At 68.4% G+C, this 56,145-nt stretch carries 54 protein-coding genes, 3 tRNA genes and 1 riboswitch (2 of these 58 running past the window's edge); of the genes, 30 read left to right on the top strand and 27 right to left on the bottom strand.

The genetic code is table 11. From position 1 onward, the window contains the following. Positions 1–287 carry the end of a diacylglycerol kinase family protein gene (locus AB8M85_RS15025; RefSeq protein ID WP_372699636.1) on the top strand. Its footprint begins 775 nt before the window's first position, so only the last 287 of its 1,062 coding nucleotides appear in the window; its start codon lies off the left edge, out of view; the stop codon is at positions 285–287. 42 nt (positions 288–329) lie between these two features. Here the strand turns inward: AB8M85_RS15025 and pheA are convergent, their stop codons facing one another. Both pheA and AB8M85_RS15015 read right to left on the bottom strand, forming a co-directional pair. Then, a complete protein-coding gene (gene pheA, locus AB8M85_RS15020; RefSeq protein ID WP_372699635.1) occupies positions 330–1,265 on the bottom strand; it encodes a prephenate dehydratase in 936 nt (311 codons plus the stop codon). Continuing rightward, positions 1,262–1,588: a rhodanese-like domain-containing protein gene (locus tag AB8M85_RS15015; RefSeq protein ID WP_372699634.1), complete on the bottom strand. Its 327-nt coding sequence runs from the start codon at positions 1,586–1,588 to the stop codon at positions 1,262–1,264. Before AB8M85_RS15015 ends, pheA begins: the two co-directional genes overlap by 4 nt. An 82-nt stretch (positions 1,589–1,670) precedes the next feature. Between AB8M85_RS15015 and AB8M85_RS15010 the strand changes: the two genes are divergently transcribed. The 7 genes from AB8M85_RS15010 (at position 1,671) to AB8M85_RS14980 (ending at position 11,860) form a co-directional block, all read left to right on the top strand. Next, positions 1,671–3,722 (top strand): ABC1 kinase family protein, encoded by a 2,052-nt coding sequence (locus AB8M85_RS15010; protein WP_372699633.1) that lies wholly within the window; start codon positions 1,671–1,673, stop codon positions 3,720–3,722. After that, on the top strand, positions 3,719–5,146 hold the full coding sequence (locus AB8M85_RS15005; RefSeq protein ID WP_372699632.1) for an amidase: 1,428 nt from the start codon (positions 3,719–3,721) through the stop codon (positions 5,144–5,146). Before AB8M85_RS15010 ends, AB8M85_RS15005 begins: the two co-directional genes overlap by 4 nt. A gap of 52 nt (positions 5,147–5,198) precedes the next feature. Further along, entirely contained in the window at positions 5,199–6,656 is a 1,458-nt protein-coding gene (locus AB8M85_RS15000) for a peptide MFS transporter (protein ID WP_372699631.1), read from the top strand. Between the two features lie 94 nt (positions 6,657–6,750). Further along, a complete protein-coding gene (gene pgm / locus AB8M85_RS14995; protein ID WP_372699630.1) occupies positions 6,751–8,412 on the top strand; it encodes a phosphoglucomutase (alpha-D-glucose-1,6-bisphosphate-dependent) in 1,662 nt (553 codons plus the stop codon). A gap of 325 nt (positions 8,413–8,737) precedes the next feature. Beyond that, on the top strand, positions 8,738–10,057 hold the full coding sequence (locus AB8M85_RS14990; protein WP_372699629.1) for a glycine betaine/L-proline ABC transporter ATP-binding protein: 1,320 nt from the start codon (positions 8,738–8,740) through the stop codon (positions 10,055–10,057). Then, complete coding sequence (locus AB8M85_RS14985) at positions 10,058–10,909, top strand: ABC transporter permease (protein WP_372699628.1); 852 nt, start codon at positions 10,058–10,060, stop codon at positions 10,907–10,909. It abuts the gene before it with no gap. 42 nt (positions 10,910–10,951) lie between these two features. Then, on the top strand, positions 10,952–11,860 hold the full coding sequence (locus AB8M85_RS14980) for a glycine betaine ABC transporter substrate-binding protein (protein ID WP_372699627.1): 909 nt from the start codon (positions 10,952–10,954) through the stop codon (positions 11,858–11,860). Positions 11,861–11,944: 84 nt separating this feature from the next. Here AB8M85_RS14980 and AB8M85_RS14975 read toward each other — a convergent pair whose 3' ends face one another. Beyond that, positions 11,945–13,390, bottom strand: a complete 1,446-nt coding sequence (locus tag AB8M85_RS14975) for an aldehyde dehydrogenase family protein (RefSeq protein WP_372699626.1) — start codon at positions 13,388–13,390, stop codon at positions 11,945–11,947. A 76-nt stretch (positions 13,391–13,466) separates the two neighbouring features. Further along, positions 13,467–13,568: riboswitch (TPP riboswitch) on the top strand. Here AB8M85_RS14975 and thiM point away from each other — a divergent pair. From thiM to AB8M85_RS14950, 5 genes are all read left to right on the top strand, one after another. Beyond that, on the top strand, positions 13,560–14,375 hold the full coding sequence (thiM, locus tag AB8M85_RS14970) for a hydroxyethylthiazole kinase (RefSeq protein ID WP_372699625.1): 816 nt from the start codon (positions 13,560–13,562) through the stop codon (positions 14,373–14,375). Its footprint overlaps the riboswitch before it by 9 nt. Further along, complete coding sequence (gene thiE / locus AB8M85_RS14965; protein ID WP_372699624.1) at positions 14,372–15,046, top strand: thiamine phosphate synthase; 675 nt, start codon at positions 14,372–14,374, stop codon at positions 15,044–15,046. Before thiM ends, thiE begins: the two co-directional genes overlap by 4 nt. Further along, positions 15,043–16,575: a bifunctional hydroxymethylpyrimidine kinase/phosphomethylpyrimidine kinase gene (locus AB8M85_RS14960; protein ID WP_372699623.1), complete on the top strand. Its 1,533-nt coding sequence runs from the start codon at positions 15,043–15,045 to the stop codon at positions 16,573–16,575. Before thiE ends, AB8M85_RS14960 begins: the two co-directional genes overlap by 4 nt. A 70-nt stretch (positions 16,576–16,645) precedes the next feature. Then, positions 16,646–17,962, top strand: coding sequence for a uracil-xanthine permease family protein (locus AB8M85_RS14955; RefSeq protein ID WP_372699622.1), 1,317 nt, complete (start codon positions 16,646–16,648; stop codon positions 17,960–17,962). 8 nt (positions 17,963–17,970) lie between these two features. Beyond that, on the top strand, positions 17,971–18,969 hold the full coding sequence (locus tag AB8M85_RS14950) for a phosphotransferase (protein ID WP_372699621.1): 999 nt from the start codon (positions 17,971–17,973) through the stop codon (positions 18,967–18,969). Here the strand turns inward: AB8M85_RS14950 and AB8M85_RS14945 are convergent. Continuing rightward, positions 18,966–19,829, bottom strand: a complete 864-nt coding sequence (locus tag AB8M85_RS14945; protein WP_372699620.1) for a glycerophosphodiester phosphodiesterase — start codon at positions 19,827–19,829, stop codon at positions 18,966–18,968. The genes AB8M85_RS14950 and AB8M85_RS14945 overlap by 4 nt on opposite strands. 32 nt (positions 19,830–19,861) lie before the next feature. Between AB8M85_RS14945 and AB8M85_RS14940 the strand changes: the two genes are divergently transcribed. Next, a complete protein-coding gene (locus tag AB8M85_RS14940; protein ID WP_372699619.1) occupies positions 19,862–20,545 on the top strand; it encodes a nitrilase-related carbon-nitrogen hydrolase in 684 nt (227 codons plus the stop codon). 36 nt (positions 20,546–20,581) lie between these two features. Here AB8M85_RS14940 and AB8M85_RS14935 read toward each other — a convergent pair whose 3' ends face one another. The 5 genes from AB8M85_RS14935 to AB8M85_RS14915 form a co-directional block, all read right to left on the bottom strand. Beyond that, positions 20,582–21,394, bottom strand: a complete 813-nt coding sequence (locus tag AB8M85_RS14935; protein WP_372699618.1) for an HAD family hydrolase — start codon at positions 21,392–21,394, stop codon at positions 20,582–20,584. Positions 21,395–21,416: 22 nt separating this feature from the next. Next, the gene (locus AB8M85_RS14930) at positions 21,417–22,331 is read right to left on the bottom strand and encodes a carbohydrate kinase (RefSeq protein ID WP_372699670.1); all 915 of its coding nucleotides are present in this window, start codon (positions 22,329–22,331) and stop codon (positions 21,417–21,419) included. A gap of 70 nt (positions 22,332–22,401) precedes the next feature. Continuing rightward, on the bottom strand, positions 22,402–23,226 hold the full coding sequence (locus tag AB8M85_RS14925; RefSeq protein ID WP_372699617.1) for an alpha/beta hydrolase family protein: 825 nt from the start codon (positions 23,224–23,226) through the stop codon (positions 22,402–22,404). 4 nt (positions 23,227–23,230) lie between these two features. Further along, positions 23,231–24,040 carry an enoyl-CoA hydratase/isomerase family protein gene (locus tag AB8M85_RS14920; protein WP_372699616.1) on the bottom strand — a complete coding sequence of 270 codons (810 nt, stop codon included), beginning with the start codon at positions 24,038–24,040 and terminating at the stop codon, positions 23,231–23,233. Between the two features lie 57 nt (positions 24,041–24,097). Further along, positions 24,098–25,363: a carbamoyl-phosphate synthase gene (locus tag AB8M85_RS14915; RefSeq protein ID WP_372699615.1), complete on the bottom strand. Its 1,266-nt coding sequence runs from the start codon at positions 25,361–25,363 to the stop codon at positions 24,098–24,100. A 170-nt stretch (positions 25,364–25,533) separates the two neighbouring features. Between AB8M85_RS14915 and AB8M85_RS14910 the strand changes: the two genes are divergently transcribed. Continuing rightward, the gene (locus tag AB8M85_RS14910) at positions 25,534–26,922 is read left to right on the top strand and encodes an OFA family MFS transporter (protein ID WP_372699614.1); all 1,389 of its coding nucleotides are present in this window, start codon (positions 25,534–25,536) and stop codon (positions 26,920–26,922) included. After that, complete coding sequence (locus tag AB8M85_RS14905) at positions 26,922–27,065, top strand: hypothetical protein (protein ID WP_372699613.1); 144 nt, start codon at positions 26,922–26,924, stop codon at positions 27,063–27,065. Before AB8M85_RS14910 ends, AB8M85_RS14905 begins: the two co-directional genes overlap by 1 nt. 65 nt (positions 27,066–27,130) lie before the next feature. Here AB8M85_RS14905 and AB8M85_RS14900 read toward each other — a convergent pair whose 3' ends face one another. Next, the gene (locus tag AB8M85_RS14900; protein ID WP_372699612.1) at positions 27,131–27,856 is read right to left on the bottom strand and encodes a FadR/GntR family transcriptional regulator; all 726 of its coding nucleotides are present in this window, start codon (positions 27,854–27,856) and stop codon (positions 27,131–27,133) included. 132 nt (positions 27,857–27,988) lie between these two features. Between AB8M85_RS14900 and AB8M85_RS14895 the strand changes: the two genes are divergently transcribed. Both AB8M85_RS14895 and AB8M85_RS14890 read left to right on the top strand, forming a co-directional pair. Next, positions 27,989–28,567, top strand: coding sequence for a gluconokinase (locus AB8M85_RS14895; protein WP_372699611.1), 579 nt, complete (start codon positions 27,989–27,991; stop codon positions 28,565–28,567). Next, on the top strand, positions 28,564–29,964 hold the full coding sequence (locus tag AB8M85_RS14890) for a GntP family permease (RefSeq protein ID WP_372699610.1): 1,401 nt from the start codon (positions 28,564–28,566) through the stop codon (positions 29,962–29,964). Before AB8M85_RS14895 ends, AB8M85_RS14890 begins: the two co-directional genes overlap by 4 nt. A gap of 90 nt (positions 29,965–30,054) precedes the next feature. Here the strand turns inward: AB8M85_RS14890 and AB8M85_RS14885 are convergent, their stop codons facing one another. After that, positions 30,055–30,816 (bottom strand): substrate-binding domain-containing protein, encoded by a 762-nt coding sequence (locus AB8M85_RS14885; RefSeq protein ID WP_372699609.1) that lies wholly within the window; start codon positions 30,814–30,816, stop codon positions 30,055–30,057. Between the two features lie 45 nt (positions 30,817–30,861). On the opposite strand from AB8M85_RS14885, the gene AB8M85_RS14880 reads away from it, so the two are divergent. After that, complete coding sequence (locus AB8M85_RS14880; protein WP_372699608.1) at positions 30,862–31,263, top strand: DUF5997 family protein; 402 nt, start codon at positions 30,862–30,864, stop codon at positions 31,261–31,263. Between the two features lie 80 nt (positions 31,264–31,343). Here AB8M85_RS14880 and AB8M85_RS14875 read toward each other — a convergent pair whose 3' ends face one another. The 4 genes from AB8M85_RS14875 to AB8M85_RS14860 form a co-directional block, all read right to left on the bottom strand. After that, on the bottom strand, positions 31,344–31,775 hold the full coding sequence (locus AB8M85_RS14875; RefSeq protein ID WP_372699607.1) for a universal stress protein: 432 nt from the start codon (positions 31,773–31,775) through the stop codon (positions 31,344–31,346). A gap of 59 nt (positions 31,776–31,834) precedes the next feature. Then, positions 31,835–32,533: a dienelactone hydrolase family protein gene (locus AB8M85_RS14870; RefSeq protein WP_372699606.1), complete on the bottom strand. Its 699-nt coding sequence runs from the start codon at positions 32,531–32,533 to the stop codon at positions 31,835–31,837. Positions 32,534–32,639: 106 nt separating this feature from the next. Next, positions 32,640–33,656, bottom strand: a complete 1,017-nt coding sequence (locus tag AB8M85_RS14865) for an MsnO8 family LLM class oxidoreductase (protein WP_372699605.1) — start codon at positions 33,654–33,656, stop codon at positions 32,640–32,642. A 100-nt stretch (positions 33,657–33,756) separates the two neighbouring features. Continuing rightward, positions 33,757–33,840, bottom strand: a tRNA-Leu gene (locus tag AB8M85_RS14860). Between the two features lie 278 nt (positions 33,841–34,118). Here AB8M85_RS14860 and AB8M85_RS14855 point away from each other — a divergent pair. The 7 genes from AB8M85_RS14855 to pknB are packed head-to-tail and all read left to right on the top strand — an operon-like array spanning position 34,119 to position 43,607. Continuing rightward, positions 34,119–34,856, top strand: a complete 738-nt coding sequence (locus AB8M85_RS14855; RefSeq protein ID WP_372699604.1) for an FhaA domain-containing protein — start codon at positions 34,119–34,121, stop codon at positions 34,854–34,856. Further along, positions 34,853–35,335 carry an FHA domain-containing protein gene (locus AB8M85_RS14850; RefSeq protein ID WP_372699603.1) on the top strand — a complete coding sequence of 161 codons (483 nt, stop codon included), beginning with the start codon at positions 34,853–34,855 and terminating at the stop codon, positions 35,333–35,335. Before AB8M85_RS14855 ends, AB8M85_RS14850 begins: the two co-directional genes overlap by 4 nt. A 1-nt stretch (position 35,336) precedes the next feature. Then, positions 35,337–36,749, top strand: a complete 1,413-nt coding sequence (locus AB8M85_RS14845) for a protein phosphatase 2C domain-containing protein (RefSeq protein WP_372699602.1) — start codon at positions 35,337–35,339, stop codon at positions 36,747–36,749. Then, positions 36,746–38,215 (top strand): FtsW/RodA/SpoVE family cell cycle protein, encoded by a 1,470-nt coding sequence (locus AB8M85_RS14840; RefSeq protein WP_372699601.1) that lies wholly within the window; start codon positions 36,746–36,748, stop codon positions 38,213–38,215. Before AB8M85_RS14845 ends, AB8M85_RS14840 begins: the two co-directional genes overlap by 4 nt. Beyond that, positions 38,212–39,657, top strand: coding sequence for a peptidoglycan D,D-transpeptidase FtsI family protein (locus AB8M85_RS14835; RefSeq protein WP_372699600.1), 1,446 nt, complete (start codon positions 38,212–38,214; stop codon positions 39,655–39,657). Before AB8M85_RS14840 ends, AB8M85_RS14835 begins: the two co-directional genes overlap by 4 nt. After that, positions 39,654–41,522: a protein kinase gene (locus AB8M85_RS14830; RefSeq protein ID WP_372699599.1), complete on the top strand. Its 1,869-nt coding sequence runs from the start codon at positions 39,654–39,656 to the stop codon at positions 41,520–41,522. Before AB8M85_RS14835 ends, AB8M85_RS14830 begins: the two co-directional genes overlap by 4 nt. Before the next feature lie 18 nt (positions 41,523–41,540). Then, positions 41,541–43,607, top strand: coding sequence for a Stk1 family PASTA domain-containing Ser/Thr kinase (gene pknB / locus AB8M85_RS14825; RefSeq protein ID WP_372699598.1), 2,067 nt, complete (start codon positions 41,541–41,543; stop codon positions 43,605–43,607). 35 nt (positions 43,608–43,642) lie between these two features. Here pknB and AB8M85_RS14820 read toward each other — a convergent pair whose 3' ends face one another. Together AB8M85_RS14820 and AB8M85_RS14815 are read right to left on the bottom strand one after the other, a co-directional pair. Further along, a complete protein-coding gene (locus AB8M85_RS14820) occupies positions 43,643–44,287 on the bottom strand; it encodes an aminodeoxychorismate/anthranilate synthase component II (protein WP_372699597.1) in 645 nt (214 codons plus the stop codon). 2 nt (positions 44,288–44,289) lie between these two features. Further along, positions 44,290–44,472 (bottom strand): hypothetical protein, encoded by a 183-nt coding sequence (locus AB8M85_RS14815; protein ID WP_372699596.1) that lies wholly within the window; start codon positions 44,470–44,472, stop codon positions 44,290–44,292. A gap of 283 nt (positions 44,473–44,755) precedes the next feature. Between AB8M85_RS14815 and AB8M85_RS14810 the strand changes: the two genes are divergently transcribed. Further along, a complete protein-coding gene (locus AB8M85_RS14810) occupies positions 44,756–45,007 on the top strand; it encodes a cell division protein CrgA (RefSeq protein ID WP_372699595.1) in 252 nt (83 codons plus the stop codon). A gap of 468 nt (positions 45,008–45,475) precedes the next feature. Beyond that, positions 45,476–45,967: a DUF3817 domain-containing protein gene (locus AB8M85_RS14805; RefSeq protein ID WP_372699594.1), complete on the top strand. Its 492-nt coding sequence runs from the start codon at positions 45,476–45,478 to the stop codon at positions 45,965–45,967. Here the strand turns inward: AB8M85_RS14805 and AB8M85_RS14800 are convergent. Continuing rightward, positions 45,936–46,889 (bottom strand): LysR family transcriptional regulator ArgP, encoded by a 954-nt coding sequence (locus AB8M85_RS14800; protein ID WP_372699593.1) that lies wholly within the window; start codon positions 46,887–46,889, stop codon positions 45,936–45,938. The two genes, AB8M85_RS14805 and AB8M85_RS14800, sit on opposite strands and share 32 nt — an antisense overlap. Before the next feature lie 71 nt (positions 46,890–46,960). On the opposite strand from AB8M85_RS14800, the gene AB8M85_RS14795 reads away from it, so the two are divergent. Further along, entirely contained in the window at positions 46,961–47,572 is a 612-nt protein-coding gene (locus AB8M85_RS14795; RefSeq protein ID WP_372699592.1) for a LysE/ArgO family amino acid transporter, read from the top strand. Between the two features lie 43 nt (positions 47,573–47,615). On the opposite strand, the gene AB8M85_RS14790 is transcribed toward AB8M85_RS14795, so the two are convergent. The 3 genes from AB8M85_RS14790 to AB8M85_RS14780 form a co-directional block, all read right to left on the bottom strand. Next, positions 47,616–48,608: a GNAT family N-acetyltransferase gene (locus tag AB8M85_RS14790; RefSeq protein ID WP_372699591.1), complete on the bottom strand. Its 993-nt coding sequence runs from the start codon at positions 48,606–48,608 to the stop codon at positions 47,616–47,618. Between the two features lie 641 nt (positions 48,609–49,249). Further along, complete coding sequence (locus tag AB8M85_RS14785; protein ID WP_372699669.1) at positions 49,250–50,086, bottom strand: rhomboid family intramembrane serine protease; 837 nt, start codon at positions 50,084–50,086, stop codon at positions 49,250–49,252. A 152-nt stretch (positions 50,087–50,238) separates the two neighbouring features. Beyond that, positions 50,239–50,784 (bottom strand): peptidylprolyl isomerase, encoded by a 546-nt coding sequence (locus tag AB8M85_RS14780; protein WP_372699590.1) that lies wholly within the window; start codon positions 50,782–50,784, stop codon positions 50,239–50,241. A gap of 164 nt (positions 50,785–50,948) precedes the next feature. Here AB8M85_RS14780 and AB8M85_RS14775 point away from each other — a divergent pair, with 164 nt between their 5' ends. After that, complete coding sequence (locus AB8M85_RS14775) at positions 50,949–51,836, top strand: hypothetical protein (protein WP_372699589.1); 888 nt, start codon at positions 50,949–50,951, stop codon at positions 51,834–51,836. Between the two features lie 45 nt (positions 51,837–51,881). Here the strand turns inward: AB8M85_RS14775 and AB8M85_RS14770 are convergent, their stop codons facing one another. From AB8M85_RS14770 to gyrA, 6 genes are all read right to left on the bottom strand, one after another. After that, complete coding sequence (locus AB8M85_RS14770; protein WP_372699588.1) at positions 51,882–52,772, bottom strand: DMT family transporter; 891 nt, start codon at positions 52,770–52,772, stop codon at positions 51,882–51,884. A 93-nt stretch (positions 52,773–52,865) separates the two neighbouring features. Continuing rightward, positions 52,866–52,941, bottom strand: a tRNA-Ala gene (locus tag AB8M85_RS14765). 10 nt (positions 52,942–52,951) lie between these two features. Next, entirely contained in the window at positions 52,952–53,068 is a 117-nt protein-coding gene (locus AB8M85_RS14760; RefSeq protein ID WP_372699587.1) for a DLW-39 family protein, read from the bottom strand. A 37-nt stretch (positions 53,069–53,105) separates the two neighbouring features. Beyond that, positions 53,106–53,179: transfer RNA gene (locus AB8M85_RS14755), tRNA-Ile, on the bottom strand. 108 nt (positions 53,180–53,287) lie between these two features. Then, positions 53,288–53,845, bottom strand: a complete 558-nt coding sequence (locus tag AB8M85_RS14750) for a DUF3566 domain-containing protein (RefSeq protein ID WP_372699586.1) — start codon at positions 53,843–53,845, stop codon at positions 53,288–53,290. Continuing rightward, positions 53,842–56,145: the 3' portion of a DNA gyrase subunit A gene (gene gyrA, locus AB8M85_RS14745; RefSeq protein WP_372699585.1), read on the bottom strand. It continues 387 nt past the right edge of the window; the window shows 2,304 of its 2,691 coding nt (coding positions 388–2,691); its start codon lies off the right edge, out of view; its stop codon occupies positions 53,842–53,844. The genes AB8M85_RS14750 and gyrA overlap by 4 nt, the downstream gene beginning before the upstream one ends.

The raw sequence follows: 56,145 nt of genomic DNA, 5'->3' as shown, positions 1-56,145 counted from the left end.
AAGCCGGTCTCGACTTCGTCCCCGACGCCAAGCTCGACGACGGCCTGCTCGACCTGGTGGTCATGAGCCCGCGCTCGGCGGTCGGCTGGGCGTGGATCGCTGCCAAGACCGCGCTGCGCCACCGCCGTGCCATCCCGGTCATCGAGTACTTCCAGGCCGGAAAGATTCGCATCGTCGCCGACGAGGACATCGGATCCCAGCTCGACGGGGACACCACCGGTGAGATCCGCGCCGTGACGGTCACCGTCCTGCCGCTGGCCCTCAAGATCCGGGTGCCCACACACTGACGTCGAGCCCGGTGCACCCGCATGCTGGTGCACCGGCGTCGATCACCGCGTGTGGGACTGCAGTCCCCTGACCCAGGCATGGGCTTGGGCGAAGGCCTCGTCGGTGTTGTGCCGAGCCGGGGAGGGGCTCGGCTCGTCGAGTTCGGTGGCGCTGGGATAGGACCCGAGGAATCGGATCTGCGGGCTGATGCGGTGCAGGCCGGCCAGGGCGTCGGCCACCCGCGCCTCGGACAGGTGCCCCTCGACGTCGACGGAGAAGAAGTAGGAGCCCAGGCCCTCACCGGTCGGGCGGGATTCGATGCGGCTGAGGTTCACGCCGCGGGCGGCAAACTGCTCCAGGATCCCCATCAGGGCGCCCGGATGGTCCTCGGGCAACGGGATCACCACGGTGGTCTTGTCGTTCCCGGTCGGCCCCGGCACCGCTCCGGGCCGGGTGACCAGCACGAAGCGGGTCACGGCCCCGGTGTGGTCCTCCACGCCGCGGCGCACCAGGTTCAGCTGGTTCTGCTCCAGCACAAGCGGCGAGCAGATGGCCGCGTCGTAGCGGCAGTCCGGATCCAGCAGCCCCAGGGCGCCGGCGGCCGTGGAGGACGCCGGGACGAATTCGGCGCCGGGCAGATGGGCCTCCACCCATCCGCGGCACTGGGCGATCGCATGCCCATGTGTGGCCACGGTGCGGATCTGGCCCGGTTCGGTGATGCCCTCGCGGGCGACCAGGACGAACGTGATCGGCACCAGCACCTCGCGCACGATCTGCAGTGCCCCGCCGCTGGCGATGGCATCCAGGGTCGCCGACACCCCGCCTTCGACGGAGTTCTCGATGGGCACCATCGCCGCGTCGGCGTCGCCGTCGCGCACGTGCTGCAGGGCGAGGTTCACGCTCGTGGCCGGAACCCGTTCCCCGTCCTCGACCCCCGGGACCTGCAGGAGCGCCTGCTCGGTGAACGTCCCCGCAGGCCCCAGATAGGTGTATTTCATCGAACGGTGGGCTCCTGGCCGTTCTCGCTCGTGAGCGGCAATCCGGCCTCGAGCCAGGCTCCGCTGCCGCCGGCGATGTTGAAGGCGGTGTACCCCTGGCCCACCAGCCAGCCGGCCACCTGGGCGGAACGGCCGCCGGTGCGGCAGATGACGTAGGTGTCCTCGTCCGGGTCCAGTTCCTCCAGGCGTTCCGGCAATTCGCCCATCGGGATGTGCACCGCCCCGGTTGCGTGGCCCTCGACCCATTCGTAGTCCTCGCGGACGTCCAGCACCTTGGCACCGGCCGGAACGCCGGTGACCTCCACGGTCTCGAATTCGCTCATGGTCCATCCTTCCAACGGTTTCCTGCTGAGGTCCCCAGCCTATAGTGGGTACCGACCCCTCCCCGATAGATGAAGGGCTGACATGGACCCGAACGCCGGCATCGCCGCACTTGGCGGCCTGGGCTGGACGCTGACGGTCATCCTGGGGGCGGTGTTCCTGGCCCTGCAGGCCTGGATCGTCGCGGGTGTCTCACGCCGGGTCCTCGGAGTGCCCGTCGGATGGCCGCGCTCGATCGCCGTCGGCCTGCTCATGTCTGCCGGGCTGAGCTTCGTCGTGCGGTATCTCTTCCGGGCAGCCTACGTCAGCGACCAGACGCAGCTGCAGGTCTCGCCCCCCGTGGCCCTGATGTTTGCCGCGCTGGCCCTGATCTGGGTGTTCGCCCTCGGTGTGGCGCTGCTGATGGTCCTGGAGATCACCTTCCCCACCGGCACGCTGCCCTCGCCGATCCGCCTGTTCACCGGCTGGAAGACCCGCCGTGCCCACAGCGCCCGCTACTTTCAGGTCATGCGCATCGCCGTGCGCCACGGGCTGCTGGCCCAGGCCCGCGGGCTGAACCGCCGGCGCGACGAGGCACGCGAGGACCAGACGGCCCGCTCACTGCGCGAAGCCCTCAACGAGGCCGGCGTGACGTTCGTGAAGCTCGGGCAGATGCTCTCCAGCCGACGCGATCTGCTCTCCGAGCCGTACATCCGCGAGCTCTCGCATCTGCAGACGCAGGCGGCCCCGGAACCCTGGCCGGTCATGGAGGCGGCCCTCGCCGCGAGCCTGGGCCGGGCTCCTCAGGACGCGTTCGCCTCGATCGAACAGGAGCCGCTCGCCTCCGCCTCCGTCGCCCAGGTGCACCGGGCCACCCTGCATGACGGAACCCGCGTTGTCGTCAAGGTGCAGCGGCCGTCCGCGCTGAAGCAGGTCGAGCGCGACCGGGCGATCGTCGTGCAGATCGCCGGCTGGTTGGAGCGCTCCGCCCCGTGGGCACGCCGACTGGGGGTGTCCGCCCTGGCGCGCGGATTCTCTGATTCCCTGGCCGAGGAACTCGACTACCGCACGGAAGCCGAGAACATGCAGGCCATTGCCGCGTCGTTGAGCGGTTTCGAGGTCACCGTGCCGCAGGTCCACACCGGGTTCAGCGGTCCCCGTCTCCTGGTGATGGACGAGCTCGACGGCCAGCCGGTCGGGTCGGCCGGTGCGGCGCTGTCCCAATGGGGCCCGGACCGGCGTCGGGTGCTCGCTCGGGAACTGCTCGGCGCGACGCTGCACCAGATCTCCGGGGACGGGGTCTTCCATGCCGACCTGCACCCCGGCAACATCTTCATCACCCGGGAGGGCGGGCTCGCGCTGCTCGACTTCGGCGCCGTGGGCAGGCTGGATCCGGCCAGCCAGCAGTCGTTGAACATGTTGTTATTCGCCATCGACAAGAACGACAACCAGCTGGCCACGGACGCCTTGTTGGGGCTGCTCGACCGACCGGAGGACTTCGACGAACGAGGTTTCGAGCGCTCGCTCGGGCAGCTGCTGGTGCGCTACCGCAATGGGTTCGGCGGCCAGGGCGGGTCCGAGATGTTCACGGCCCTCTTCGCCCTGATCGTGCGCCATGGCTTCTCCGTGCCACCGCAGGTCGCCGCAGCCTTGCGCGCCCTGGGGGCCCTGGAGGGAACGCTGTCGCTGATCGATCCAGCGCTGAACGTCGTGGCGGCCGCCCGCGAGGCCGGTCGGAAGATCATCGGGGCCCAATTCACCGCCGCAAGCTTGAAGGACGAGCTCGAGGTGAGGGCCATGCAGCTCCTGCCGACCCTCCGCGAGTGGCCCCGCCGGCTGAACAAGATCACCGAGGACGTCGAGCGGGGCCGGCTCTCGGTCAACGTCCGGGTCCTAGCCCATCCGGCCGACCGCGGGTTCCTGAACCGGCTGGTCCAGCAGGTCGTGGTGGCCCTGCTCGCCGGCGCCGCGACCCTGGCCGCGATCATCCTCATCACGACCGAGTCGGGACCTTTCCTCACCGAGAACGTCCGGCTCCATGCCTTCTTCGGCTACGTGCTGCTCTTCATGGGCTTCATCCTGGCCCTGCGCTCGGTCGTGCTGGTTTTCCAACGCGACCGCGACGACGAACACGACACCCTGGAGGCCAGGCGATGACCACCGACCACGACGATTCCCCCGACAACACGATCGGTGGGCTCACCGCCGTCGAACTGCGCGACCTGCTCGCCAGCGGCGGTATCTCGGCCCGGGAGGCGGCAGACCACTTCCTGTCCCGCATCGAAGAGCACAATCCCCGACTGGGCAGTTTCATCACCGTCACCGCCGAACGGGCCCTGGCCGATGCCGATGCGGCCGACCAGGCCGCGGTGCGTGCCCGGACCGGCGCGCAGGCCCTGCCCCCGCTGCACGGGATGCCCCTGGCCTACAAGGACCTGTGGGACGTCGAAGGGGTCCCCACCACCTTCGGCAGCGCCGCCGTCCCCCATGCCACCGCCCGGGAGGACAGCCCGCTGGTCGCCCGGCTGCGCACGGACGGAGCCATCTCGCTGGGCAAGACGCAAATCCCGGAGTTCGGCCTGAACTGCTATTCCGAGAACCTCATCGCCCCACCGGCCCGGCATCCGGTCGATCCGTCGCTGTCGCCCGGTGGCTCCTCGGGTGGCAGCGCGGCCGCCGTCGCCGCCGGCCTACTACCGGTGGCCCCCGGGAACGACGGCGGCGGTTCCGTGCGCATCCCTGCCTCTGCCTGTGGACTGGTCGGGCTGAAGCCGGGCCTGGGGACCGTCCCGGCGGATCTGGCCAACGGCCGCGTCGACCGATTCGGCGCCCCGCGCTTCGTGGTCTCCGGACCGTTGGCCCGCACCGCCGAGGATGCCGGCCTGCTGATGGACTCGCTGACCGGGACCACGGGTTACCTGGCCGCGGCCCGGCGTGCCCGGCCGGCCAGCGGACGGGCGTTGCGGATCGGCCTCTCGCGCACCTCGCCCTTCGAGACGCACTACCCCATCAGCCTGGCGCCGGAAGCCGAGGCGGCGCTGCAGGCGGGCATTGGCCTGCTTCAGGCCGCGGGCCACCGCGTCGAGGAAGCCGATATCCGCTATGACAACCGCTATGCCGATGCCTTCCAGGCCATTTGGACCGCGGGGTTGGCCGAGGCGGGACTCCCGGACGAGGCGGCTCCGGCACTGATGGAACTCACCCGCAGCTTCCGCGCCCGGGCCCTGGCCCGGTCCGATGGGGACAAGCGGGACGCCGCCACGGTCCTGCAGAAGATCGCCGGGGACTGCCGCGCCCAATGGGGCCGGTACGACGCGGTACTGACCCCGGCGATGGCCCAGACGCCACGCCCGATCGGCTGGTACACCTCCCACGACGCCGACTTCGACTACGAGCTGCAATGCCGGTACACGCCCTACACCTCCGTGGTGAACGTCGCCGGGACACCGGCCGTCACCGTGCCCACGCTGCGCACCGACACGGGGCTGTCGATGGGGATCCAGCTGATCGGCGCCAACGGCAGCGAGGCGGACCTGCTGGCACTGGCCGCACAACTGATGCATGCCGCCAACGACATGTGATCTGGCTCACGGAAGTAGGTGTATCGGGACACCCAGGCGCAAAATATTGTAAATGACCTCATTGAATACCACACGGGAACCGGCCGGAAAGACCTTCTTTGGCCACCCCCGGATGCTCTTCAACCTCTTCAATGTCGAGATGTGGGAGCGCTTCTCCTTCTACGGCATGCAGGGCATCCTCGCCTACTACATGTACTTCGAGGTGGCCGAGGGCGGTCTCGGCCTGGACCAGGGGTTGTCCCTGAGCCTGGTCGGCGCCTACGGCGGCACCGTATACCTCAGCACCATCTTCGGGGCCTGGATCGCCGACCGGCTCTTCGGCTCCGAGCGCGTGCTCTTCTACACGGCGATCATGATCATGCTCGGCCACATCGCCCTGGCCGCCCTGCCCGGAGTCGTCGGACTGACGGTCGGCCTGCTGCTCGTCGCCCTGGGATCGGGCGGCCTGAAGGCCACCGCGACGACCCTCGTGGGCTCGCTGTACGCCGAGAAGGACAGCCGCCGCGACGCCGGGTTCTCCATCTTCTACATGGGCGTGAACATCGGCGCCCTGATTGGCCCGCTGCTCACCGGCCTGCTCCAGACCCGGCTGGGCTTCCACTATGGCTTCGCCCTGGCGGCGATCGGCATGGCCATCGGCCTGACCATCTACGCCCTAGGCCGCAAGAACCTGCCGGCCTCGACGCACCACGTCACCGACCCACTGCCGGGCAGCCTGCGCGTGCGCTACGGAATCGGCGTCCTGATCGGCATTGCGATCATCATCGTCCTGCTGACCACCGGCATCGTCCATGCCGACAACCTGGCCACCACCATCGCCATCGTCGTCGTCGCCGCATCGGTCATCTACTTCATCGTCATCCTGAGCTCGAAGAAGATCGACACCACCGAGCGCCGCCGCGTCACCGCATTCATCCCGCTCTACGTCGCCTCCGCGGCGTTCTGGGCCCTGTTCCAGCAGCAGTTCACGTTCATCGCCGTCTATTCCGAACAGCGCCTGGACCGCAATCTCTTCGGTTGGGAGATGCCGGCCAGCTGGACCCAGTCCATCAACCCCGTCTTCATCATCATCTTCGCCGCGGTCTTCGCCGGCATCTGGACGAAGATGGGAGACCGGCAGCCCTCGACCCCCCTGAAGTTCGGCGCCTCGCTGGTGATCGTCGGCATTGCCTTCCTGGTCTTCATCCCGCTGAACTCGCTGGAGAAGACCCCGCTGCTGGCCCTGGCCGGGATCCTGTTCCTGTGCACGATGGCCGAGCTGCTGCTCAGCCCCATCGGCCTCTCGGTCGCCACGAAGCTGGCCCCGATCGCCTTCACCACGCAGATGGTCGCCCTGTTCTACCTCTCGGTCTCGCTGGGCACCACCCTGGCGGGCATCCTCGCCGGCTTCTACACCGAGGGCAACGAGATCCCCTACTTCGTCGCCCTCGGCGGCACCGCCATCGTCCTGGGCGTCGCCCTCATGGCGGCCGTCAAGCCGATCAAGTCGCTGATGTCCGGGGTGAAGTAGTCCCCGCGTTCACTTCGCGTCAAAAAAGCCCCGGTCCCGGACACTTCGTCCCGGGACCGGGGCTTTTTCGCAGCCCATCTGGTTAGCTGTATCCATGGCTGCCGAACGTGCCGGGATGCGAGCACTCCCCGAGGACCTGATTGATCTCGACGCCGTGCGCTCCGCGTACTTCGACGTCGTACCGGATCCGGAGGACCCCAGCCAACGGGTCTCTTTCGGCACCTCGGGACACCGCGGGCGCTCCCTGGACGGATCCTTCAACGAGAACCACATCGCGGCCATCACCCAGGCGATCGTGGAATACCGCGCCGGCCAGGGCATCGCCGGGCCGCTGTTCGTCGGCAAGGACACCCACGCCCTCTCCGACCCGGCACAGGACACGGCGCTGGAGGTCCTGGTCGCCAACGGCGTGGACGTACGCGTCGACGCGCGCAACGGCTGGACCCCCACCCCGGCCGTCAGCCATGCCATCCTCACGCACAACCGCTCCCGGCGTCCCGGCGACGCCGCCGGGCAGGCGGACGGGATCGTCATCACCCCCTCGCACAACCCGCCCTCCGACGGTGGCTTCAAGTACAACCCGCCGCACGGGGGCCCGGCCGGCTCGGATGCCACCTCCTGGATCGCCGGACGCGCCAACGACCTGCTCACCGCGGGACTCTCCGGGGTGAAGCGGGTGACGATTTCGCAGGCACGCTTCGCGGAGAACCTCGGCAGCCACGACTTCCTGTCCGCCTATGTCGGCACGCTGTCCTCGGTGCTCGACCTGGATGCCATCCGGGCCGCCGGGGTGCGCATCGGCGCCGATCCGATGGGCGGGGCCTCCGTTGACTACTGGGGCGCCATCGGCGAACGGTATGGCCTGGACCTGACGGTGGTGAACCCCGAAGTCGATCCGCGCTGGTCCTTCATGACCCTGGACTGGGACGGCAAGATCCGCATGGACTGCTCCTCACCGGCCGCCATGGCCGGCCTGATCGAGACGGTCCGGGACGGCGGCGCCTCCTTCGACATCGGCACCGGGAACGACGCCGATGCCGACCGCCATGGGATCGTCACCCCGGACACGGGGCTGATGAACCCCAACCACTTCCTCTCCGTGGCCATCGACTACCTGTACCGCCACCGTCCGCAATGGCCCCAGGGCGCCGGCGTCGGCAAGACGCTCGTGAGCTCCTCGATGATCGACCGGGTGGCTGCGTCGCTGGGCCGCGAGCTCATCGAGGTCCCCGTGGGCTTCAAGTGGTTCGTCCCCGGGCTGCTGGACGGAACCGGGGTCTTCGGCGGGGAGGAATCCGCCGGGGCAAGTTTCGTGCGTTTCGACGGGAGCCCCTGGACCACCGACAAGGACGGCCTGCTGCTGGCGCTGCTGGCCTCGGAAATCCAGGCCATCACCGGTTCCTCCCCCAGCGAGCACTATGCACGGCTGGCTGCGGACTTCGGGGCGCCGTCGTACGCCCGCATCGACGCGTCTGCCACGCGCGAGCAAAAGTCCGCCCTGGCCAAGCTCTCGGCCAGCGACGTGTCGGCGGCGGAACTCGCCGGCGAACGCATCACGGCCCGGCTGACCGAGGCGCCGGGCAACGGCGCACCCATCGGCGGACTGAAGGTCACCACCGAGAACGCCTGGTTCGCGGCCCGCCCCTCGGGAACCGAGGACGTCTACAAGATCTACGCCGAATCGTTCAAGGGCGAGGACCATCTGCGCCAGGTCCAGCAGGAAGCCAAGGCCCTGGTCGACTCGATCATCGGCTGACCGTATTGACCCCCGCGATCGGCGAAACCACCGGTTTGCGGAGGTTTTGACAAACCGTCCTGTCACAATGCCATAACTTCAGGGAACCCCTTGTGGCCCTAGGGATGCAGCCATGCCCACCCCGGGTGTACTCTCGGTCAAACGCGGCTTTTCAGCCCTCGGCGAACAGGGGGTTGTTAGCGTTGCAGGTGAAAGTCAATCACTCGCCCTGTCAGAAGGACTTTCCTCGTCGCCTCCGGTGGTCGCGCCTTGGAACCGTCGTCGGGGTCGGGTTACCGAGAAATCGGTCTGTCTCCCCCCGGACCCAGACCGTGGACGGGAAAACGTGAATACTCCTGAGACAGGGCAAGCCGCACTCCGCGTGGACAGCGCGTACAAGGTGTTCGGACGCCGCGGGCACGAGGCCGTCAAGCTCCTGAAAGCGGGCAAGACCCGCCAGGACGTGGCATCGCTGGGAACCGCAGCCGTCATCGACGCGAGCTTCGAGGTCAAGCCCGGCGAGATCTTCGTGGTCATGGGCCTTTCCGGGTCCGGCAAGTCGACGCTGATTCGCATGCTCAACGGCCTCTGGCCGATGACCAGCGGATCGGTTGTCATCGGCGACACCGACATCGCCAAGATCTCCGCCAAGAAGCTGCGCAAGGTCCGGCAGAAGCGCATTTCGATGGTGTTCCAGCACTTCGCCCTCCTGCCGCACCGCACCGTGCTTCAGAACGCCGCCTACGGGCTCGAGGTCCAGGGCGTCGGCCCCGCGGAACGGACCGAACGGGCGAACAGGGTCCTGGACATCGTCGGGCTGAAGGGTTGGGGAGACAAGTACCCGAGCCAGCTCTCCGGCGGCATGCAGCAGCGTGTCGGCCTGGCGCGTGCACTCGCCGCAGAGACGGACATCCTGCTCATGGACGAGGCCTTCTCCGCACTGGATCCCCTGATCAGACGCGACATGCAGGAACAGCTCGCCGCACTCCAGGCCGATCTGGGCAAGACCATCATCTTCATCACCCACGACCTGAACGAGGCCATGTTCCTCGGCGACCGCATCGCCGTCATGCGCGACGGCGAGATCGTGCAGATCGGCACCCCTGATGACATCCTCACCCACCCGGCCAATGATTACGTCTCGGCCTTCGTGCGGGACGTCGACCGCACCCGGGTGCTCACCGCCGGCACCGTCATGGAGAAACCGCGGGCCGTGGTGAACCTCTCCGGTGGTGCACGCAACGCGCTGCGGACCATGCGCGAATTGCAGACCTCGGCGGCGTTCGTCCTCGACCGGCGTCGGGTGCTGCTTGGCTCCGTCCGCGACCGCGAGGTCATGGCCCTGCTCGAGCGCGGCGGCTCGGATCTGGAGGAAATCATCACCGCCGGAAACGACCCCGTCACCGCCGATACGGCGTTGAACGACCTCTTCGGACGCTCCGTCGAATCCCCGGTCCCGCTACCGGTGGTCGATGACGAAGGCCGTCTGATCGGCGCGATTGCCCGCGCCACGCTGCTCTCGGCATTGGGCAACGTGCCCTCGAGCACCAGCGGCATCCCGGTGGTCACCCCCGGCCAAACGGCGGGTAGCGAAGACGGCGCAACCCCGGTGGACGGCGATGCCGTTGACGAATACCCGGTCGAGAATGAAGGAGAGGCGCGCTAGATGGGAGACAACCTGTTCCGCATTCCGGTTGGCCAGTGGGCCGACACCGTCCTCGACTGGATCATCGCCAATCTGGGCGGGCTCTTCAACGTCATCAAGGCCTTTTTCCAGAACTTCTATGACGGGCTCGGCTACATCCTGACCGAGCCCCCCTTCTGGGTGGTCATCCTCGTCCTGGCCGCGCTCGCCTGGCTCGTCAAGAGCTGGAAACTGGGCGTCGGCACCGCCCTCGGGCTGCTGCTCATCTATGGGATGAACCAGTGGGAGAACTCGATGAACACATTGGCCCTGGTCCTGGTCGCCAGCGTCGTGGCCGTGGTCATCAGCGTCCCGCTGGGCATCCTGACGGCGAAGTCCACCATCGCCTCGGCCATCGTCAAGCCGATCCTGGACTTTCTGCAGACCATGCCGGCGTTCGTCTACCTGATTCCGGCTCTGCTGCTGCTGAGCATCGGCCCGGTCCCCGGCATCGTCGCCACCATCGTGTTCTCGCTGGCTCCGGGCACCCGCTTCACCGAACTGGGCATCCGCAGCGTCGACACGGAAGTCGTGGAAGCCGGACAGGCCTTCGGCGCCTCGCCGGCGCGCATTCTGCGCCAAATCCAGATCCCGCTGGCATTGCCGACCATCATGGCCGGCATCAACCAGGTCATCATGCTCTCGCTGTCGATGGTCGTCATCGCCGGCATGGTCGGCGCGGGAGCACTCGGCGGGGAGGTCTACAAGGCCCTGACCACGCTGGATACCCCCTTGGGTGTCGAAGCAGGACTGTCCGTGGTCCTGCTGGCCATCTTCCTGGACCGCATCACCGCCTCCCTCGGACACACGAACATGCCTGCCAAGAATGCCTGACCCTGCAGCCCCGGCCTCGGGGCGCGACGAAAGGAACAAGTAATGAACAAGAAGCTCGCATCATTGATGGGGATGGCCGCAGCGGCGGCGCTGGCCCTGACTGCCTGCGGTGGCGACACCTCCGGCGGTGACGCGGGGGCCTCGGCCTCCGGTAACGACGACAAGAAGGAACTGAAAATCGGCATCATGGCCGGTTGGGATGAGGCCGTCGCCGTGTCCAACCTGTGGAAGCAGGTCCTCGACAAGAAGGGCTACGACGTGGAGCTGACCACGGCCGATGCAGCCCCCATCTTCTCCGGCGTCGCCACGGGTGCACTGGACTTGACCATGGATGTCTGGTTGCCACAGACACACAAGGACTACATGGATGAGTACGGCGACAAGATGACCGAGCTGGGCACCTGGTACGACAATGCCAAGCTGACCATTGCCGTGAACAAGGACGCGCCCATCGACTCCTTGGAGGATCTGGCGAAAAACGCGGACAAGTTCAACAACACGATCTACGGCATCGATCCGGGGGCCGGTCTGACCAAGGCCACCGAGGAGAAGGTCATCCCCGAGTACGGCCTGGAGAAGATGAAGTTCCTGACCTCCTCGACCCCGGCAATGCTGGCTCAGTTGAAGAAGTCCACCGACGCCGGCGAGAACATCGTCGTCACCCTGTGGCGTCCGCACTGGGCCTACGACGAGTTCCCGATCAAGGATCTCAAGGACCCCAAGAACACCCTGGGCACCGCCGAGCACATCACCGCCTACGGTGACGCGGACTTCGAAAAGGACTACCCCACGCTGACGAAGTGGATGAAGGACTTCAAGATGGACGATGAGCACCTGTTCTCACTGGAGAACGCGATGTTCAACGGCACCGATACGGACAACTACGCCCCGATCGTGGACAAGTGGATCTCCGAGAACCAGGACTACGTGGACTCGCTGACCGCCGAGTAGCCATCGACCGCCCAACCATAGGTGGGCAATCAGCCCCGGACCCGGTCCCGCATCCCGCGGGGCCGGGTCCCGGTGTGTCCGGGCTCAGCCGAGCCGGCGCATGATCCCGCGCTTGGCCCAGCCGAAAGGAGGGTAGACGGCCCGCAGGGTGTCCAGCCTCGCGGACTTCGAGAGCATCGGCCGCTGCTGGCTGAACGTGTCGAAGCCCGCCTTGCCGTGGTAGGCCCCCATTCCGGACGCGCCCACGCCTCCGAAGGGCAGGCCCGGCACGGCCAGGTGCATGTTGCAGACATTGTGCCCGATGCCGCCGGCCCGCACCTGGTCCTCGAAGGCCGCGTGCAGCCGGGGACGCTCGCTGAAGAGGTACGCGGCCAAGGGCGACGGCCGCGAATTGATGAAGCGGATGGCGTCGTCGAACCGGTCGACCCGCACGATCGGCAGGACGGGGCCGAAGATCTCCTCGCTCATCACCGGCGCCCCCGGGTCCACGTCGGCCAGGACCGTTGGCTCGATGTACCGCTCGGCGGCATCGATGGAACCGCCGGACACGAGGCGCCCGTCTCCGAGGTAGCCAGCCACGCGCACGAAATGGTCGTCGTTGACCATGCGCCCGTAGTCCCGGCTCGACGACGGATCCTTGCCGTAGAACGCGGCGATCGCCCGGGGCAGGTGCTTCTGCAGCCCGGCGGCCGCGCCCGCGCCGACGGCCAGCACGTAGTCCGGGGCCACGCACGTCTGCCCGGCATTCATGAACTTCCCGTGGGCGAGCCGGCGGGCAATGGCCGGGAAGTTTCCGTCGGAGACGACGGCGGGGCTCTTCCCCCCGAGTTCAAGGGTCACCGGTGTCAGCGATTCGGCGGCGGCGTGGGCGACGATCCGGCCGACCCGCTCGCCACCGGTGTAGAAGATATGGTCCCAGCGCAGGCCCAGCAGCTCCGTCGTCGTCTCGGCCGCCCCTTCGACCACGGCGACGGCCCGGGGGTCCAGGTATTCGGGGATGAGCCGGGCGAGCAGCGCGGAGGTCTCCGGGGCGAGTTCGGAGGGTTTGAGGAGCACGGCATTGCCCGCGGCCAGGGCCCCGACCAGGGGCCCGAGCAGCAGCAGGACCGGGTAGTTCCACGGTGCGATGACCAGCACCAGGCCCAGGGGTCGGGACTGGATGCGCGCGGCCGCCGGTTGCAGCGACACGGGCACCTTCACGTGCCGGTCGGCCATCCAGTCCCCCAGGTGCAGCTGGGCGTGGTCGATCTCGGCCTTCACGCGGTCCAGCTCGGTCAGGCGCGCTTCGGCAGCCGGCTTCCCCAGGTCCGCGGCCAGCGCGCCGCAGAGCGCCTCCTCCTTCTCCTGGAGCAGCCGCTCGAGCGCCTTGAGCTGCCCGGCACGGAATCTGCGCGGGTGGGCCAGCCGTGAATCGGCGGCGTCGCGCAGTCGCCGCGAGGCGGCCACTGGTTGCTCTGCGGGCTGCGGGCCGCGCCCCGCGGTGGTCGCGGCGGTCGCGGCGGTCGATCGGGTGCGTCGCTTCGTGGCCATGCTACGACCTTAGCGCCCGCCGGTGGTGAACCAGGTCACGGACTTGGCTGCGGCCGCGGGGGCCGGTAGGCTCGCGGTCATCGACACGGGGTGTCCGCGCAGAGGGCGCGGACTGAGATCACACCCGTCTGAACCTGATCTAGTTCGTACTAGCGGAGGGATGTCGCCCATGCCCGTGCATGCGCCCACCTATACACCGGCCGACCTCGGCCACGCCATTGAGAAGCTGCGCACCTCGGCGCCACTGGTCCAGTGTCTGACCAACGCCGTCGTCACGAATTTCACCGCCAACGTCCTGCTGGCCGCCGGGGCCTCCCCGGCCATGGTCGACGTCCCCGGGGAAGCTGCCGCGTTCGCGCCGGTGGCCTCCGCCGTGCTCGTGAACCTGGGCACGCCGCACGCCGAACAGCGCCGGGCCATGCTCGAGGCCGCCCGCAGTGCCCGCACGGCAGGCATCCCCTGGGTGCTGGACCCGGTAGCGGTCGGCTTCTTGGAGGTGCGGACCCAGTTCGCCGCCGAGCTGCTGGCCGAACGCCCCACCGTGGTCCGCGGCAACGCCTCCGAGATCCCCGCCCTGGCCGGTTCCGGTGCTGGCGGCCGCGGCGTCGACGCCACGGACAACGTCGAGGCGGCCCTGCCTTCGGCCACCCACCTGGCGGCGTCCTGCCCGACCGTCGTGGCGGTCTCCGGACCGGTCGACCTCGTCACCGACGCCGGCCGCACCGTGCGCGTGCACGGCGGCGATCCCCTGCTCACCCGCGTCACCGGAGGCGGCTGCTCCCTCGGTGCCCTGGTGGCCGCGATGGTCGCCGCGAACGACGGCGATGCGCTGCTGGGCACGATCGCCGCCCACGCACTGTACTCGGTCGCCGCCGAACGGGCCGCCGCCACCGCGACCGGACCGGGCTCCTTCGCCGTCGGGTTCCTGGACACCCTGGCCGCCACCGGCCCCCAGGAGCTCTCCACCGCGGCGGTGCTCGCATGAGGGCGCCGGCACCGGGAACCGGGATCTACCTCGTGGCCGACGCCGCGAGCACCGCCGGACGGCCCCTGGCCGACATCGTGGCCGCCGCCGTCTCCTCCGGGATCGGGACCATCCAGCTGCGCTGCAAGGACCTCCCCGCGCGGGATTTCCTGGCCGAGGTAGCCGCCTGCGCCGTCCACACCGCGGGCCGTGCCCTGCTGCTGGTCAACGACCGTGTCGATGTCTACCTGGCCGCCCGCGCCGCAGGGGTCCCCGTCGACGGGGTCCACATCGGGCAACAGGACCTGCCGGCCTCCGCCGTCCGCGGGCTGATCGGCCAGGACGCGGTGCTGGGCCTGAGCGCCAGCACGCCGGACCACTTCGCCGCCGTGGCAGCCCTGCCGCCCGGGACCGTGGACTACCTGGGCACCGGAGCCGTGAGGCCCACCCCGACGAAGAAGGACCATCCGACCCCGCTGGGCTTCGACGGCTTGGCCTCCCTCATCGCCGCGGCACCCCTGCCGTGCGTCGCCATCGGCGGACTGGGCCACGGGGACACCGGCGACGTCCGGGCCGCGGGAGCGGCCGGCATGGCCGTGGTCCGTGCCATCTGCGCCGACGACGACCCCGCTGTCGCCGCCGCCTCGCTGCACGCCGAATGGGCCCTGGCCGGGGTGGAGGTGGCCCAGTGAGCCACGACCGCATCCCGAACGTGCTCTCCATTGCCGGCTCCGACCCCTCCGGCGGGGCAGGCATCCAGGCGGACCTGAAGTCCATCGCCGCCTGCGGGGGCTACGGCATGGCCGCCATCACCGCGCTGACCGCCCAGAACACCCGCGGCGTCACCGGTGTCCACGCCCCGCCGGCTGAGTTCCTCACCCGACAACTCGAGGCCATCTCCTCCGACATCCGCATCGACGCGGTGAAGATCGGCATGCTGGCCACCGCCGACGTCATCGAGGCAGTCACCACCTGGCTGGACTCCCTCCGGGGCACCCGTCCGGGCACCGCCGTCGTCCTGGATCCCGTGCTGGTGTCCACCTCCGGCGACCGGCTCCTGGAGCACGACGCCGAAGCCGCCTTGCGCCGGCTGCTGCCCCTGGCCGATGTGCTCACCCCGAACACCGCCGAACTGGCCGCCCTGCTCGAGGAACCGGAGGCGGCCGACTGGGATGCGGTGCTGGGGCAGGCCGGGCGCCTGGCGGCGCGGCATGATGTGCTGGTGGTGGCCAAGGGCGGGCACCTGGCCGGGGCGGAGTGCCCGGATGCGCTGGTCGGCCCCGAAGGGGTGCTGGCCGAGGTCTCCGGTGAGCGGATCGACACGAGGAACACGCACGGCACCGGTTGTTCGCTCTCCTCGGCGCTGGCCACGCTGCAGGCCCGGTGCGGGGACTGGTCAGATGCGCTCCGGCTCGCGCGGGCGTGGCTGCAGGACGCCCTGGGCACCGCCGACGCGCTCGAGGTCGGCCATGAACACGGTCCGGTCAACCACTTCGAGTCGCTGTGGGCCGGGCGGATGCCCCCGTCCACCGACGCGCTGCTCTCCACCTGGTGGAACGGGATCGCCGGATTGCGTTCGCGCATCGATGCGCTGGCGTTCATCCGTTCTCTGCGCGATGGGAGCCTGCCGGCTGGCGAATTCCACTTCTACCTGGCGCAGGACGCACTGTACCTGCGCACCTACTCCCGCGTGCTCTCACGGGCCGCCCAGCTGGCACCGAACCGCACCGAGCAGGCGTTCTGGGCCGCCGGTGCCGTGGGCGCGCTCCAGGAGGAGGCGAACCTACACCGGCTGCGGCTGGGAAACACGGCGGATCCGGAGCCGAGCCCCACGACATCGGCCTACCTGAACCACCTGGTCGCCTCCGATGCGTCCTACCCGGAACTCGTGGCGGCGATCCTGCCCTGCTACTGGCTCTACCAGGACATCGGGCAGCGGCTGGCCGCCGCGGCTCATCCGGGCCATCCATATGCCGATTGGCTCGCCGCCTATTCCTCGCCGGAGTTCGACACGGCCACGGCCGAGGCGGTCGCCACGGTCCAGCTGGTGGCGCTGCGGGCGGACGCCGCAGGGCTGGCGGCCATGCGGCGGGCCTTCGACGAGTCGAGCCGGCACGAGCTGGCGTTCTTCGCGCAGACCTCCGCCGATGCCGTCGCCGGGCGGGTCGCGGGCATCGAGCAGGTCGACGCCGACAGACGGGTCCACGCGCCCGCCCTGTAGGATTCCGTGGGGGTTCCGCACGGTTCCGGCCCCCTCGAGAACATCCGCAAGGTCCACACGGAGGACACCCATGAGCAGAAACCTCGGCTTCGGCTGGACGGTCCACGGCGACGGCACGACGATCCGGCCCGGCACGGTGGTGGCCCCGGACGAGCGGCTCAACTGGTTCCAGACCACCGGGATCGGCGTCCAGCACGTGATGGCGATGTTCGGCTCGACGGTGCTGGTCCCCGCCCTGACCGGTTTCCCCGTCACCGCCACGTTGTTCTTCTCCGGCGTCGGGACGCTGTTGTTCCTGGTCATCACCGCCGGCCGGGTGCCGAGCTATCTGGGCTCCTCCTTCGCATTCATCGCCCCGGTGAGTGCGGCGATGGCCGGCCATGGCTTCGCCGGTGCGCTGGGCGGGATCGTGGTCTCCGGGGCGGCACTGTTCGTCGTCGGGCTCGTGGTGCAGAAGTCCGGTACCGGATGGATCCACGCACTGATGCCGCCCGTGGCCATGGGCACCATCGTGGCGCTGATCGGGCTGAACCTCGCCGGGGCGACCACCGAGGCCATGCAGACCGTCCCGCTGACGACGTTCGCCACCGTGGCCGCCATCGTCTTCACCGCCGTGCTGTTCCGCGGGCTGCTCGGGCGCCTGTCCATCCTGGTGGGCATCATCGTGGGCTACCTGGTGGCCCTGGCACAGCGGCAGGTGGACTTCAGCGCCGTCGGCGAGGCCGGATGGGTGGGTCTGCCGCCCTTCGCCGTCCCCGAGTTCCACCTGGACACCCTGGCCCTGTTCCTGCCCGTGGTCTTCGTCCTGGTCGCCGAGAACATCGGCCACGTCAAGACCGTCGGCCTGATGACCAGGCGGAACCTCGACGACGTCAACGGCCGGGCCCTGATGGCCGATGGCGTGGCCAGCATGGTGGCCGGCTTCGGCGGCGGCTCCGGGACCACCACGTACGCGGAGAACATCGGGGTCATGGCCTCCTCCCGCGTCTACTCCACGGCCGCCTACTGGATCGCCGGCATCACGGCGATGCTGCTGGCGTTCCTGCCGAAGTTCGGGGCCGCGATCAGTTCGATCCCCACCGGCGTCAGCGGAGGGGCCGGGATCGTCCTCTACGGCATGATCGGCATCATCGGCGCCCGGCTATGGGTGCAGAACAAGGTGGACTTCTCCAACCCCATCAACCTGATGACCGCCGGGGCCGGGCTGATCATCGCCATCGCCAACCCGACGATCACGATTGGCTCGATGCAATTCGGCGGCATCGCCCTGGGCACCATCGCCACGCTCGTCATCTTCCACGGCATGTGGGCCATTGCCCGATGGCGGGGCACCGAGCCGACGAACGCCGGCGACTACGAGGGCTCGACCCCCAGTAAGCTCGGCTAGGCCCAGCCATGGCCGAATGGAACGACTACTGGGGCACCGAGGCCTGGCTCGACCAGGTTGACGCTTGGGTATCGATGGTGCTCGACACCTACGAGCTGCACCGCACGGCACCCCTGGAGCGCGGCATCATCGAGCTGTGGTCCACGCAGGTCGTGGTGCACACCGACCACGGGAAGCTGTTCTTCAAGGCCGTGAACCCCGGCCAGCAGTCCGAGGTCGCCCTGACCGCCGCCGCCGCGCGCCTCGCACCCGACCAGCTGGTCATGCCCCTGGCCGTTGAGCCGCTGCGCGGATGGATGATCTCCCCGGACTACGGCGAGACCATGGCCCGGATCCCCAGCACCGACTACCAGCTCTGGGGACGGATCCTGCGCGACTTCGCCCGGTTGCAACGCCACCTCGTCCCCCACGGCGACGAGCTCTTCGATGCCGGGCTCGGCCAGCTCGACCCGGCCTTCCTGCCCGGCTACATCGACGAGCAGCTGCTGCTGCACGCCTCCCTGCCGACAGGGCATCCGTTGCACCTGCCCGAGCGCGATGCCGAGGACCTGCACCGCCAGCTGGGCCCCGTCCGGGACATGGCCGCGTTCCTGGCCGCCGGCCCGGTGCCGCTGTCCCTGGACCACAACGACCTGCACCGGGGAAACGCCTTCCTGCCGGCGTCCCCGGAGGAACCGCTGCGTTTCATCGACCTGGGCGACGCCTACTGGGCCCACCCCTTCGCCTCCCTGGCGATGCCGCTGCGCACCATGTCGAAGGAACTGGGCACGACGCCGAGCGACCCTAGGATCCGTACGGTGGTGAATGCCTACCTGCACGAGTGGGAGGACTACGGGCCGGTGGAGGAGCTGCGGCACTACATCGAGCCGGCGCTGCGGCTGGGCAAGCTCCAGGCCCATGCGACCTGGATGCGGATGCTCACCGGGGCCAGCGATGCCGATCTGGACCGCCACGCGGCCCAGGTGCTGCGTCCCTTGTCGGAGCTGGTCTCCCCGCTGACCCTCTAGCCTGCCGGGCCCGGGATTCCGGGACGCGCCGTGTCGTTGGTGCCCGTCCCCCCGCGTTGGGGCCAGCAGCCACGGGCGGCCAGGACCGCCGCCAGCACGTCGGCACGGTCGGTCAGGAGTCCGTCGACCCCCAGGTCCAGCAGCCGGTCCATGTCCGCGCGGTCGTTGACGACCCACACGTGGACCTGCAGCCCGGCGCGGTGCGCCTGGGCGATGAAGCGCGGCGTCACCACCCGGAGGCGTCCGTGCCGCTCGGGGACCTGCAGCGCCGCCACGGATGCCAGCCACGGGCGCAGCAGGCCCATCAGACCGACCTTGCCCAGCAGCACGGCCGCGGCGATCGTCACCCTCCCGGGGCTGGAGGCCGCCGGTGCGTCCAGCAGGCCCAGGACGCGACGGCGCCGCACGTCGGAGAACGAGGCGACCAGGACCCGGTCGTGTGCCCGGTACTGGTTGAGGAGTGCGGCAAACGGCACCACCGACTGCTCGTCCTTGAGGTCGACGTTCAACCGGACATCCGGCCAGGCCGCGAGCACGTCCTCGAAGCGCGGGATCGCGCGCCCGTCGACGTCCAGGCGGCGGATGTCGTCATAGGTGTGGTCCTCCAGCCGGCCGGTCCCGGTGCTGACCCGTTCGAGCGTCTCGTCGTGGAAGACCATCACGACCCCATCGCGGGTGGTCCGCACGTCCAGTTCCAGGTAGCCGAATCCCCGCTCAACGGCGGAGCGGAAGGCCTCCAGGGTGTTCTCGCCGCCGTTGGGCGCGTCCCCGCGGTGGGAGAAGCCCAGTGGCCAGCGGGCACCGTGGGGGGCGGACGTAGGATTCAGGTACGGGAACCTGCTGTTTGGCGGAGTCCTCACCGTTCCGACCCTACCGCGTGGGAGGTCCATCGTTGTCGCTGCCGACCGTGTATTGTGCCGCCGGCACGCCAGGCCGGGATCCCGAGGCGAATCTGGAGCGGATTCGGCACTGGGCGTTCGACGCCCGGGCGGCCGGCGCCGGGTTGCTGCTGACCCCGGAACTCTTCGTCACCGCCGAGACCGCAGGCGGGGACGCCGTGCTCCGCGAACGGCTGCGCTCCATGGCCCGGAGCACGGGCGTTGGCATCGTCGCCTCCACCCCGGAACTCACCGGAGGCCGCGTCTTCGTTGGCGCCGATTGGTGGGACAGGAACGGACAGCTGGTCGCCCACGTTCGCAAGTACCGTCTCGCCGCGTGGCAGCGCGCCCGGGGTTTCTCGGAGTGGCCTGGCCGTCCGATGTTCATCACCGAACAGGAATATATGCCGTGCGAAATGGGTTATTTCGTGGCCCTGGCCTTCGACGACGACGCCGCCGATCCGGCGCATGCCTATTTCCTGCGCGACCACGGCGTGCGACGGCTCCTGGTCCTGGGCGAGACCTCGTCCCGGCAGGACGTGGTCGTTCCGGCGCCGGCCTGGGCCGGCAAGCACACGGGGGTCCCGTTCCCGCAAACCGGCCCGCTGCCCGAACCGCTGCTGCGCCCCCTGCCCCGCGTTCCGGATGCGTGGTGGGCGATCCCGGCGCGAAGGTCGCCGGCGGTTCTGGGGTCATAGCAGCGCGGGACCAGCCGCCGGTGCGCCCCAGTGCCCCTAGACCGGCACGCCGGCCAGCAGGCGTTCGATGACTTGGGCGACCCCGTCCTCGTGCAGCGAGGCCGTCGTTCGTCCGGCTGCCGCCTTGGCCAGCGGGTGGCCGGAGTCCATGGCGTACCCGCGTCCGGCCCAGGCGAGCATTTGCACGTCGTTGGGCATGTCGCCGAAGGCCAGCACCTCGGCGGCATCGATTCCCAGGCCGCGCGCATAGCCGGCGAGGGTGACGGCCTTGTTAACCTCGGGGTGGGCCATTTCCAGCAGCGCCACGCCGGGGGCCGAGTGCGTCACGGAGACCAGCCCCGCCACCTCCCGCTCGACGAGGTGCTGGAACGCCTCGGCGTCGATCCCGGTGGTCTTCGCCAGCAGCTTCACCACGCCCTCGGCATCCAGCCGCGAGGCCTCGAAGGGTGCCTCGGTGACCTCGGGCAGGCGGATGGACTGGTCCCGGTCGTCGAGGAAGCCGGGCTCGAGCAGCAGGCCGGTGAGGGTTTCGGCGGCAAAGGCCGCCTGCGGCTGGTGGGTGCGGACGACGCGTTGGACCTGGGCGACGGTTGCGCCGGTGATGGTGTGGCTGGCCAGGACGCGTTCGCCCTCCAGGTCGTAGACGAGCGCCCCGTTGGAGCAGATGACGGTCCCCAGGTGCCCGAAGGCCCGCTGGACCGGGTCCAGCCAGCGGAAGGGGCGCCCGGTCACGAAGACCACCTGCAGACCAGCCTGCCGGGCGGCGGCGAAGGCGGCGACGGTGCGTGCGGAGATCGTCTCGTCGCGGTGCAGGATGGTGCCGTCGAGGTCACTGGCGATCAGGCGCATGGCGGCGTTTCGAGGCCCCCGTTCAGGAGATCTCGTCGCGGCGGGGCGGGTTGGCGCCGGGCCGGGAGACGGTGACGGCGGCAGCGCGGGTGGCGTAGTCGAGGATCTCGCGCAGCTGGCCGGGCGTCAGGTCGTGCAGGGCACCGCGGTGGGCGGCGCCGACGAGTTCGCGGTCCACCAGCGTCGACAGCAGGGCCGACATGAACGAGTCGCCGGCCCCGACAGTATCGGCAACATCGACGACGGGGGCCTGCACCTCCGCCGTCCCGGCGGCGACGACGCCGCGGGACCCGCCGGAGCCGTAGGTGGCCACCACCATCGCCGGCCCCAGGGCCAGCCACGCGCGGGCGGTCTCCTCCACGCTGCGTCCTGGGTAGAGCCACGCCAGGTCCGAGTCGCTGGCCCGGACCACGTCGCTGAGCACCACGAAGCGCTCGACCTGCTCGACGGCCTCCGCGTGGTGGGAGACGAAGCTGGGCCGGACGTTGGGGTCGTAGGAGATGGTGGCGTGGGGGCGGGCCCGTTCGACGGCGGCCAGCACGGTGGCGGCCCCGGGTTCCAGGACCGTGGCGATCGACCCGGTGTGCAGCAGCTGGGCGTCGGCCAGGGCCGGCGCGGTGGCGACGTCGAACGCCGAGAGATCCCAGGCCATGTCGAATTCGTAGGTGGCGGCTCCGACCGGGTCCAGCGTGCCGTGGGCCGTGGAGGTCGGCAGCGCGTCGGGGGCCAGGACCTCCTGGACGTCGTTGGCGCTGAGGTGCCCGTGGATCATGCGCCCGTACTCGTCGTCGCCGTAGCGCCCGACGAAGGCGACCGGATGCCCCAGCCGGGCCAGCCCCACGGCGACGTTCATCGGGCTGCCCCCGACGTAGGCCTGGGGTGCGGCGATGCCGCCGGAGAGCACGTCAACGAGGGCCTCGCCCATAACAGTCAGCACCATTCAACCTTACCTGTGGTCGTGGGGAACGCCCGGTGCGTCCCGCCCTCGGTGTCCCCCGGCCGGGCCGCTACGCCGGAACGGCGAGTTCGGCCAGGGCCACCAGGCAAGCATCCCATGCCGGGGTCCCCGGGGTGATGAGCGCGTAGTGGTCCCCGGTGGTCCAGACCATGCGGGCGGGGTCGCCCTGCGCCCGGGCGGCGTCGGTGTAGGCCCGCGAGAGGGCCGAGGGAACGTCGGAGTCGGACTTGCCATGCAGGGCGATGACCGGGACCCCGATCGGCAGCATCCGCACCGGGTCGGCCAGCTGCCAGCGCCGGGCGTCCTCCTCGGCGGTGGCGCCCATGAGCTTCAGCGCCGCGGAGTGGCTGAGCTTGAGCCAGCTGGCCATCCACAGTTCCAACACCCCGGCCTGGCTGACAACCCCCGCGACCTTCACCGCCGGTCCGGCCCCGGGGGCCCCGGCCGGGAGCTTGTGCCGTCCGGCCGCCCAGGTCCCCAGGTGTCCGCCGGCGGAGTGCCCCAGGACGACGACGTTGCCTGCTTCCAGCCCCGCCTGCTCCAGGGCCGGTCCCAGGGCGTCGATGCCGGCGGCGACGTCCTCGAAGGTCTGTGGCCAGCCGCCGGCATCCGGGCCGGGCTCGGCGGCGTCGGTGGTCCGTCGGTACTCGAGGTTCCACACCACCCAGCCGCGCCCGACCAGGTCCGCGGCCAGCGGCCGGCCCAGCGAGGCGTCGTAGGTATCGCGCCAGAAGCCGCCGTGGATGATGACGACGACCCCGGGCAGCCGCCGTTCGGTGGGGACGTAGAGTTCGGCGTACTGGCTGGGGTTCGGCCCGTAGTGGTGGAGGGCATCGGGTTCGCGGGTGGGGGCCGCCTGGTCGTTCTCTGCCATGGTCTCAGCGCCCCGGAAAGGCGGGGGTCTCCTTGGCCAGGAACGCGGTGCGCCCCACGACGGAGTCCTCGGTGGCGAAGGCCTCGCGGAAGCTCTCGACCTCCGCCTCGAGCCCCGCGGCGACCGGAAGCCCGTTGATCCGGTTCAGGGCCCGCTTGGTGTTGTCCACCGAGGTCGGGGCCTTGGCGGCGATCTCCTCGACGGTCGCCTTCGCCGCGGCCAGCAGGGCGTCGGTGTCGTCGAAGAGGGCGTTGGCCAACCCGATGCGCAGCGCCTCCGCCGCGTCGATCCGCCGCCCCGTGTAGATCAGCTCGCGGGCCTGCCCGAGGCCGACCCGCTGTTGCAGGCGCACCGACCCGCCGAAACCGGGCACCAGGCCCAGGTTGACCTCGGGCTGGCCGAAGCTGGCGCGGGCGCTGGCGTAGATGAAGTCGCAGGCCAGCGCCAGTTCGCAGCCGCCGCCAAGCGCGAACCCGTTGACCGCTGCGATGACCGGCACCGGCAGGGCCTCGAGCCGGGTTGTGACGGCGTGCATGCGGCGGGCGTAGGCCTCGGCCGCGTCGGCGCTCATGGAGTTCATCTCGCGGATGTCGGCCCCGGCGACGAACGCCTTCCCGCCGGCCCCGGTGAGCACGATCCCGCGGAGGGGCCAGTCGCCGTCGATGCCCACTGCGGCCAACCGGTCGGTGAGGTCGAGCAGGTCGTCCACGACGGCCGATGCCAGGGCGTTCATGGCCTCGGGGCGGTTGACGGTCACCACGAGGGCGGGCCCGTCCTGCTCGACGAGCAACGTGTCGTAGCGGGGGAAATCCATGTGTGCTTCCTTCCGGGTCGTCATCGACCGGCGTGGGCCGCCAGTTCCACCAGCATGTCAGAGTCGCGGCGGATGCTGGCGGAATTTGCGGAATTGGTTCAGCGAACTCAGCGCGATGTACCAGAGCCTACGGGGATGGCGTTCGGCGCGGTAGAGCAAGGGGTTGGCGACCCGGTGGGACCGCATCAGGGCCCGGGCCTTCTCCCCGACGGGCCCGCGCAGCTGCCGGCGCAGCAGCGCCAGCGGCAGCACCGTGTACAGGATGTGCTCCGAGGCCACCACGGGGGGCGCGTCGGGCGCGGCAGCCGGCAGCGCCCCGTCGTCGTACTCGGCCCCGAGGTATTCGCGCACGTAGAAGCGGGCGGCGTTGTGGCCGGCGGCGGTGACGTAGTAGTGGTTGCGGCCCAGCCGGGGGTTGAGTTCGAAAAATTTCACCAGCCCGTCGCGCGGGTCCAGCTTCGCGTCGAACATGGAGAAGCCGGTCCAGCCGAGGTGTTCGAGGATGCGCCGGCCCTGGTCGGTGAATTCGGCGTTGACATCGGTGACGATGGCCGCCGAGTTACCCAGCACCAGCGGGGCGTGCTCCTCCACGACGACCTCCCCGTAGGCGGCGAAGCGCACGCGGGCGTCGCGGTCGGAGTAGAACGTGCACAGGCGCATGTTGGTGTCCCCGCCGGGGATGAGCTCCTGCAGGATGAACGGGCTGGTGTAGCCGGAGGCGCGGATGCGCGCGAGCAGGTCGTCCAGCTCGTCCGCGGTGTTGATGGTGTGGACCTTCTGCTTGCCGGCGAATTTGGCGTGGACCCAGGCGCTGCTGTCGGCGGGTTTGCCGATGAGCGGGAAGGGCAGGTCGGCCGGCAGCGGGCGCGGGGCGACCGGGTCGTAGGCCACGGTCAGCGGGTGGGGGATGTCCAGTTCGGCGCACAGGGCGTAGAAGTTCTGCTTCAGCGCGGCGCGTTCGATGACCGCGGTGTCCGGGTAGGGGATGGTGTACCAGGGTTCGAGCCGGGCGCGGTGGGTGGTGATGATGCCGACCTGCAGGTCCAGCGACCCGAAGAGCAGCAGCGGGCGCGGGCGGGCGCCGTCGGCGGTGAGCTCGCGGGCGAGGTCCAGCAGGTGCCCGACGACCGCCTCGGCGTCGGTCATGGTGCCCGCCGGGCGGATGTCCAGGGCGACCGAGTGCTCCAGCACCCCGTTGCCGCCGGCGGGCACGGCGGCGCTGACGACGCCGTAGGCCTCGTGGAACTCGCGGGCCAGCGAGTAGGTGCCGATGTCCCCGCCGAGGATGACGGGGACGAACGGCTGTGAATCCGGGATGTTCATGCCGACCAATGTATCGGGGCCGGCCGCGCGCGCCGAACCACGCCGGACCACTAGGCAAGAAGTGTGTTGTGCAGCACAATGTCCAGAGGCAACCATTGCGCCGTTCCGCGGCGTTGGACCACCACTCGCACCCGCCGCTCGCCGGCCAGGCCATTTTGGAGGCACGTTCCATGGCGATTCTCGACAGATCGCGTTCCATCGCCCCACCGGGGTTCAACCGGTGGCTCATCCCCCCGGCGGCCCTGGCCGTGCACTTGTGCATCGGCCAGGCGTACGCCACCAGCGTCTACAAGACGGCGCTGATCGGCCACTTCGGGGCCTCGCAGACGGCCGTCGGGATCATCTTCTCGATCGCGATCGTCATGCTCGGCCTCTCGGCCGCCTTCATGGGCACCTGGGTGGAGCGCTCCGGACCCCGCAAGTCCATGTTCGTCGCGGCGTGCTTCTGGGCCGCGGGGTTCCTGGTCGGCGCGCTGGGCATCTTCACCGGGCAGCTCTGGCTGGTTTACCTCGGCTACGGCTTCCTGGGCGGCATCGGCTTGGGCATCGGCTACATCTCCCCGGTCTCCACGCTGATCAAGTGGTTCCCGGACCGGCCGGGCATGGCCACCGGGATGGCGATCATGGGATTCGGCGGCGGCGCACTGATCGCCTCCCCGCTCTCCACGCAGCTGCTCAAGGCGTTCGACCCGGCCTCCGGGACCGAGGGCTGGGTGGCCAGCGGCGACGCAGTCGGCCGGCTGTTCGTGACGCTGGGCATCGTCTACTTCATCGTGATGATGTACGGGGTGTTCAGCATCCGCGTCCCGGCCGAGGGCTGGCGCCCGAACGGCTGGGACCCGGCGCAGGTGAAGCATTCGGACCTGGTCACGAAGAACCACGTCTCGGCGGCCAACGCCATCAAGACGAAGCAGTTCTGGCTGCTGTGGACCGCGTTGTTCCTCAACGTCACCGCCGGCATCGGCATCCTGGAGCAGGCCTCGCCGATGATCCAGGACTTCTTCCGGGCCGAGAACGGCATCTCGGCAGTCTCCGCGGGGGTGGCCGGCGGCTTCGTGGGCCTGCTCTCGATTGGCAACATGGCCGGGCGCTTCGCCTGGTCGAGCACCTCGGACGTGATCGGACGCAAGAACATCTACATGCTCTACCTCGGCGTCGGGGCGGTGCTCTACGTCATCCTCGCCTTCTTCGGAGGATCGAGCACGCTGCTGTTCATCCTGCTGGCGTTCGTGATCATCAGCTTCTACGGCGGCGGCTTCTCCACGGCGCCGGCGTACCTGAAGGACCTCTTCGGCACGTTCCAGGTCGGGGCCATCCACGGCCGGCTGCTCACCGCGTGGTCGGCCGCCGGCATCGCCGGGCCGCTCATCGTCAACGGGCTGCTGGACGCCCAGGGCAAGCCGGGCACGATGAACGCGCACAACTACCTGCCGGTGCTGCTGACCATGGTCGCCCTGCTCGTCGTCGGGTTCGTCGCCGCCGTGCTCATCCGCCCAGTCGACTCCCGGTTCCATGAACCCGACCGCGTCACCGCCACAACCAGCGCCGAGGAGGCCTGATGGACACCACGTCCCGCACCCCCGAACACGTCCCCGTCAACGTCGCCCCGGGCCGGCTGGTCTTCGGCTGGCTGCTGGTGGGCGTCCCGTTGGTCTATGGGATCGTCACCACCCTCTCGCGCGTGGGACAGCTGTTCCAATAGCACGGCTTGTCCGGGCACGACGGCGGAACCCCCTTCCGGGGCCGCCGGGGCCAGCTGCCGGTCGATCAGTCCGGCAGCTGGCCGTCGGTGAGCCTGGCCTCCAGCGCGGCCCGGACCTCGTCGACCAGGACCTGCATGTGCGCCTCGGCGCCGGGTCCGTCCGCCGCGGCCACGGCGGCGGCGACCGCCTCGTGTTCGGCCAACGCCTTCTCCCGGGGCTGGAACGGCATCATGCCCTGGTGCGTGCGGCCGGCCAGCACCTCGGCAACCACGCCGTCGAGCTCGGCGAACATGGAGTTGCCGCTGGCGTGGAGCAAGAGCGAGTGGAACGCAATGTCGGCCTCCAGGAAGCCCTCGAGGTCCCCCGCCTGGCCGAGCCGGCGCAGCTCGGCGGCCAGCCGGAGAATCTCCTCGCGATCCGGGTCCGGCGCCCGGCGGGCGGCCCCGGCAGCGGCGAGCGGCTCGACGGCGATCCGCAGCTCGGTGAGCTCGGTGAACTGGCGTTCGCGCCCGGGTCCGGCCAGCCGCCAGCGGATGACGCGCCGGTCATAGGCGTTCCAGAACCGTGGTTCCTGCACCACCAGGCCGACCCGCCGCTTGGCGTACACCATCCGCAACGACTCCAGGACCCGCATGCCATCACGCATGACCGTCCGCGAGACCCCGAAGCGGGCCTGCAGGGCCTCCAGCGTCAGCCGGTCCCCGGGACGCAGCGTCCCGTCGGTGATCTCGCGGCCAAGCGTCTCGACAATGGGTTCCTGGAGCACTGTCGCGACCGCCGGAATCTGCATGGGGAACATCCTACGGCCGCCCCACGGCGAGACTTGTCACAATTGGTACTATCTTTGGGCTCGATTAAGGTGTTATCTTTTTTCCACCCGCTGATCCGACAGCAGGCCAACGACGTCCGTCCAGGAGAGCACATGCCACTACCGGCACCCCCGGCCCCCGCCATCCACCTGGTGGTGATGGGCGTTTCCGGCTCCGGGAAGACCAGCGTGGCCAGCCACCTCGCCACGCAGCTCGGATGGCCCTGCGCCGAGGCCGACGACTTCCACCCGCCGGCCAACATCGCCAAGATGGCCGCCGGCACGCCGCTGGACGACGCCGACCGACGCCCCTGGCTCGAGGTGCTGCGCGACTGGATGGACCGGCATGCCCCCACCTCCGCTGGGACCGTCGTCACCTGCTCGGCCCTCAAGCAGAGCTACCGCGACCTGCTCGGCCAGGCTTCCGGCGTCGTGCGCTTCCTACACATCCAGGCGGACCCCGACCTGCTCGCGCGGCGCCTCGAGGCGCGCGCCGGGCACTTCATGCCCGGTGCCCTGCTGGCCAGCCAGCTGGCCACGCTCGAGCCCCTCGGGCCCGACGAGGACGGCGTCACGCTCCTCAACGACACCACACCTGCGGACCTGGCCGAACGGGCCATCGCCGCGCTGGGCCTGGTCCCGGCAGCCACCACCACCTCATCCGCTCCCCAACCCCGACCGGAGAACCCATGACCATCGAGAACTGGACCCAGACCCTGGGTGCCGGACCATTGCTCGGCATCGCCGCCGCTGCGATCGTCGTCCTGCTCCTGCTCATCATCAAACTACGGCTGCATGCGTTCGTGGCCCTGATCCTGGTCAGCCTGCTGACCGCCTTCGCCACCGGCATCCCCACCGGCAGCGTCGTCTCCGTGCTCACCGACGGCTTCGGATCGACCCTGGCCTCCGTGGCCCTGCTGGTCGGACTGGGCGCGATGCTCGGACGCATCGTGGAAACCTCGGGTGGCGCAAAGGTCCTGGCCGACTACCTCATCCGGGTGTTCGGCGAAAAGCGGGCCCCCTTCGCCCTCGGCGTGGCCTCGCTGATCTTCGGCTTCCCGATCTTCTTCGACGCCGGCCTGGTCGTCATGCTGCCGGTCGTCTTCGCCGTCGGCCGCCGCCTCGGCGGCGGTGTGCTGCTCTACGGCCTGCCGGCCGCCGGCGCCTTCTCGGTCATGCACGTCTTCGTCCCGCCGCACCCGGGACCGGTGGCTGCCGCCCAGTTCTTCGACGCGAATGTCGGCTATGTGCTGCTCATCGGCCTCGTGGCGGCCATCCCCACCTGGTACCTGACCAGCTACCTCTTCGGCAAGTGGGCCGGACGCAAGTGGGAGCTGCCCATCCCGAACCTGCTCGGCGAGGCCGACTCCGAACACGAGGCCAACCCCCCGGCCTTCGGCACCGTCATCGCCGTGCTGCTGCTGCCCCTGGTGCTGATCTTCCTGAACACGGGGCTGAGCACATTGGCCTCGGCCGGCGTCTTGTCCGAATCCACCGCTGATTCGACCTGGTTCCAGCTGCTGAAGGCCATCGGCCAGACCCCGGTCGCCCTGCTGATCGCCTTGCTGGTCGCCGCCGTCGTCCTGGGCATGCGCCGGGGCATGGCCAAGACGGCCATCGAACAGGTCATGGAAAAGGCCCTCGGCCCGGTCTGCTCGGTCATCCTGATCACCGGCGCCGGCGGCATGTTCGGTGGCGTCCTGCGCACCTCCGGCATCGGCGATGCCCTGGCCAACGTGCTGGGCGATCTCGGGGTGCCGCTGATCCTGGCCGGGTTCCTCATCGCCGGCATCCTGCGCGTGGCGCAGGGCTCGGCGACCGTCGCCCTGACCACCGCAGCCGGGCTGCTCGCCCCCGCCGTGGCCGCCGCTGGCCTCAACGAGATCCAGCTGGCCACCATGGTCGTCGCCGTGGCCGCCGGCTCCGTGATCATCTCCCACGTGAACGACTCCGGATTCTGGCTGGTGGGCCGCTTCTTCGACATGGACGTGAAGACGACCCTGAAGACGTGGACCGTGCTGGAGACGCTGATCGGCGTGGTCGGCTTCGGGATCGCCGCGGTGGTCTTCGGGTTCGCCTCGATCGGCTAGCCTGCTTGGCCCCCGGGGCCCCGCGCCGCCGCCCTGTCGGGTCGCGACGCGGGGCCTTTCCGCGTCCGGGGGCAGGTCGGGGCGATGCGCCTAGCGACGACCGCGTGAGGGGCCACCGCGGCGCTTCCCGCCACCGGACCCGGCTCCGCCCTTGCCCCCGGGACGCTGCCCCGTCTTCCGGGAACCGGCCCGCGGGGCATCCTGCGGGGCGCGTTGGCGCTGCCGCTGGGCTTGGGCCGCCTCACGCTGTTCGCGTTCGCGCACCGAGGGCTGGCGTGACGAATTCGCCCCGCGGCCGCGCACGATCCCGATGAACTCCTGGACCCGCACGTCCTCGGGCTCGTCGCCCGCCGGCTTCAGCCAAGCGATGCCGATCCGCGTCGACGGCACGCCGGCCACCACCTTCTGGACCACGTCCTTGCGCCGGTGCAGGCGGCCCACCGACATGGGAACCAGCAGCAGGCCGGCCCCCGAGCCCACGACCTCCAGGGCCATGGCCACGCCTCCGGCGGCGGGCGGGTAGTCGGCCGGGTCCAGCCAGGTCTCCCCCGCCAGGTCGTCGAACGGGACCTCGTCGTCGTAGAGTTCGATGCCATGGTCCCGCGGGGCGCACACCACGGGCAGTTCCTCGTAGAGCGGGATGACATGGGTGGTCGCATCGGCGGGCTTCGCGCCGTCGGCAAAGCGCAGGAAGACCAGGTCCGCCGTCCCGGCGGCGAGCAGTGCGCGGGGGTCGTCACCGCCGTCGTACATCTGGGCCTGGACGGGGATGTCCGGCTGGCGCTCGCGCCAGCGTTCCAGCCACTTTCCCGGGGTCACGCCGGGTACGTAGGCAATTCTGAGCTCGGCCACGAACGCAAGCCTACCCGCAGCCCCGCCGACCGGTACGCTGGTTTCATGAGCCAGAAATCCCCGCAGAGCATGAAACCGGCCACTGCCGCCAAGAAGCTGGGCGTGTACCTGCCCGCCACGCCTGCCGAGTTCCAGGAGGGCCCGGTCACCCGGGACGCCCTGAACGAATTGATGAACGATCCGCCGGAATGGCTCGTCGACTTGCGCCAGAACGGACCGCACCCGCGCCCGGTGGTCGCCCAGAAGCTGAACGTGAGCATTTCCGGGCTCGCGCGCGGCGGGGTGGAGGAGGCGCTGACCACTGCACAGATCGAGGAACTGCTGGCCAATCGGCCCGAGTGGCTGCAGTCCGAGCGCGCGAACATGGCGGCGGTCCGCGCCGAGGAGACGCGCATCCGCGAGGCCGCGGCACAGAAAGCCGCCCAGCGCGCCGAGGGTGGCCGCTAGCCACCGCACGCGCAACGCCCAGCACGGCGAACGGCGCCCCTCCCCGGCCGGGGAGGGGCGCCGTTAGCGTCGAGCTGCGGTTAGCTGGCGGTCTTGACGATGTAGACGTCGCACGGGGCGTTCAGCGCGACGCTGGAGGCGACGCTGCCGAGCACGCGGCCCAGGCCCTTCATGCCGACGTTGCCGACCACGATGAGCTGGGCGCCGAGCCGGCTGGCTTCCTCGACGAGGGCGTCCTGCGGCTTGCCCTTGACCGCGGAGGCCGTGATGGTCGCGCCCGGGACCAGTTCGCGCAGCTTGACGGCGGACTTCTCGGCGAGCTTCTGGGCCTGCTCGGCGTCGTCGAGGATCCAGGTGTCGCTGCCGATCTGGACCACCTCGGTGTTGTCCTTGGTGTGCGCGGTGATCACCATGAGATCGGCACCGAGGCCGGCGGCGACGGTGGCCGCTCGGGTGGCGGCCTTGTTGGCGGTCTCGCTGCCGTCGACCCCGACGATGACTGTTCCTGACATGTGTTTCCTCCCTGTCCGGTGCGGCACCGGCGGCGCCGCACCCGTTGGTCGTGCGTGGTCTAGTTGGTCTTCCCGCGCAGGAAGCCGATGGCCCGTTCCCAGGCCAACCGGGCGGCCTCGGGCCGGTAATTCCCCTGCGGGTTCCCATCATTATGGAACGCGTGCGGCGCCTCGTAGTAGTAATAGGTCACCTCGGCGCCCGATTCGTCGCGGATCTGCTGTTCCTGGGCGCGCGCCTGGTCCACGGGGAACGAGGTGTCCTCGGTCGCATAGTGGCCCTGGATGGCGGCGCGGACGCCGGCGAACGACTCCGGAACCCCCTGGCCCACGCCGTAGAACGGCACGGCGGCAGCGATGCGATCGCCTTGCTGCGCGGCCAGGGCGAGCACGAATCCGCCGCCCATGCAGAATCCGATGGCCGAGACCTTCGAACTGGTGACCTCCTCGAGCCCCAGCAGGTAGTCAACGGCCCCGGCAAGCAGGCGTGCGCCCTCCTCCTCCGGCAGCTTCTGCATCATCTCGGCGGCCTCGTCGCCGTCGTGCGTGATCCAGCCGCCGTAGAGGTCCGGGGCCAACGCCACGAAGCCCTCGGCGGCGAGCCGATCCGCCACGTCGCGGATGTGGTCGGTCAACCCCCACCATTCCTGGATGACGATCACGCCCGGTCCGCTGCCCGTCGCGGGCTTGGCCAGGTAGCCGTGGGCGTCCTGCCCGGCTGAGGGAAAGGTGACGTTCTGGTGTGCTGACTGTTCTGCCACGGATGCTCTCCTGCTCGTCGACGGCGCTTGGCGTTCCCAGTCTATGCAGATTGTGTGGTGCCGGTCTCATCCGCGACGGGCGTCCGCCGCCCGGGCAGCACCCGCCTCAGGGCCGTGGCGGCGCCGCATCGTCCCGGCGTTGGTCCATCCGGCCCAGCAACCGATCGGAGCATGCCTGGTCCTCGACGTCGAAGGTGCTGCCGGTCAGCAGGATCTCATCGGCCCCGGTGGCGGCGGCAAGGTCCGCCAGCCGCCGCTGGACGCGGGCCGGGGAACCGTGCACTGCCGCATCCAGGTGGTCCTCGACCAGGGCACGTTGGCGTGCGGTCATGGCCAGAGCCCGGATCGCGTGCGCCGGCTCCAACGGGCGGAATTCCCCGCGGGTCCGGGACTGGGCCATGGCCCACGCCTCCGGAAGCAGCAGTTCCCTGGCCCGCTCATCCGTCGCCGCCGCCATCGCCGTGACGGCGACGGTGACATGGGGCCGTGCGAAGCGCCCGGAAGGGCGGAAGGCCTCGCGGTATCCCGCGACGACGGCACCGGCCTGCCGCGGATCCGCCGCCACGGGACCGCCGAGGACGACGCCGAGTCCTGCCCGGGCCGCAATGGCCACTGCGCGGCGGGTCGCCAGGATGAACACCGGCAGCTGCGGGAACGGGCGGGGACGGGAGGTGAAGGGCGCCTCCCCGTCCAGGTAGGACACCAGTTCGGCCAGATCGTCGGAAAACGCCCGATCCCCATACCGTTCCACCCGGAGCCCGGAGCGGACTGCGGGCGTGAAGCCCAGGGAGCGCCCCAGCCCCAGATCGATGCGGCCCGGGTGGAGCCGGTCCAGCGTGGCGGCCTGTTCGGCGACGACCAGCGGCTGGTGGTTGGGCAACATGATGCCCCCGGAACCGACGCGCAGTCTCGTGGTGGCGGCCGCGATCGCCCCCATCAACACTGCCGGGGCGGAGCCGGCGATGCCCGGCACCCCGTGGTGTTCGGCGACCCAGAACCGTTTGATCCCCTCCCCATCGATGCGCTGCGCCCGCTCGATCACCGCCTGGGGGGCGCGGCCCTCCGGCTCGCCGGAACGGACCATCGCGCGGTCGAGGATGGACAGCGGTGGCAAGCGGGTCATGATGGGTACAACCCCGATCCAGCGGGCGTATTCCGACAACGGCCGTCGAACGTGAAAATGTCCCCCTCCGGAATCCGGAAGGGGACATCATCGGTGCTCGTGCGCGAGGGGGGACTTGAACCCCCACGCCCTTGCGGGCACTGGCACCTGAAGCCAGCGCGTCTGCCAATTCCGCCACTCGCGCGAGTCGCTGGTTCGGGTTTCCCCGGAACAGCGAGATCAATCATAACCACGTCCGGGCGGCATCACCTAATCGCGATATCCCGTGTGATGCGGGGCACTGCGGGGAACCAAAAGGGGCACGGAAGACGTTGCGTTATCGAAGAGATGCGATCGCCCTCGAACCGTTTCCCAGACAGGGCAAGTAGTATCGGACAAGCACAGGCCTCCCGGCCGGCTGTTTCGTCACGCGCCGTGACCGGAGCGGCGAACGCGACAACCGACTTCGAGAGGAGCAGCGCCATGGGTGTGGTGGACAACGTGGAACGCGGACTCGAAAAGCTGGTGACCAGCGTTTTCCGGGGCTCCGGTTCCGCGCAGGTGCAACCTGTCGAGATCGCCAGCCAGCTCCGCAACGAGATGGACAACCGCACGTTGACGCTGTCCGAGGGCCGGACGCTGGCACCCAATTCGTTCAAGATCCGCCTCGGAAACTCCGACTTCGAACGGGCACGGCAGTGGGGAGCGACCCTCGCGGAAGAACTGTGCGACGTCGCGGTCAAGCACGCCCGCTCCCAGCAGTACACGCTGCAGGGACCGGTGACGGTGTCCTTCAACCGGGACGAAACCATCAAGGCCGGCAGCTTCACCATTGACGCCGCCATGGAGAAGGCGGCATCCGCCGAGGCCCCTGCGGCGCCTCATCCGCCCACTGCCCCGTCCCGCCCACCGGCCGGCCAGCAGCCGGTGCTGGACATCAATGGCCAGCGTTATGCCCTGAACGCCGACTCCGTGGTCCTGGGCCGGTCCGCCGACGCCGACATCCCCCTCGACGACCCCGGTATCTCGCGCCGGCACGTCGAAATCATCCGCGAGGGCTCCCGTGCGTGGGCCGTCGACCTGGGCTCCACCAACGGCAGCTACGTCAACGGCCAGCGCATCCAGGACCGCGAGGAGCTCTTCGACGGTTCGATCGTGGCCATGGGGCGCACCCGCATCACCTACCGTCTCGTCCCCCAGCGCACTGGAGGCAGCGCATGAGTGACCTCGTACTGACCGCCCTGCGCCTGGGCTTTCTGATCCTGCTGTGGATCTTGATCCTGAGCATCATCACCGCGCTCCGCCGCGACCTGGCCATCGGCAAGAGGGCGCGGACAGGACAGCCAACCGCCCGCGAGGTACGCAAAAATCCCGCACTGGCCCCCGAACCGGCGCCTGCCCCCAAGAAGACCGCCCACTCCCTGGCCATCCTGGAAGGGCCGTTGGCCGGCACCAGCCTCGAATTGGCCGCCAGCCCCATTCTGCTCGGGCGGGCCCAGGAGGCCACCCTCGTGCTCGAGGACGACTACGCCTCCGGCCGCCACGCGCGCCTGTTCCCGCAGGGCAGCCGATGGTTCATCGAGGATCTCGGCTCGACCAACGGCACCTACCTGGGAGAATCGCAGCTGACCCGGGCGCAGCCCGTGGAGATCGGCCAACCCATCAGGATCGGCAAGACCGTCATGGAGTTGAGGCCGTAGTATGGCGCTCACGTTGCGGTTCGCAGCGCGTTCGGATGTGGGGAAGGTTCGCGCCAAGAACGATGACTCCGGCTATGCCGGTCGTTACCTGGCGGTGGTGGCCGACGGCATGGGCGGCCACGTCGGCGGCGACGTTGCCTCGGCCTCGACGGTCCTGGACCTGGTGCACTTGGACCAGGAGACGACGGTCGACGTCGAAACGGTCCTCCCGGATGAGATCCAGACCGCCAATTCGATCCTCAACGAGCTGGTCAACGCGAACCCGAAGCTCTCCGGCATGGGCACGACCGTCACGGCGTTGCTGCTGACCGGGGACCGTTTCCAGTACGCCCACATCGGCGACTCGCGCGCCTACCGGCTCAAGAACGGGGTGTTCGAGCAGGTCAGCAAGGACCATACCTTCGTGCAGCGTCTCGTCGACGAGGGCAGGCTGCGTCCCGAGGAGGCCGAGCACCATCCCCACAAGAACGTGCTCATGCGCGTCCTGGGTGATTCCGACGCCAGTCCCGAGTTGGACATCCAGCAGTATGCGGTCGCCCCGGGCGAGCGGTGGCTGCTCTGCTCGGACGGGTTGAACGCCGTCGTCCCGGATGAACTCACCGAACGCATTGTGCGCGGAACGGCGTCGCTGCAGGAGACCGTCGACGAGCTGGTCGAGGTGACGCTGCAGCACGGATCCCCCGACAACGTCACCATCGTCATGGTCGAGGTCGCCGAGGACGCCGCCGACGAGGAACCCGTCGTCACGCCGGCACAGGAGCCGGCCCCGGACACAGGTCAATTGCAGGTGGCCCAGCAGGGCGACCTGGAGGCCAGCGCGGCGATAATCCGCCACGAGATGTCCATCCGCCCCCATGTCCTGGTCGGCGCCGCCGACCTGGCCACCAAGACGGGGCAGATCCCGATGGTCACGCAGCGTTCGGCCGAAAAGCGGGCCGCTGCCATACTGACGCACAAGGCCTCGGAGCCCGAGGACAACGGGCAGGACCGCGAGTACGACCCGATGCGGCGCCCGGTCCGCCGCGGCTGGCTCATTCCGACATTCCTGACGTTGATGGCCCTCATCCTGGCCTCCGTCCTGTGGTTCGGCTATGTCTGGACGCAAACCCAGTACTACGTGGCCGACTACAACGGCAAGGTCGCCATCTTCAACGGTGTCTCGCAGGACCTCGGCCCCGTCAAGCTCTCCCATGTTGACTCGGTGACGCAGATCCCCACCCAGGCCCTGCCGTCCTACACGCAGCAACGGCTGCGAAACTCGTTGGCGGCCCGCGACCTGGCCCATGCCCAGGACATCGTCTCCGAGCTGCTGATCAGCGCCAAGCAGGCCTGTCCGGTGATCGTCCCGGCCGACCCGCAGAGCGGGGACGAACCGCCGACTCTGCCCACCTACTGTCAGGACGTGACACCGTGAGCGAAGTACAAACCGCGCCGGTTCCACGGCGCAACACCGAGCTGGTGCTCCTGGTCCTGGCCCTCATCGTCGCCGTGGGCGCCAACTACCTGGTCTCCCTGAGCAACCCGAACGGGCTCGACGAGGGGTTCTTCACCCAGGGGGCGGTCCTGGCCGCCATGGCCCTGGTGATGCACATCGTGCTGCGCATCTGGACCAAGTATGCCGATCCGATCATCCTTCCCGCGGTCGTTGCCCTCAACGGCATCGGCATCGCGATGATCCACCGGCTGGACCTGGTCAACAACGACGACGCCGCCACGCGCCAACTGATGTGGACCGGTCTGGCGATGGCAGCGGCCATCTTCACCCTGTGGATCGTCCGCGACCACCGGATCCTGCGCCGCGCCCCCTATATCTTCCTGGCCATCAGCGCGCTGTTGCTGGTCCTGCCGCTGATTCCGGGCCTGGGCAGGGTGATCAACGGTGCCCGGATCTGGATCTACATCGGCCCCTATTCCTTCCAGCCCGGCGAACTGGCCAAGATCACGCTGGCGCTGTTCTTCGCCGGCTACCTCTCCACCCACCGCGACCTGATCCTGCTCGCAGGACGCAAGATCGGCCCCCTGCAGCTGCCGCGGCTGAAGGACCTGGGCCCGATGGTCATTGCCTGGCTGGTGAGCATCGGCATCCTGGTCCTGCAAAGCGACCTGGGATCCTCCATCCTGTTCTTCGGCCTGTTCATGGTCATGATCTACGTCGCCACCGGGCGCATCAGCTGGATCGTCATCGGCCTGGTCATGGTGGCCGTCGCCGGGGTCTTCGCGGCCCAGACCATGTCCCACGTGGCGCTCCGGCTGAACTCCTGGCTGAATGCCTTCGACCCCGATGTCTACGACCAGGCCTACGGCGGCAGCCGCCAAATCGTCCAGGGCCTCTTCGGCCTCTCCAGCGGCGGCCTCTTCGGCACCGGCATCGGCAACGGCCGGCCCGACCTCGTCCCGCTGGCCAATTCCGACATGATCATCACCGCCCTGGGGGAGGAACTCGGCCTGATCGGCCTCGTGGCGATCATCATGCTCTATGTCATCATCATCAGCCGCGGCGTCCGCGCCGGGCTCGGCAGCCGCGATTCGTTCGGCAAGCTGCTGGCCGCTGGATTGTCCTTCACGATCGGCCTGCAGTGCTTCGTGGTCATGGGAGGCGTCACGCTGCTGATCCCGCTCACCGGCCTGACAACGCCATTCATGTCCGCAGGCGGGTCCTCCCTCCTCGCGAACTGGATCATCGTGGCGCTGTTGCTGCTCGTTTCGCACAACGCCCGGCGCCCGGCCGCCACGGGGCCGCTGAGTGAACGGGACATGGCAGCCGCCGGTCCCGACATCAGCGCCCGGGCGAAGGAACGCGAACAGGCCGAAGCCCGGCGCCGATCCACTTCCACCAGCCGCCGCAAACCCACGACACCCGGGAAGGGGGACAAGGCATGAACACCGCCCTCCGCCACGTGTGGATCGCCGTCGTCGGCCTGTTCATCCTCGTCTTCGGTGCGCTGAGCTACATCCAGTTCTTCGCCGCGAAGGACCTGAACGCCAATCCGCTGAACACGCGCCAGCTGTACAAGAATTTCGACCTGGCCCGCGGGGCGATCCTCGTCGATGGCAAGCCCGTCGCCGAGTCCGTCGCCTCCGACGACCAGTTCGACTACCAGCGCGTCTACGAGGATCCGAAACTCTACGCCCACCTGACCGGCTACTATTCGCTTGTCTATGGGGCCAACCACCTCGAAGGCGTCATGGACGACGAGCTCACCGGTCAAAGCGACTCCCAGTTCTACGACCGCATGGTGAACCTGCTGACTGGTCAGGCCAACGAGGGCGCCTCAGTGGAGCTGACCATCGATCCGAAATTGCAGAAGACCGCGTATGACCTGATACCCGATGGGGAACAGGGCACGATTATCGTTTCGGAGCCCAAGACCGGAAACATCCTGGCCATGGTCTCCAAGCCCAGCTACAACACCAACAAGCTGGCCGTGCACAGCGGCTCGCAGGCCGCCGCCAACATGGCCGAACTGCTGAAGGTCCCGGGGCTGAAACCGAGCGTCAATCCGGCCATCGGCCACCTCATCCCGCCGGGGTCCACCTTCAAAATCCTCGACCTGGTCGCCGGACTCGAATCGGGCAAGTACAACCTCGACGACACGTACGATAACCCTGATTCCATTACCCCTCCCGGCGCCGGCAAGCCGATCCGGAACTTCGATGAAGGCATCTGCGAACGGAAGGATCGGGCGAAACTCGCCTTCATCGTGGCCCAGAGCTGCAACACGCCGTTCGTGGCCATGAGCCAGGCCGTCGGCCAGGATGCCCTGCGCGAGGTCACCGAGCGCTTCGGATTCGGCCAGCAGCTGGAGATCCCGCTGCGGGTGACCCCGAGCGTCTTCCCCAACGATCTGGACCCCGCGCAGCTGGGGCTGTCCTCGATCGGGCAGTACAACGTGAAGGCCACGCCGTTGCAGATGAACATGGTGGCCATGGGCATCGCCAACGACGGGGTCATCATGAAGCCCAACCTGATCAAGCGGGTGACTGCTCCGGACCTGCGGGTGATCAGCGAGCCGCAACCCGAGGAATTTAGTACCGCGACCTCCAAGGAAATAGCCGACCAGATCACGGAACTGATGCGTGGCCCCGTGGAAAGCGGCACCGCTTACACGGCGGACATCCCGGGACTCGACATCGCGGCCAAGACCGGCACAGCCGAAATCGGGGACACCGGGAAGGTCAATTCGTGGATCACCGGCTTTGCCCCCGCGGATGACCCGCAGGTCGCTGTCACCATTGTCATCGAGAAGACCGATTACGAGACCGGCCACAACCTGACCAGTCCCAACCTGAAGAAGATCCTAGAGGCGGTGTTCAACAAGTGAGGCCTACATCGGGTATCACCCTGGGCGGTCGGTTCCAGTTGACCGATCGGATAGCCATCGGCGGCATGGGGGAGGTCTGGAAGGCACGTGACCAGATCCTCGGCCGCATCGTGGCGATCAAGATCCTCAAGGAGGAATACACCGGCGATCCGGGCTTCCTCCAGCGCTTCCGGGCCGAGGCCCGCCATACCGCGCTGCTGAACCACAATGGCATAGCCAACGTCTTCGACTACGGCGAGGAGGAGGGCTCCGGCTACCTGGTGATGGAACTCGTCCCCGGCCAGCCGCTCTCGGCCATCATCGAACGGGAGAAGGTGATGGCACCGGATCGGACCATGTCGATCATCTCCCAAACGGCGCGTGCCCTCGCCGCCGCGCATGCCCAGGGCCTGGTGCACCGCGACGTGAAGCCGGGAAACCTGCTCATCATGCCCGATGGACGGGTCAAGATCACCGACTTCGGGATCGCCCGCATCGCCGACCAGGTCCCGTTGACCGCCACCGGACAGGTCATGGGCACCGCACAGTACCTGGCGCCCGAGCAGGCCACCGGACAGCAGGCCACCGGATCCTCGGACATCTACTCGCTCGGCGTCATCGGCTACGAATGCCTGGCGGGACGACGCCCGTTCACCGGCGAATCCCAGATCGCGATCGCCCTAGCCCAGGTCAACGACAACCCGCCGCCGTTGGACCAGTCCATCCCGCCGAACCATCGCGCCCTGATCATGTCGATGCTCGCCAAGAACCCGGCGGACCGGCCTGCAACGGCGACGAAACTTGCCGAAGCAGCCGACGCCATCCGGGCCGGCAACATCGACGCGGCCCGCACGGCCGTGCCGGGGATCATCCCCTTCCTCGACGCCGACGGCGACGAGGCCACGCAGGCCGTGCCGATGGGCGATGCCCCGACCCAGGCCACCCCGCACACGGCGGCCTCCGGCTCGGCTGCCCCCAGCACGAGCGCGCTGCCCACCGTCGGCGACCCGACGGCGAGCGGACCGGCAGCCAGCCAGGACCCGGACGCACCGGCCACCAGACGGCAGGGTGCCGCCGCGGCCGGCGCCGCAGGTGCAGCAGCTGCCGGGGCAGGCGCTGCTGCCGGTGCCGGGCGAGACGACGACTTCAATTCCTTTCTCGGTGCGAGTCGCGATTGGGACCCCGATGACGATTCCTCCACGTCTCCCGCCCGGGGGTCCGGCTCCGGGGGCGGCGGTAGGCCTCCGCAGAAGGAGGGCAGCCCCTGGAAGTGGCCGCTGATCGTCTTGCTCATCCTCATCCTGCTGGCCCTGCTCGGCGCCTGGCTGATCCCGATGTTCACCGGTGATGACGCTTCGGACAATTCGCCGACGGGTTCACCGTCGTCCTCGGTGTCGTCGTCGGCCTCCGGTTCCGGCTCCTCCTCACCGTCCTCCGATGATTCGTCAGCGGCGTCCAGCACGGATTCGGCCTCCACCAGGGAGCCGTCCAGCAGCGCGCCGTCCTCCCCGGAGACGGTGGAGGTCAACCAGAACGCCTACCTGGGCCGCCAGCTCGAGGACGCGCGGGCCGAGCTGCGGGCCAAGGGGCTCAAGGTCTCGGTCGAGGGCGTCGAGAGCGACCAGCCCGAGAACACGGTCATCCGGGTCGAACCCACCGGCACGCTGGAGGTCGGCGACGTCGTCCGCCTGACCTACGCGGTGGCCCCCTCCCCCTCCTCGACACCGCAGCCCACCGAGTCCTCGTCCAGCGCGGCCAGCACCACCAGTGCCGGATCGTCCACGTCGGCGTCCTCCTCGGCGGGCGCCGCGGGTGGAGCGGATGCCAGCAGCGACAGCCCGGACGCGGCCGGGCCGACCAACGATCCCGGAACGTCCACCCCCTAGGGTGTGCAGAGGTAACCCGTGACTGAACCCCGAATCCTGAACTCGCGCTACGACCTCGGCGATCTCATTGGCCGCGGCGGCATGGCGGACGTCTACCACGCCCGGGACATCCGGCTCGGACGCGAGGTCGCCATCAAGCTGCTGCGGCGGGACCTGGCGCGCGATCCGGTCTTCCAGACACGTTTCCGGCGCGAGGCCCAGGCCGTGGCCGGCCTGAACCACCCCTCGATCGTGGCCGTCTACGACACCGGCGAAGAGGAGGTCGACGGCGCCGCGGCACACGACGTCAAGGTCCCCTACATCGTCATGGAGTACGTGCAGGGCAGGACGCTGCGCGACCTCCTCAAGGCCGGGGAGCTCACGGCAGACTCCTCCATCCGCTATACGCTCGGTGTCCTGGGCGCCCTGCAGTACAGCCACCGCAAGGGCATCGTCCACCGGGACATCAAGCCCTCCAACGTCATGGTCACCACCGACGACCACGTGAAGGTCATGGATTTCGGCATTGCCCGCGCCCTGGCCGACTCGGCGGCAACGATGACCCAGACCCAGGCGGTGGTCGGTACCGCCCATTACTTCTCGCCCGAACAGGCCCGCGGGGAAACCGTCGACGCGCGCAGCGACCTGTATTCGGCAGGCTGCCTGCTCTACGAGCTGCTCACCGGCCGCCCGCCCTTCACCGGCGACAGCCCCGTCTCGGTCGCCTACCAGCACGTCAGCGAGGAGGCTGCGGCACCCAGTGCCCTCAATGCGGAGATCGGCCCCAAGGTCGACGAGGTCATCGCCACGGCCCTGGCCAAGGACCGCGAGGACCGCTACCAGGATGCCGGTGCCTTCGCCACCGCGCTCGAGGCCGCCGTGGAGGACCGGCCGGTGCCGCAGGACCGCGGCGACGCCACCGAGGCCCTGGCCGTCATGCCGCTGTCGACGCAGGCCTTGGTGACTACCGACCAGCCCACGCGCGCCCTCGCCACCGATGCTCCGGCGTCGTCCACGGGACCTGCGGATGGAAACGGCACCCCGGACACCGACGAGGACTCCGGCCCCGCGACCACCGCGATTGCCGCCACCGCCGCCACGGACGCCCCCACGGGGCGGCAGCCCGCCATTGACGAGGAGGGCTACGGGCGCGAACGCCACGACGACGCCGCGCTGTTCGGCTCCGATCCCCGGCACACCGACGAGGACGCAGAGCGCTACCGCACCTCGCGGCGGCGGGCGTGGATCACCGTCTTCGCGATCCTCGCGGTCGTCGTCCTGGCGGCCGGGGCCTGGATGTTCTGGAATTGGAGCCAGCAGGAACAGCAGCGCAATGCCACCGTCACCGTCCCCGACGTCTCCAACCTGTCGCTGACCGCGGCCCAGAACCAGATCTATGCCTCCAACCTGATCCCCATCACCGAGGAGGTGTACGACGACGAGATCGAGTCCGGCTCCGTCGTGGGCACCCGCCCGGCCGCAGGTTCCCAGGCCCGGCAGCAGTCCGAGATCCACCTGCTGGTCTCCCAGGGACCGGAGCAGGTGACCCTGCCCAAGGACCTGGCGGGACAGTCCGAGGCGACCGTGCGCAGCACGCTGGACGGGCTGGGGCTGAAGGTCTCCAACGACGTCAAGCGCGAGAACTCGGCGTCGGTGGACCTCGGCAGCCTGATCGGTACGAATCCGCAGCTGGGGGAGAAGGTCAAGGCCGGCAGCGAGGTCGAGTTGACTCTCTCCACCGGGAAGGTCACCGTCCCCTCGCTGATGGACCTCGACGAGGACAAGGCCCGCGAGGTCCTGTCGGACCCTGCCGTGGGGCTGGAGCTCGAGGTCGTGGAGAAGCCGAACACCGTGCTCGATCCCGGAACCATCACCAACCAGGTCCCCGAGGCGGGCCAGGACATCGACCAGGGCGGGACGGTGACCATCACCGTGGCGACCGAACCGCCGGAGGAGCCCTCGGAGTCGCCGTCACCCACCGAGGACGCGTCCGGATCCCCGGCGCCGTCAGACGGTGCCTCGGAATCGGCACCTCCCGAGTCGACGCACCCGGGCAACGGGAAGGGCCATGGCAAGCCCACGAATCCGGGGAAGCCCTCGAAGTAGGCGCCCACCGACGCGCGACCAGCGGCGCGGGCGGCCTACTCGCTGATCAGCGGGCTCAGTGTCGCGGCATGAGCTGCCGCCCCGGCCAATCCGAGGGACTCGAGCCAGTTGCCGAGCATCTGGTAACCGGCTTCGGTGAGCACCGACTCCGGGTGGAATTGCACGCCCCACAGGGGTGCCTCGCGGTGGGCCAAGCCCATGACGACCCCGCCGTCGGTTTCGGCGGTGATCTCCAGCTCGTCGGGGATCGAGGAGCGCACGGCGGCCAGCGAGTGGTAGCGGGTGGCCGTGAACGGGTTGTTGATGTCGTGGAAGAGCGGGTGCGATCCGTGGTGGACCAGTGAGGTCTTGCCGTGCATCAGCTCCTCGGCGTGGGTGACGACCCCGCCGTACGCCTCTGCCAGCGCCTGGTGTCCCAGGCACACTCCGAGCATCGGCTTGGCATGGTCGCCGCACCAGCGGATCACCTCGATGCAGACGCCGGAGTCCCCGGGCGTTCCGGGGCCGGGGGAGACCAGGACGCCATCCCGGGCTGCCGCCAACTCGATGGCCTCCTCGAGGGTCACGTCGTCGTTGCGCACCACGGTCGTCTCCGCGCCGAGTTCGCGCAGGTAGCCGACCAGCGTGTAGACGAAGCTGTCGTAGTTGTCGATCACCAGGATCCGCGTGGGGACGGGCATTGTCACTGCACCAGACCAATCGTTGATTCGGCCCGCGGGCTGAACTGGCTGGCCCAGGGGAACACGTATTCCATCAGGACCAGTATGACGAGCGCGACCAGCAATGCCGAAATCAGAAGTCGGACCCTGCATGGACCGGGAAGCTGGCCGAACAGCGAGGCGTAGACGTCGGGGTTCTCCTCCACGGGGGTGGATGGTGGCCGGAGTGACACAGTACGACGGCGGGATTCACCCGCTCCGTATGACGCGGGCCGGATCCCGCCAGCGATGACAGAAGCCCGTTTCCGCCGCCTTGCAGGCGTCGGTCGTGCGGCAGAGTCGACGCGACGCACGGGGCCATCAAACGGGTACCGGTAGAATGACGGGACGTGGGGAGCCGCGGGCACGAGGATGCCTGCCCCCGCTCATGAGAGTATCGCCCGGGTCCGGCACCAGACTTGTTTGACCCGCACAAGGTCAGGAGAAGCAGTGCCCGAGTCGAGGACCCGCCGCAAGGCCCGAAGGGTATCGGAAGCCGCCAACAAATACGGCGACGCAAAGCCGCTGCCAGCCTGGTACAAGCCCGTCATGTTCGGCTTGATGATCCTGGGCCTGCTCTGGATCATCACCTACTACATCTCCCAGGGCGTCCTGCCGATCCTCGCCGCGGGCGGATGGAACATCGTCGTCGGCTTCGGCATCGCCATGGTCGGGTTCTTCATGACCACCCGGTGGCGCTGACCACGGGCCCTGCTCGACGAACTTGAGGCCGACCACGCAGCCGACCGCAGTCAGCAGCAGGATCCTGGCCCAGCTGGTGCTCTCCCGTTCACGGCCCTTCCGTAGATGACAGCGGGGGACGCGCCGGTTCCTCCCCAGACGGCATGGGCGGTACCACCGATATGTCCTTAGTGGAATATGCCAGTCTGGACATGCTAAGACGAGACCGGCAACGAAGACGATCGACGGCACGAGCGTGGAAAATCCCTCGGTCCTGCAGCGAACGATGGCCCAGACGGCGTCGAACATCCCCAGGACATTGAGCACGATCCATGCCACGACAGATCACCGATTGCTTTCGGTGGCCGACTTGTCGCTGTCCGCAGGCTGCCTCGTCCGGTGGGAACGGTCTGCTCCTGCCGGGCGGCTAGCCACGGTTCACCGGCAGCCGCAGGCCATGACATGCTGGTTTCCCGACGAAAGGACATCATGCCCTCCACCGCCGACCCCCGGACCGCCGCCCGCCTGACCCCCAAGCGGCTCTACGGACTCCTGGCCACAGCCGAAATGTTCACCTGGGGTTTGCTCCTGTTGGGCATGGCCCTGAAGTACGGACATGTCAGCGATGCCTTCGTCCCCGTGTTCGGCGGAGTCCACGGCCTCGTATTCCTGAGCTACTGCGTCGTGACATGCTTCGTCTGGGTGAACCAGCGATGGGGCCTGGGCCGCGGCCTCGCCGGCCTGGCCTCCGCCTTCATTCCTTTCTGCACGGTCCCTTTCGAGCGCTCGACCGACAAGGCCGGGCTTCTGGAAGGTGGATGGCGGCTAGGACCGGATGGAGACCGACCCCGCGGCTTCATCGAGACGGTTCAGGCCTGGTGCCTGCGCCATCCGTTCCCGGCGCTCATCCTCGGCCTTCTCTTCGTGGCCGTGGTCTTCTCCGTCCTGCTCATTCTCGGACCCCCGGTACCCCGGAGCTAGCCGGCCGCAGAGGCGGGCGGTCTTCCGCCCGGGACTCCAGGGCCCGGCTCTCCCGTGCAGCACGGTGGACGGCCGCGCTGACCCGTGCCAGGGCCGGGGAATCCAATTTCCACCGTTGCCAATAGAGCCCGACCCCACGCGACCATGCGGGGTCGATGACGACCAAGGAGCCATCCCCGGGATCCTGCACTCCCGGGACCATGCCCCAGCCCAGGCCGGCAGCCACGGCGCGGACGTATTGCGTCGAGTCCGGAACATGGTGCACCGGCGGTGTGGGGCGGAGGCCAAGCACCTCTTGGGCGACGGAACTCTGCAGGTCGTCCGACCGGTCGAAATTCACCACGGGGGCCGAAGCCAGGCCGCTCAATGGGTCCTGCCCGAACCAGCGGTCGGCGAAGGACCGCGAAGCCATCGCCGTATAGCGCAGGGTCCCCAACGGCTCGGTCACGCACCCCTGCACGGCCCGACCGTCGGTGGTCACTGCCGCCATGGCGCGGCCGGAGCGCAGAAGTTCGGCCGACACCGACTCGTCCTCACGCAGAAGCTCGATTTCCAGGCCGTCCTCGTGCGCCAACGACTCGAAGACGTCGGAGAACCAGGTCGCGAGCGAGTCGGCGTTCACGGCGACGGGAATCGCGGCCCGGGTGCCGCCCTCCCCTCCTCCGTGGCCGGCCAGCTCGGCCGCTGCCTCAGCCGCCAGCAGGTCCACCTGCCGGGCCAACCGGAGCAAAACCGCGCCAGCAGTTGTCGGGGAGGCCGGTTTTCGGCGTCGGACGACCACGGTTCCGACCTGTGTCTCCAGGGCCTTGATCCGTTGGCTCACTGCCGAAGGGGTGATGTGGAGGCGCGCGGCAGCGCCCTCGAAGGAACCGGTATCCACGACGGCGGCAAAGGCCCTGAGTTGTTCTGCAGGAAAGTCCATATGAAGGGACCCTAATGCATCATTAGAATCCTTAGCTGGACGCATCCATCCGAGCTCCATACCGTTGATGCGTGTCTGTCATTGCGCCCCTTCTCGCCGGCTTGGGCGCCGGCCTCTCGCTGATCGTCGCCATTGGAGCACAGAACGCCTTCGTCCTGCGCCAGGGGATCCGCCGGGAACACATTCTCGGCGTCGTCATGGTGTGCGCCTTCTCGGATGCCGTCCTGATCTTTGCCGGAGTCGCCGGAGTCGGTGTCCTGGTATCCACGGCACCATGGGTACTCGTCGTCGCCCGGTGGGCAGGTGCCGGCTTCCTGATGGTGTATGCGGGCCTGGCTTTGCGCCGCGCACTTCGTCCGGCTGCATTAACAATCAACGATGCGTCCCCGGCGTCCCGGGGAAGCGTCCTCGGAACAGCCGTGGCGTTGACGTGGCTGAATCCGCACGTCTACCTCGACACGATGGTCTTGCTGGGCACCATCGCCAGCGCACAGGGGGAGGATGCACGGTGGATATTCGGCACCGGCGCGGTACTGGGCAGCATGATCTGGTTCCCGCTGCTGGGTTATGGCGCCCGCATGCTTGCCCGCTTCTTCGCTCGCCCGTCGTCTTGGCGGGTACTGGACTGCCTGGTGGCGGCCATCATGCTGATGGTGGCCGCGGGCTTGGCCTTCGGCTCGTGAGAGTCCTGCCCGCGGGGTAGCGCGCCACAGTACCGGCTCGGCGTCAGCCTTCTCCGAAAAGGCGCTGGTAGACGGTACTCGTGCGCACCGGGTTGAACCCCACCCGTTCGTAGATTCGCCCAGCTCCCGTCGGGCTCTCCGAATCGACCGTCAGATCGACCATCCGATACCCGGAGCGTGCAGCGGAACGGACGACGCCGCCGAGCAGTAACGCCGCCAATCCACGCCGCCGTGCCCGCCGACGGGTGCCGACCAGGCTGACATAGAGCTCGCCGGGAACCCATTCGTTGCACAAGGCATAGGCATCCACGCGTTCGGCCGGGTCCAACGAGGAGTCCGTACTGAGCACGACCTTGCTCAGCGCCGGCCGGAAGCTGCGCGATGCCAACTGGTCCGCCCACTTCTCTTCGGACCGCGGGACGGATCCCCAGTGGTCGGCAAAGGCCTCATTGTGGGCGCGTCGGACTGCCTCGGCGAGGTCGGGCCGGAAGTCCTCAAGCCCGGGCTCGTCAACTGGTGGGTCGGCGTCTTCGGGACCGGTGCCGTCCCCCTCCAGTTCCACGCGCATGTCCGTGAAATAGCGCGCGGGTGCATACCCGCGTGCGGCGGCCAGCCGCCCGGCACCCGAGCCAGCGGGGCCGGCCCACAGGTCAAGAGCCAGTGGAACGCCCGGATGCCGCTCGGCCGCAAGCGCCACCGCGCGCGGTTCCAAGCGGTCCATAATCCGCTGGCCGATGCCCCGTCCGCGGTGCACGGGGTGGACGCCGCCGTCAATGGTCGCCTTCGCCAGGCCACCGGTCAGCCGGTCGCCGACGCGCAGCTGCCCGTAGCCAACGAGCTGGTCGCCAGCCCATACAGCAACGCTGTCGAGGGAGGCACTGAATCCAGGCTCGTTCAATTCCTCGGCCAGATCGTCCGGCCCGTAGAACTCTTCCGTCCCGTCCACGCGGGCCAGGAGGTTCGTCAGCTCGCTCCACGCGTGCACATCCGAGGGGGACAAGGTCGTATAGCGCGGATCCAATGTTCCTCCAGCCATAGTTCGGGGTTTCCAGCGGGCACAGTGCGTCTCTGCAGGACAACCTACTCGCCCATTGGGCCCCTGTCATCGCCAGTCCCGCATGCTGCGGGCGCTGTCCGCAGGAGAAGCGATGGACGGTTCGGGCACGGTGCATCGGGTTTCGTGCACACGCTGTGAACATGGTTATCCACAGCTGGGGACAACACTGTGCGTAACTATGTTCGATTCGCCCGCCCGCGCAGTGATGCACGGCTGACGGGGACCCGAATTACATTGTTGTAAGTTATTAACACTGTGGACAATTGCTGTGGATATCTGCGAGGTGTTCGAATTAGCGCCGGATTCCGCGGAAATGCCCCCGCCGCGACGTCCCGGGCGGTCCGGCCAATCATCGGGTCTGCGCGCACAGGTTGTGCACGAAAGTTATCCACAGGTGTGGATTGTTGTGTGAATATTCAAGGGGATCCGTGGGCCACCGGAATGTTGCTGGCGTGTAGGCCGGGATGCAGCGCCGGTGGGCATTCCAAATTACACGGGTGTTAGTTATTAACAGTGTGGATAAGTCCTGTGGATAGGGGCCAGGCAAAAAGGAAGGCGGGCAGTGGACACCGTCCACTGCCCGCCCAGCACGTGATCTGCGAGTCAACGCCCAGAGGACGTCAGGCCAGAAACGGATAGGCCGCCTTGACCGACGACCAGCCCCACCAGGTAAGTATCGCCAGACCGGCGACGACGACCGCGACGCCCGACCACTGCAGGGGCGCACGGTACTTGCCGCGCGGAGCGAGAACCAGGGCGGCAGCCACGGCCCCACCGGTGACCAGACCGCCCACGTGCGCCTGCCAGGCGATATTTGCCCCGGGGAGGAATCCGATCACCAGATTAATGCCGATGATGACCAGGACCGGAACCAGGTTGCCTCCATGCGCCTTCGTGACCACCAGGAAGGCGCCGAACAGGCCGAACACGGCTCCGGAGGCGCCAACGACCGCGACGTTCGGAGCGGAGAGGAGTAAGACCCCCACCGAACCGCCGATACCGGCCACGAGGTAGAGGACGGCGAACCGCAGATGCCCCAGTGCGGGTTCCAGAACCCGGCCGAGGATGTACAACGCATACATGTTGAAGGCGATGTGCATGATGAAGCCTGTGGAATGCAGGAAGAGGGAGGTGACCATCCGCCACGGCTCGATTCCCGTGTAGATGCCCGCATACAGGAGGTCGTCGGTGAGGTTGGGGAACAGGTATTGGCCGCCGAAGATGGCCACGCAAAGCCCCATGACCACATACGTGACGATGGGACGGCCGGTGGTGACGCGTCCTCCGGCCACGGTGCGCGGCTGGCGACGGTTCCGGTTCATCTCGGCGACGCAGTCGACGCATTGCACGCCGACGGACGCCGTTCGCTGGCACTCGGGACAGACAGGACGCCCACATCGTTGGCAGCGCACATAGGAAGGTCGGTCGGGGTGGCGGGGGCAGGTCGGCACTTGCATGTCCGGTTCCTGCTGCGATTGGCCGAAGGCCATGTGTTGCTCCTGGGTTGTGTTCCAAGCGGGGAAAAAAGGGGGCGGATCGCGCCGATTCGCGGGAACCGGCGGGATCCGCCCACGCTACGCGGCGTGCTGCCGCTCGGGGTCGCCCGTTGTCAGAGCGCCTCGACGTCGATGCTGGAGATCACGACGTCTTCGAGCGGTTTGTCACGGCCATCGGTGGCGACGTTGTTTAGCGCCGAGACGATTTCCCGGGACTTCTCGTCGGTGACATCGCCGAAGATCGTGTGCTTGCCCTGCAGCCACGTGGTGGGGATCGTGGTGATGAAGAACTGCGAACCGTTGGTTCCGCGGCCCATTTGCAGTCCGGCATTGGCCATCGCGAGCTTGTAGGGCTCGTTGAAGTCCAAATCCGGGTTGATCTCGTCGTCGAACCGGTAGCCGGGGCCGCCGATGCCCTGGCCCAGCGGATCGCCGCCCTGGATCATGAAGTCGGAGATGATGCGGTGGAAGATCGTTCCGTTATAGAGCGGGGTCCCGGTCTTCTCCTCCCCGGATTCAGGGTCGGTCCAGGCCTGTTCGCCCGTGGAGAGGCCGACGAAGTTCTTGACCGTCTTGGGGGCGTGGTTGCCGAACAGGTTGACCAGGATGTCACCCTTGTTGGTGTGGATGGTGGCCTTGTGAGTGGGGATTGCAGTCATGGCACCATTCTTCCATCTTCACCGCGCCGTCCACAGGCAGGCGGGGCCAGCTGGCTACGCGGACAGTGAACACCCCGCCTGAAGGCAACGGTGCCAGCTGATGGCTCGCGCAGGCGGCAACGCGTAGGCTAGGCGTGGATACTCCAACTACTTGGGAGGAACGTGTGAAGAAGAAGGAACGAATTGCCCGCGATCTGAGCGGGACGGTGAACGCGGGTGTGGAAAATGCTCGTGAGTGGGCCGCCCCCAGGGTCGACGCCGCCGTGAGCTGGGCGGTGCCGCGCATTGAAAAGGGCATGGAGACGGCCTCCCCGCGGATCCAGGAAGGCCTCCATCGTGCAGCTTCCGAAATCGCCGGTGGCGTCGCCAAGGTGACCCCACGGATCCAGGACGGGCTCGACAAGGTCGCTCCCCGCATCTCGCAAGCCGTCGATGATGCATCGCCGCGCCTGCAGGAGACCCTGGACAAGGCGACCCCCGCGCTCCAGCACGCACGAGACGTCGTGGTCAACGACTACATCCCCTCCGCCAGCGCCCGCCTCGGCACGGCTGCAGAATATGCGGCGCGCCGCCTGGATGCAGCCAAGTTCCCTGCCCCCTTGGAGCAGGCGGTGACCAAGGTGTCCGGCGACAAGAAATCCCTCAAGCGTGCCCAGAAGGCCGCAGCCTCGGCTGCAAAGGAGGCCGCCAAGCAACTCAAGCATGAGAAGGCCCAGCGGGGTCGCAAGCGCGGCTTTCTGGTCTTCGGCATCATCGCGGCCGTTGTAACCGCCGGTGTGGCGGCCTGGCGCGCGTCCAAACCGGTTGAGGATCCGTGGAAGACGCCGGTTGAACCGGCACCCGTCCCCGCTCCGGTGCCTGCTCCGGAAACCGAAGCCACGGTCGAGGACGTGCGGGCCCACATCTCCGAGGCCGAACCTGCCGGTCCGGTCTCCGCCGATCCCGACCTGACGGCGGATGCACCGGCAACGGATCCGGCAGCGGGCGACGTCCCCAAGCCGGGACCGCGGGGAACCGCACGTCGCCGCGCAGACGACACCAGCAACAGCTGAGTCTTCGCCCAAGTCGCAGCCGAAAGGGCGGTAGTCCATGATGGACTACCGCCCTTTCGGCTGCCCGACCGGTCGCTTCCAGCCGCGCCCCTGCCCACCGACCACCGCGAGCAGCCCGACAAGGATCAGCGCCAGCCCCAAATAGGTCCACACCGGGGGCGTCTGTCCGAGGAACACGCCGGCCAGGAGCGCGGCTCCCGGAATCTCCAGGAGGATGATCATCGACACCACCAGCGGCCCCAAGGCAACCACCAGATGATTGAAGATCGTATGCCCCAGTAGTTGGGACGCTATCGTCAATGCGATGATTCCCAGCCATCCCTCGAGGGGGAATCCCCCGATGGGCTCGCCCATGATCCAGGCCAGGCACAGCAGCACACCGGCGGTGAGGCCATAGCACAGGGCCGTATAGCTCCGGGTGTCCATGGTCGCGCGCGCCTTGCTGCCGGCCAATGTGTAGGCCCCGGCCAGCGCCCCGCCAGCCAGGGCCAGCACGTCTCCGATGAGTGCCTCTGCGGACCGGCCCACGTCGAAGCCGGTAATGACGACGACTCCGCCGAAGGCCACTCCCATGCCACCCATGACGCGGGTGCCCAACGCCATCCCCCGCAGCCGCTGATAGCCGGCGATCCATGCCGACTGCAAGCAGACCAGTGCCGTGGCCGCGGCGACAGTCGTCATGCGCACCGAGGTCATGAAACAGGCGAAATGGAGGGCAAGGGCGAGGGAGGCGATCGTGCAATAGCGCCACTCATCTCGTGACGGCCGCCGCATCCGGCTGCGGCCCTTCAGGGCCACTGCGGACCCCATCGCGGCCGCCCCGAGCCCATTGCGCCAGAAGGCCATGGCCAGCGGGCCCACGCTCGGGGTTGCGGCGACCAGCGGCCCCGATGCGGAGACGCCAAGGACACCCACGAGGGCCAGCAGGAAGATCACGAAGACAACTCTATGCGCACAGCCGGAGGACGCGGGCAAGACCGCCGGGAACGACGAAGTCCCGGGCCGATGACCCGGGACTCCGTACTGGTTTGGTGGAGGTAAGGGGACTCGAACCCCTAACCCCCTGCTTGCAAAGCAGGTGCGCTACCAATTGCGCCATACCCCCGCGACGAGGATCAGTCGAGGCGATCCGTCGATGCTTTCCACACGGATTTCTCCGCTTCGGTCGCCTTCCACCTACGGTAGGCCACGAAGGACACGACGGCCATGGCTGCTACCAGCAACTTCCGCATGTCTGCTCCGATGTGCCGTGAAGGAGGAGGGATTCCGTGGGCGTACCAGGACTTGAACCTGGGACCTCTTCGTTATCAGCGAAGCGCTCTAACCGCCTGAGCTATACGCCCTCAATGTCCCCTCGGGACGAGATATGACTTTACCCGACCCCCAGCTGGGAAAACAAATCGGCGCCTGCGATGGGCCCCCGGCCAACCGCAGACACCGATCCATGCCGATCAGTCGTCGGTCAGGGTGACTCCGATGCCGCCAACGAGGGTCGACGAGATGTTGTAGAGCACCGCGGCAAGCATCGAAAGTGCCGTCAGCAGCACCACGTTGACGACGGCGATGATCGTGGCGAACGAGGCGACCTGGCCAAGCGAGATGAGTTCCTTGAGATTGAACCCCGAATCCGAGCCGATGACCTGGCCCAGCAGGTCGTTGACCCGATCGAAGATGCCGGTGAGGTCCAGAACTGTCCAGAGGACGACAGCGGCGACCACCGTGACGATTCCCAACGCCACGGACAGCAGGAAGGCCATCTTCAGGACCGACCACGGATCGACCTTGCTGACAAGCAGGCGCGCCTTGCGGACCTTGGCCTTGGGCGCCGGCCGAACGAGCTGCTGGGGGCGCTGTCCCGGACGCTGCTGGCCCTGCTTAGGGGCCTGTCCGCTAGCGCCGGCTGGACGGTTACCGCCGGAGGCAGGACGCTGAGCCGACGCCGCCGGCCGTCCCTGCGCGCTCGGCTTCTGGCGTGGCGCCGCGGGGCGCGGGTTGTTCGGGGTGCTCACGCATTACCTCCGTCAGTATCGGTCTCGTCGGATTCCGCTCCGGCCTCCACGTCCTCCGTGGTTGCCAGATCGCCATCGCCTGCGGCGGGCGCTTCTTCCCCCGCCGGGGTGCTTTCCGGGGAATCTTCAGGATCCAACGGTACTGCATCGTCGTCGTCCTCTGTTCCCAGCCCGCGCTCAGTATTCTTGGCAACGGCGATGATCCGGTCTTTCTTGTCCGGCTTGGCGAAAATGACCCCCATCGTGTCCCGGCCCTTCGCCGGGACCTGGGTCACCTGGGAGCGGACGACCTTTCCGCCTTGCATGACCACCAGGACCTCGTCGTTTTCGTGCACGATCAGGGCGCCGGCCAGGTGGCCCCGTTCATCGGCCAGCTTGGCGACCTTGATGCCGATGCCACCACGCGATTGGACACGGTATTCCTGGGCCGACGTGCGCTTGGCGTATCCGCCTTCAGTGACGACAAACACATAGGATTCCTCGCCCACGACATCGGCAGCCAGCAGCTCATCGTCCTCGCGGAACTTCATGCCCGTCACACCCGAGGTGTTGCGTCCCATCGGCCGCAGCGCCTCGTCCGTGGCAGTGAACCGCACCGATTGCCCCTTCCGGGACACAAGCATGAGGTCATCGGTTTCGGAGACGAGCTGGGCGGACACCAGTTCGTCGCCTTCGCGCAGGTTGATGGCGATCACGCCGGCGGACCGGTTCGTGTCGTAGTCGGCCAGACGGGTCTTCTTCACCAGGCCCCGGCGGGTGGCCAACACCAGATAGGGGGCCTGTTCGTAATCGCGCAGGTCAAGGACCTGGGCGATGTGCTCATCCGGCTGGAAGGCCATCAGGTTCGCAACGTGCTGGCCCTTCGCATCGCGTCCTCCCTCGGCCAGTTCGTAGCACTTTGCCCGGTATACGCGGCCGTGGTTGGTGAAGAAGAGAAGCCAGTTGTGGGTCGTGGTGACGAAAAAGTGCTCCACGACGTCGTCCCCGCGCAGCTGGGCACCGCGGATGCCCTTGCCGCCACGGTTCTGCGACCGGTAGTTGTCGCTGCGGGTGCGCTTGACGTAGCCGCCACGGGTGATGGTGACGACCATTTCCTCCTCGGGGATGAGGTCTTCCATGGACATGTCGCCATCGAAGCCGGCAACGATCTGCGTGCGCCGGTCGTCGCCGTGCCGCTGGACGATATCCGCGAGTTCCTCGGATATGATCGTCCGCTGCCGGACAGGGTCGGCCAAGATGACCTTGTACTCGGCGATCTCGGCCTCGAGTTTCGCATGCTGGTCCTGGATCTTCTGGCGTTCCAGGGCGGCCAAACGGCGCAACTGCATATCGAGGATGGCCTGGGTCTGCAGGTCATCGATATCCAGCAGTTCCTTGAGGCCGTTGCGGGCATCCTCGACGGTAGGCGAACGCCGGATCAGGGCGATGACCTCGTCGAGGGCATCCAGCGCCTTGAGCAGACCCCGCAGGATATGGGCAGCTTCCTCGGCCTTGCGCAAGCGGAACTGCGTGCGCCGGACGATGACATCGACCTGGTGGGCCACCCAGTGGCGGATGAAGGCATCCAGGGAGAGCGTGCGGGGGACTCCATCGACGATGGCCAGCATGTTCGCGGAGAAGTTGCTCTGCAGCTCGGTGTGCTTGTAGAGGTTGTTCAACACCACCTTCGCCACCGCGTCGCGCTTGAGCACGATGACCAGCCGCTGGCCCGTGCGGCCAGAGGTTTCATCGCGGAGATCGGCAATACCCTGGATCTTGCCGTCCTTGACCAGTTCTGCGATCTTGATCGACAGGTTGTCCGGGTTGGCCTGGTAGGGCAGTTCGGTCACCACGAGGCATGTACGCCCCTGGAGTTCCTCGACATTGACCACCGCGCGCATCGTCACGGACCCTCGGCCGGTGCGGTACGCATCCTCGACGCCGCGGCGCCCCAGGATCGTGGCTCCGGTCGGGAAGTCCGGTCCCTTGATCCGCAGCAAGAGCTCCTCGAGCAGCTCCTCCTTCGTGGCCTCGGGGTTTTCCAGGTACCACTGGACACCATCGGCCACCTCGCGCAGGTTGTGCGGGGGGATGTTGGTGGCCATCCCGACGGCGATACCGGACGAGCCGTTCACAAGCAGATTCGGGAACCGTGCCGGCAGAATTGTCGGTTCCTGGTTCTTGCCGTCGTAGTTGTCCTGGAAATCGACGGTTTCCTCGTCGATGTCGCGGACCATTTCCAGCGCCAGGGGAGCCATCTTGGTTTCGGTGTACCGGGGTGCAGCCGCGCCATCGTTTCCGGGTGAACCGAAGTTCCCCTG

Source organism: Arthrobacter sp. JSM 101049, from assembly GCF_041679245.1.
Taxonomy (GTDB): Bacteria; Actinomycetota; Actinomycetes; order Actinomycetales; family Micrococcaceae; genus Arthrobacter_H.
Note: the sequence above shows the minus strand (reverse complement) of the source record. Positions and strands in the feature narration are given on the sequence as shown.

Bases quoted from the DNA above. Each gene is read 5' to 3' on its own strand.
- pheA (WP_372699635.1), bottom strand. From the start codon at position 1,265: ATGAAATACACCTATCTGGGGCCTGCGGGGACGTTCACCGAGCAGGCG.
- AB8M85_RS15015 (WP_372699634.1), bottom strand. From the start codon at position 1,588: ATGAGCGAATTCGAGACCGTGGAGGTCACCGGCGTTCCGGCCGGTGCC.
- AB8M85_RS15010 (WP_372699633.1), top strand. From the start codon at position 1,671: ATGGACCCGAACGCCGGCATCGCCGCACTTGGCGGCCTGGGCTGGACG.
- AB8M85_RS15005 (WP_372699632.1), top strand. From the start codon at position 3,719: ATGACCACCGACCACGACGATTCCCCCGACAACACGATCGGTGGGCTC.
- AB8M85_RS15000 (WP_372699631.1), top strand. From the start codon at position 5,199: ATGACCTCATTGAATACCACACGGGAACCGGCCGGAAAGACCTTCTTT.
- pgm (WP_372699630.1), top strand. From the start codon at position 6,751: ATGGCTGCCGAACGTGCCGGGATGCGAGCACTCCCCGAGGACCTGATT.
- AB8M85_RS14985 (WP_372699628.1), top strand. From the start codon at position 10,058: ATGGGAGACAACCTGTTCCGCATTCCGGTTGGCCAGTGGGCCGACACC.
- AB8M85_RS14980 (WP_372699627.1), top strand. From the start codon at position 10,952: ATGAACAAGAAGCTCGCATCATTGATGGGGATGGCCGCAGCGGCGGCG.
- AB8M85_RS14975 (WP_372699626.1), bottom strand. From the start codon at position 13,390: ATGGCCACGAAGCGACGCACCCGATCGACCGCCGCGACCGCCGCGACC.
- thiM (WP_372699625.1), top strand. From the start codon at position 13,560: ATGCCCGTGCATGCGCCCACCTATACACCGGCCGACCTCGGCCACGCC.
- thiE (WP_372699624.1), top strand. From the start codon at position 14,372: ATGAGGGCGCCGGCACCGGGAACCGGGATCTACCTCGTGGCCGACGCC.
- AB8M85_RS14955 (WP_372699622.1), top strand. From the start codon at position 16,646: ATGAGCAGAAACCTCGGCTTCGGCTGGACGGTCCACGGCGACGGCACG.
- AB8M85_RS14950 (WP_372699621.1), top strand. From the start codon at position 17,971: ATGGCCGAATGGAACGACTACTGGGGCACCGAGGCCTGGCTCGACCAG.
- AB8M85_RS14935 (WP_372699618.1), bottom strand. From the start codon at position 21,394: ATGCGCCTGATCGCCAGTGACCTCGACGGCACCATCCTGCACCGCGAC.
- AB8M85_RS14925 (WP_372699617.1), bottom strand. From the start codon at position 23,226: ATGGCAGAGAACGACCAGGCGGCCCCCACCCGCGAACCCGATGCCCTC.
- AB8M85_RS14920 (WP_372699616.1), bottom strand. From the start codon at position 24,040: ATGGATTTCCCCCGCTACGACACGTTGCTCGTCGAGCAGGACGGGCCC.
- AB8M85_RS14915 (WP_372699615.1), bottom strand. From the start codon at position 25,363: ATGAACATCCCGGATTCACAGCCGTTCGTCCCCGTCATCCTCGGCGGG.
- AB8M85_RS14910 (WP_372699614.1), top strand. From the start codon at position 25,534: ATGGCGATTCTCGACAGATCGCGTTCCATCGCCCCACCGGGGTTCAAC.
- AB8M85_RS14905 (WP_372699613.1), top strand. From the start codon at position 26,922: ATGGACACCACGTCCCGCACCCCCGAACACGTCCCCGTCAACGTCGCC.
- AB8M85_RS14900 (WP_372699612.1), bottom strand. From the start codon at position 27,856: ATGCAGATTCCGGCGGTCGCGACAGTGCTCCAGGAACCCATTGTCGAG.
- AB8M85_RS14895 (WP_372699611.1), top strand. From the start codon at position 27,989: ATGCCACTACCGGCACCCCCGGCCCCCGCCATCCACCTGGTGGTGATG.
- AB8M85_RS14890 (WP_372699610.1), top strand. From the start codon at position 28,564: ATGACCATCGAGAACTGGACCCAGACCCTGGGTGCCGGACCATTGCTC.
- AB8M85_RS14880 (WP_372699608.1), top strand. From the start codon at position 30,862: ATGAGCCAGAAATCCCCGCAGAGCATGAAACCGGCCACTGCCGCCAAG.
- AB8M85_RS14875 (WP_372699607.1), bottom strand. From the start codon at position 31,775: ATGTCAGGAACAGTCATCGTCGGGGTCGACGGCAGCGAGACCGCCAAC.
- AB8M85_RS14865 (WP_372699605.1), bottom strand. From the start codon at position 33,656: ATGACCCGCTTGCCACCGCTGTCCATCCTCGACCGCGCGATGGTCCGT.
- AB8M85_RS14855 (WP_372699604.1), top strand. From the start codon at position 34,119: ATGGGTGTGGTGGACAACGTGGAACGCGGACTCGAAAAGCTGGTGACC.
- AB8M85_RS14850 (WP_372699603.1), top strand. From the start codon at position 34,853: ATGAGTGACCTCGTACTGACCGCCCTGCGCCTGGGCTTTCTGATCCTG.
- AB8M85_RS14845 (WP_372699602.1), top strand. From the start codon at position 35,337: ATGGCGCTCACGTTGCGGTTCGCAGCGCGTTCGGATGTGGGGAAGGTT.
- AB8M85_RS14835 (WP_372699600.1), top strand. From the start codon at position 38,212: ATGAACACCGCCCTCCGCCACGTGTGGATCGCCGTCGTCGGCCTGTTC.
- AB8M85_RS14820 (WP_372699597.1), bottom strand. From the start codon at position 44,287: ATGCCCGTCCCCACGCGGATCCTGGTGATCGACAACTACGACAGCTTC.
- AB8M85_RS14805 (WP_372699594.1), top strand. From the start codon at position 45,476: ATGCCCTCCACCGCCGACCCCCGGACCGCCGCCCGCCTGACCCCCAAG.
- AB8M85_RS14800 (WP_372699593.1), bottom strand. From the start codon at position 46,889: ATGGACTTTCCTGCAGAACAACTCAGGGCCTTTGCCGCCGTCGTGGAT.
- AB8M85_RS14790 (WP_372699591.1), bottom strand. From the start codon at position 48,608: ATGGCTGGAGGAACATTGGATCCGCGCTATACGACCTTGTCCCCCTCG.
- AB8M85_RS14785 (WP_372699669.1), bottom strand. From the start codon at position 50,086: ATGCAAGTGCCGACCTGCCCCCGCCACCCCGACCGACCTTCCTATGTG.
- AB8M85_RS14780 (WP_372699590.1), bottom strand. From the start codon at position 50,784: ATGACTGCAATCCCCACTCACAAGGCCACCATCCACACCAACAAGGGT.
- AB8M85_RS14760 (WP_372699587.1), bottom strand. From the start codon at position 53,068: ATGCGGAAGTTGCTGGTAGCAGCCATGGCCGTCGTGTCCTTCGTGGCC.